Origin of the sequence: Microbacterium sp. UBA1612, assembly GCF_002321605.1 — a bacterium.
In the GTDB taxonomy this organism is placed as follows: Bacteria; Actinomycetota; Actinomycetes; order Actinomycetales; family Microbacteriaceae; genus Microbacterium; species Microbacterium luteum.
Genome location: NZ_DCMW01000022.1, coordinates 1 through 56005, shown reverse-complemented (window position 1 = coordinate 56005; position 56005 = coordinate 1). Strand labels below are relative to the sequence as shown.

Annotated in this window: 53 protein-coding genes, 1 tRNA gene and 1 pseudogene (1 of these 55 cut by a window edge); 30 read left to right on the top strand and 25 right to left on the bottom strand. The window is 69.3% G+C overall.

What is annotated here, in order from left to right:
* From B3S45_RS09625 to B3S45_RS09600, 6 genes and pseudogenes are all read right to left on the bottom strand, one after another.
* On the bottom strand, positions 1-2247 hold the 5' portion of the coding sequence (locus B3S45_RS09625; protein WP_286720140.1) for an FdhF/YdeP family oxidoreductase. Its footprint begins 102 nt before the window's first position; 2247 of the gene's 2349 nt are visible here — the first part of the coding sequence; it begins with the start codon at positions 2245-2247; its stop codon lies off the left edge, out of view.
* A gap of 72 nt (positions 2248-2319) precedes the next feature.
* Entirely contained in the window at positions 2320-3480 is a 1161-nt protein-coding gene (locus B3S45_RS09620; protein WP_286720137.1) for a cystathionine gamma-synthase, read from the bottom strand.
* A gap of 38 nt (positions 3481-3518) precedes the next feature.
* Positions 3519-4460 (bottom strand): annotated as a pseudogene (locus tag B3S45_RS09615) (PLP-dependent cysteine synthase family protein); the annotation flags it as partial.
* Between the two features lie 169 nt (positions 4461-4629).
* Entirely contained in the window at positions 4630-5502 is an 873-nt protein-coding gene (locus B3S45_RS09610; protein WP_083336422.1) for an ABC transporter permease, read from the bottom strand.
* Positions 5499-6416: an ATP-binding cassette domain-containing protein gene (locus B3S45_RS09605; protein ID WP_286720130.1), complete on the bottom strand. Its 918-nt coding sequence runs from the start codon at positions 6414-6416 to the stop codon at positions 5499-5501. The genes B3S45_RS09610 and B3S45_RS09605 overlap by 4 nt, the downstream gene beginning before the upstream one ends.
* A gap of 49 nt (positions 6417-6465) precedes the next feature.
* On the bottom strand, positions 6466-7491 hold the full coding sequence (locus B3S45_RS09600) for an isopenicillin N synthase family dioxygenase (protein WP_286720128.1): 1026 nt from the start codon (positions 7489-7491) through the stop codon (positions 6466-6468).
* A gap of 161 nt (positions 7492-7652) precedes the next feature.
* On the opposite strand from B3S45_RS09600, the gene ppk2 reads away from it, so the two are divergent.
* Complete coding sequence (ppk2, locus tag B3S45_RS09595; protein ID WP_194384604.1) at positions 7653-8558, top strand: polyphosphate kinase 2; 906 nt, start codon at positions 7653-7655, stop codon at positions 8556-8558.
* Positions 8559-8586: 28 nt separating this feature from the next.
* Here the strand turns inward: ppk2 and B3S45_RS09590 are convergent, their stop codons facing one another.
* Positions 8587-9117: a CGNR zinc finger domain-containing protein gene (locus B3S45_RS09590; RefSeq protein WP_286720123.1), complete on the bottom strand. Its 531-nt coding sequence runs from the start codon at positions 9115-9117 to the stop codon at positions 8587-8589.
* 39 nt (positions 9118-9156) lie between these two features.
* On the opposite strand from B3S45_RS09590, the gene B3S45_RS09585 reads away from it, so the two are divergent.
* Positions 9157-10122 (top strand): EamA family transporter, encoded by a 966-nt coding sequence (locus B3S45_RS09585; RefSeq protein WP_286720120.1) that lies wholly within the window; start codon positions 9157-9159, stop codon positions 10120-10122.
* Here B3S45_RS09585 and B3S45_RS09580 read toward each other — a convergent pair.
* A complete protein-coding gene (locus tag B3S45_RS09580) occupies positions 10064-11668 on the bottom strand; it encodes a Na+/H+ antiporter NhaC family protein (protein WP_286720118.1) in 1605 nt (534 codons plus the stop codon). The genes B3S45_RS09585 and B3S45_RS09580 overlap by 59 nt on opposite strands.
* 114 nt (positions 11669-11782) lie before the next feature.
* Between B3S45_RS09580 and B3S45_RS09575 the strand changes: the two genes are divergently transcribed.
* Positions 11783-12991: a trans-sulfuration enzyme family protein gene (locus B3S45_RS09575; protein ID WP_286720114.1), complete on the top strand. Its 1209-nt coding sequence runs from the start codon at positions 11783-11785 to the stop codon at positions 12989-12991.
* A gap of 13 nt (positions 12992-13004) precedes the next feature.
* Here the strand turns inward: B3S45_RS09575 and B3S45_RS09570 are convergent, their stop codons facing one another.
* On the bottom strand, positions 13005-13928 hold the full coding sequence (locus B3S45_RS09570; RefSeq protein WP_286720111.1) for an ROK family protein: 924 nt from the start codon (positions 13926-13928) through the stop codon (positions 13005-13007).
* A 58-nt stretch (positions 13929-13986) separates the two neighbouring features.
* Between B3S45_RS09570 and B3S45_RS09565 the strand changes: the two genes are divergently transcribed.
* Entirely contained in the window at positions 13987-15201 is a 1215-nt protein-coding gene (locus tag B3S45_RS09565) for an FAD-dependent oxidoreductase (protein ID WP_286720108.1), read from the top strand.
* A gap of 119 nt (positions 15202-15320) precedes the next feature.
* Here the strand turns inward: B3S45_RS09565 and B3S45_RS09560 are convergent, their stop codons facing one another.
* The 4 genes from B3S45_RS09560 to B3S45_RS09545 are packed head-to-tail and all read right to left on the bottom strand — an operon-like array spanning position 15321 to position 18488.
* A complete protein-coding gene (locus B3S45_RS09560; protein ID WP_286720105.1) occupies positions 15321-15719 on the bottom strand; it encodes a TIGR03618 family F420-dependent PPOX class oxidoreductase in 399 nt (132 codons plus the stop codon).
* 10 nt (positions 15720-15729) lie between these two features.
* Complete coding sequence (locus B3S45_RS09555; RefSeq protein ID WP_286720102.1) at positions 15730-16560, bottom strand: oxidoreductase; 831 nt, start codon at positions 16558-16560, stop codon at positions 15730-15732.
* A gap of 23 nt (positions 16561-16583) precedes the next feature.
* Positions 16584-17045, bottom strand: coding sequence for a GIY-YIG nuclease family protein (locus B3S45_RS09550; RefSeq protein ID WP_286720099.1), 462 nt, complete (start codon positions 17043-17045; stop codon positions 16584-16586).
* Positions 17046-17093: 48 nt separating this feature from the next.
* Positions 17094-18488: a glutamate decarboxylase gene (locus B3S45_RS09545; protein ID WP_286720096.1), complete on the bottom strand. Its 1395-nt coding sequence runs from the start codon at positions 18486-18488 to the stop codon at positions 17094-17096.
* A 147-nt stretch (positions 18489-18635) separates the two neighbouring features.
* Between B3S45_RS09545 and B3S45_RS09540 the strand changes: the two genes are divergently transcribed.
* The 5 genes from B3S45_RS09540 to B3S45_RS09520 all read left to right on the top strand — a co-directional run bounded on the left by B3S45_RS09540 (position 18636) and on the right by B3S45_RS09520 (position 22424).
* Positions 18636-19808, top strand: a complete 1173-nt coding sequence (locus tag B3S45_RS09540; protein ID WP_286720093.1) for a zinc-dependent alcohol dehydrogenase — start codon at positions 18636-18638, stop codon at positions 19806-19808.
* A 154-nt stretch (positions 19809-19962) separates the two neighbouring features.
* Positions 19963-20706 (top strand): DUF72 domain-containing protein, encoded by a 744-nt coding sequence (locus tag B3S45_RS09535; RefSeq protein WP_414683086.1) that lies wholly within the window; start codon positions 19963-19965, stop codon positions 20704-20706.
* 98 nt (positions 20707-20804) lie between these two features.
* Entirely contained in the window at positions 20805-21398 is a 594-nt protein-coding gene (locus B3S45_RS09530) for a sulfite oxidase-like oxidoreductase (protein WP_286720090.1), read from the top strand.
* Positions 21395-22120: an FAD-binding oxidoreductase gene (locus tag B3S45_RS09525; RefSeq protein WP_143003654.1), complete on the top strand. Its 726-nt coding sequence runs from the start codon at positions 21395-21397 to the stop codon at positions 22118-22120. The genes B3S45_RS09530 and B3S45_RS09525 overlap by 4 nt, the downstream gene beginning before the upstream one ends.
* A 4-nt stretch (positions 22121-22124) precedes the next feature.
* Positions 22125-22424, top strand: a complete 300-nt coding sequence (locus tag B3S45_RS09520; protein ID WP_071044000.1) for a DUF6510 family protein — start codon at positions 22125-22127, stop codon at positions 22422-22424.
* Between the two features lies 1 nt (position 22425).
* Here the strand turns inward: B3S45_RS09520 and B3S45_RS09515 are convergent, their stop codons facing one another.
* Positions 22426-22881, bottom strand: a complete 456-nt coding sequence (locus B3S45_RS09515) for an SRPBCC family protein (protein ID WP_071043999.1) — start codon at positions 22879-22881, stop codon at positions 22426-22428.
* An 83-nt stretch (positions 22882-22964) separates the two neighbouring features.
* Positions 22965-23264 (bottom strand): hypothetical protein, encoded by a 300-nt coding sequence (locus B3S45_RS09510; protein WP_071043998.1) that lies wholly within the window; start codon positions 23262-23264, stop codon positions 22965-22967.
* A gap of 167 nt (positions 23265-23431) precedes the next feature.
* On the opposite strand from B3S45_RS09510, the gene B3S45_RS09505 reads away from it, so the two are divergent.
* A complete protein-coding gene (locus B3S45_RS09505) occupies positions 23432-23776 on the top strand; it encodes a sugar ABC transporter ATPase (protein ID WP_286720084.1) in 345 nt (114 codons plus the stop codon).
* 28 nt (positions 23777-23804) lie between these two features.
* Here the strand turns inward: B3S45_RS09505 and B3S45_RS09500 are convergent, their stop codons facing one another.
* The gene (locus tag B3S45_RS09500) at positions 23805-25037 is read right to left on the bottom strand and encodes an MFS transporter (RefSeq protein WP_286720081.1); all 1233 of its coding nucleotides are present in this window, start codon (positions 25035-25037) and stop codon (positions 23805-23807) included.
* A 251-nt stretch (positions 25038-25288) separates the two neighbouring features.
* Between B3S45_RS09500 and B3S45_RS09495 the strand changes: the two genes are divergently transcribed.
* The 6 genes from B3S45_RS09495 to B3S45_RS09470 all read left to right on the top strand — a co-directional run bounded on the left by B3S45_RS09495 (position 25289) and on the right by B3S45_RS09470 (position 32760).
* Positions 25289-26842 carry a carboxylesterase/lipase family protein gene (locus tag B3S45_RS09495; RefSeq protein WP_286720079.1) on the top strand — a complete coding sequence of 518 codons (1554 nt, stop codon included), beginning with the start codon at positions 25289-25291 and terminating at the stop codon, positions 26840-26842.
* A 46-nt stretch (positions 26843-26888) separates the two neighbouring features.
* Positions 26889-27905 carry a LacI family DNA-binding transcriptional regulator gene (locus B3S45_RS09490; RefSeq protein ID WP_286720076.1) on the top strand — a complete coding sequence of 339 codons (1017 nt, stop codon included), beginning with the start codon at positions 26889-26891 and terminating at the stop codon, positions 27903-27905.
* Between the two features lie 90 nt (positions 27906-27995).
* Positions 27996-28742 (top strand): L-ribulose-5-phosphate 4-epimerase, encoded by a 747-nt coding sequence (locus B3S45_RS09485; protein WP_286720074.1) that lies wholly within the window; start codon positions 27996-27998, stop codon positions 28740-28742.
* Positions 28739-30286: a xylulokinase gene (locus tag B3S45_RS09480; RefSeq protein WP_071043992.1), complete on the top strand. Its 1548-nt coding sequence runs from the start codon at positions 28739-28741 to the stop codon at positions 30284-30286. Before B3S45_RS09485 ends, B3S45_RS09480 begins: the two co-directional genes overlap by 4 nt.
* A gap of 13 nt (positions 30287-30299) precedes the next feature.
* Positions 30300-31811, top strand: coding sequence for an L-arabinose isomerase (gene araA / locus B3S45_RS09475; RefSeq protein WP_071043991.1), 1512 nt, complete (start codon positions 30300-30302; stop codon positions 31809-31811).
* Between the two features lie 4 nt (positions 31812-31815).
* Positions 31816-32760, top strand: a complete 945-nt coding sequence (locus B3S45_RS09470; RefSeq protein ID WP_286720070.1) for an aldose 1-epimerase family protein — start codon at positions 31816-31818, stop codon at positions 32758-32760.
* Between the two features lie 50 nt (positions 32761-32810).
* Here B3S45_RS09470 and B3S45_RS09465 read toward each other — a convergent pair whose 3' ends face one another.
* From B3S45_RS09465 to B3S45_RS09455, 3 genes are all read right to left on the bottom strand, one after another.
* The gene (locus B3S45_RS09465) at positions 32811-33362 is read right to left on the bottom strand and encodes a hypothetical protein (RefSeq protein ID WP_071043989.1); all 552 of its coding nucleotides are present in this window, start codon (positions 33360-33362) and stop codon (positions 32811-32813) included.
* A gap of 9 nt (positions 33363-33371) precedes the next feature.
* A complete protein-coding gene (locus B3S45_RS09460) occupies positions 33372-33785 on the bottom strand; it encodes a DUF4383 domain-containing protein (RefSeq protein WP_286720068.1) in 414 nt (137 codons plus the stop codon).
* Positions 33786-33921: 136 nt separating this feature from the next.
* The gene (locus B3S45_RS09455) at positions 33922-34122 is read right to left on the bottom strand and encodes a hypothetical protein (RefSeq protein ID WP_071043987.1); all 201 of its coding nucleotides are present in this window, start codon (positions 34120-34122) and stop codon (positions 33922-33924) included.
* Positions 34123-34305: 183 nt separating this feature from the next.
* On the opposite strand from B3S45_RS09455, the gene B3S45_RS09450 reads away from it, so the two are divergent.
* The 4 genes from B3S45_RS09450 to B3S45_RS09435 all read left to right on the top strand — a co-directional run bounded on the left by B3S45_RS09450 (position 34306) and on the right by B3S45_RS09435 (position 37374).
* Positions 34306-34920 carry an asparagine synthase gene (locus B3S45_RS09450; RefSeq protein ID WP_228480936.1) on the top strand — a complete coding sequence of 205 codons (615 nt, stop codon included), beginning with the start codon at positions 34306-34308 and terminating at the stop codon, positions 34918-34920.
* 45 nt (positions 34921-34965) lie between these two features.
* A tRNA-Arg gene (locus B3S45_RS09445) sits at positions 34966-35038 on the top strand.
* A 288-nt stretch (positions 35039-35326) separates the two neighbouring features.
* Positions 35327-35797 carry an Hsp20/alpha crystallin family protein gene (locus tag B3S45_RS09440; RefSeq protein WP_286720065.1) on the top strand — a complete coding sequence of 157 codons (471 nt, stop codon included), beginning with the start codon at positions 35327-35329 and terminating at the stop codon, positions 35795-35797.
* An 89-nt stretch (positions 35798-35886) separates the two neighbouring features.
* Positions 35887-37374: an L-serine ammonia-lyase, iron-sulfur-dependent, subunit alpha gene (locus B3S45_RS09435; RefSeq protein ID WP_286720062.1), complete on the top strand. Its 1488-nt coding sequence runs from the start codon at positions 35887-35889 to the stop codon at positions 37372-37374.
* 131 nt (positions 37375-37505) lie between these two features.
* Here the strand turns inward: B3S45_RS09435 and B3S45_RS09430 are convergent, their stop codons facing one another.
* A complete protein-coding gene (locus tag B3S45_RS09430; protein ID WP_071043983.1) occupies positions 37506-38519 on the bottom strand; it encodes a hypothetical protein in 1014 nt (337 codons plus the stop codon).
* A 246-nt stretch (positions 38520-38765) separates the two neighbouring features.
* On the bottom strand, positions 38766-39197 hold the full coding sequence (locus B3S45_RS09425) for a MarR family winged helix-turn-helix transcriptional regulator (protein WP_071043982.1): 432 nt from the start codon (positions 39195-39197) through the stop codon (positions 38766-38768).
* Between the two features lie 41 nt (positions 39198-39238).
* Between B3S45_RS09425 and B3S45_RS09420 the strand changes: the two genes are divergently transcribed.
* Positions 39239-41053: a DUF2207 domain-containing protein gene (locus B3S45_RS09420; RefSeq protein WP_286720057.1), complete on the top strand. Its 1815-nt coding sequence runs from the start codon at positions 39239-39241 to the stop codon at positions 41051-41053.
* A 188-nt stretch (positions 41054-41241) separates the two neighbouring features.
* Here the strand turns inward: B3S45_RS09420 and B3S45_RS09415 are convergent, their stop codons facing one another.
* From B3S45_RS09415 to solA, 3 genes are all read right to left on the bottom strand, one after another.
* The gene (locus B3S45_RS09415; protein WP_286720055.1) at positions 41242-42120 is read right to left on the bottom strand and encodes a DUF1295 domain-containing protein; all 879 of its coding nucleotides are present in this window, start codon (positions 42118-42120) and stop codon (positions 41242-41244) included.
* A gap of 18 nt (positions 42121-42138) precedes the next feature.
* The gene (locus tag B3S45_RS09410) at positions 42139-43950 is read right to left on the bottom strand and encodes an AMP-dependent synthetase/ligase (protein ID WP_286720053.1); all 1812 of its coding nucleotides are present in this window, start codon (positions 43948-43950) and stop codon (positions 42139-42141) included.
* Between the two features lie 202 nt (positions 43951-44152).
* Positions 44153-45298: an N-methyl-L-tryptophan oxidase gene (gene solA, locus B3S45_RS09405; RefSeq protein ID WP_286720051.1), complete on the bottom strand. Its 1146-nt coding sequence runs from the start codon at positions 45296-45298 to the stop codon at positions 44153-44155.
* A 185-nt stretch (positions 45299-45483) separates the two neighbouring features.
* Between solA and B3S45_RS09400 the strand changes: the two genes are divergently transcribed.
* The 8 genes from B3S45_RS09400 to B3S45_RS09365 all read left to right on the top strand — a co-directional run bounded on the left by B3S45_RS09400 (position 45484) and on the right by B3S45_RS09365 (position 54167).
* Positions 45484-46938, top strand: coding sequence for a helix-turn-helix domain-containing protein (locus B3S45_RS09400; RefSeq protein WP_286720049.1), 1455 nt, complete (start codon positions 45484-45486; stop codon positions 46936-46938).
* Between the two features lie 373 nt (positions 46939-47311).
* Positions 47312-48055 carry a TnsA-like heteromeric transposase endonuclease subunit gene (locus tag B3S45_RS09395; RefSeq protein WP_286720046.1) on the top strand — a complete coding sequence of 248 codons (744 nt, stop codon included), beginning with the start codon at positions 47312-47314 and terminating at the stop codon, positions 48053-48055.
* On the top strand, positions 48052-50070 hold the full coding sequence (locus tag B3S45_RS09390; protein WP_286720043.1) for a hypothetical protein: 2019 nt from the start codon (positions 48052-48054) through the stop codon (positions 50068-50070). The genes B3S45_RS09395 and B3S45_RS09390 overlap by 4 nt, the downstream gene beginning before the upstream one ends.
* A 5-nt stretch (positions 50071-50075) precedes the next feature.
* On the top strand, positions 50076-51167 hold the full coding sequence (locus B3S45_RS09385) for a TniB family NTP-binding protein (RefSeq protein ID WP_286720040.1): 1092 nt from the start codon (positions 50076-50078) through the stop codon (positions 51165-51167).
* A gap of 14 nt (positions 51168-51181) precedes the next feature.
* Positions 51182-52114: a hypothetical protein gene (locus tag B3S45_RS09380; protein WP_286720039.1), complete on the top strand. Its 933-nt coding sequence runs from the start codon at positions 51182-51184 to the stop codon at positions 52112-52114.
* A complete protein-coding gene (locus B3S45_RS09375) occupies positions 52111-53169 on the top strand; it encodes a hypothetical protein (protein ID WP_286720037.1) in 1059 nt (352 codons plus the stop codon). The genes B3S45_RS09380 and B3S45_RS09375 overlap by 4 nt, the downstream gene beginning before the upstream one ends.
* 133 nt (positions 53170-53302) lie before the next feature.
* Entirely contained in the window at positions 53303-53959 is a 657-nt protein-coding gene (locus tag B3S45_RS09370) for a hypothetical protein (RefSeq protein WP_286720035.1), read from the top strand.
* A gap of 19 nt (positions 53960-53978) precedes the next feature.
* Positions 53979-54167, top strand: a complete 189-nt coding sequence (locus B3S45_RS09365; protein ID WP_286720033.1) for a hypothetical protein — start codon at positions 53979-53981, stop codon at positions 54165-54167.
* Between the two features lie 134 nt (positions 54168-54301).
* Here the strand turns inward: B3S45_RS09365 and B3S45_RS09360 are convergent, their stop codons facing one another.
* A complete protein-coding gene (locus B3S45_RS09360; protein ID WP_194384631.1) occupies positions 54302-54967 on the bottom strand; it encodes an MBL fold metallo-hydrolase in 666 nt (221 codons plus the stop codon).
* Between the two features lie 82 nt (positions 54968-55049).
* On the opposite strand from B3S45_RS09360, the gene B3S45_RS09355 reads away from it, so the two are divergent.
* Entirely contained in the window at positions 55050-55703 is a 654-nt protein-coding gene (locus tag B3S45_RS09355; protein ID WP_194384632.1) for a TetR/AcrR family transcriptional regulator, read from the top strand.
* Positions 55704-56005 lie beyond the last annotated feature (302 nt).

Sequence of the window (56005 nt, the reverse complement as noted above, 5' to 3'; positions counted from 1 at the left end):
GGGAACCAGCACATTCGTCTCAGGATAGTAGGCCGCGGCGTTCCGCCGCGGCGTGGCGTAGGGGACGATGCGGAACGCCTCTGCGCGGCGCTCGCGCACGGAGCCGTCGGGTGCCGTCCACTCGGAGACGAGATCGACCATGTCCCCGTCGGCGAAGCCCATCTCCGCCACATCCTCGGGATGGATGAGAACAATGCGTCGGCCGCCGTAGACGCCGCGATAGCGGTCGTCCTTGCCGTAGATCGTGGTGTTGTACTGATCGTGTGAGCGGAGAGTCTGCAGCAGGAGACGCCCCGGGGGGATGCGGGGGTACTCGAGCCGGTTGGCGGTGAAACGCGCCTTACCGTCGACCGTCGCGAACCGGCGAGCATCGCGCGGGCCGTTCGGCAGGAAGAAGCTGCGGCCTTTCTGAATGCGTTCCTCATACCGCTCGAAGCCGGGGACGACCTTCGCGATATGCGCACGGATCAGCGCATAGTCGGACTCCATGGCGGCCCAGTCGGCGCGCGGAGTCACCTCCGATCCGGCCCCGTCGGCCTCGAACACGGCCGCGCACAGCCTCGCGAGGATCGCCACCTCGCTCAGAAGTTCCTTCGACGGGGGTGCGAGTCGGCCGCGCGACGCGTGCACCGCGCCCATCGAGTCCTCTACCGTGACGCGCTGATCGCGACCGCCGCGGCGGTCGCCGTCGGTGCGGCCGAGCGTGGGAAGGATGAGCGCTCGGCGGCCGGTCACCGCGTGGGATCGGTTGAGCTTGGTGGACACCTGCACCGTCAAGCCCACGCGGGTCATCGCCTCCTCGACGACGCCGGTGTCCGGGGTGGCGGAGACGAAGTTGCCGCCCATGCACATGAAGACGTCCACGCGCCCGTCCCGCATCGCGCGGATGGCCTCGACCGTGTCGTACCCGTGCTCACGGGGCGGGGAGATCGAGAACTCCTCGCCCAGCGCGCGGAGGAAGTCTTCCGAGGGCTTCTCGTAGATCCCCATGGTGCGATCGCCCTGCACATTGGAGTGCCCGCGCACGGGGCACACGCCGGCGCCGGGGCGGCCGATGTTCCCCTGCAGGAGGAGGACGTTGACGACGTCGCGCAGCGTCGCGACGGAATGCTTGTGCTGGGTCAGCCCCATCGCCCAGCACACGATCGTCGCCCGCGACGTGCGCACCGCCTCGCCGACGCGTCGGATCTCGTCTTCGGCGAGGCCGCTGCCGACCTCGAGGTCGGTCCACGAGGCGTCCTCGATGAGCGCGCGGAAGGCGTCGATCCCGCTCGTGTGAGTCGCGATGAACTCGTGATCGAGCATGCCGCCGGTGGCACTCTCGGCCTCGAGGAGATGTTTGGCGATGCCGTGGAAGAGCGCCTGGTCGCCGCCGAGTCGCACCTGGACGAAATCATCGGCGATGGCCGTGCCGCCGAGGAGCGCCCCGCGAACCGTCTGCGGATTCTCGAAGCGCAGCAGCCCCGCCTCCGGGAGGGGGTTGATCGCGATGATCCGCGCACCCCGGTGCTTCGCCTTCTCCAGTGCGGAGAGCATCCGAGGGTGATTCGTGCCGGGGTTCTGGCCGGCGACGATGAGCAGGTCGGCCTGGTGGATGTCCTCGATGGAGACGGTGCCCTTGCCGATGCCGATCGTCTCGGTGAGCGCGGAGCCGCTGGACTCATGGCACATGTTCGAGCAGTCGGGAAGGTTGTTCGTGCCGATCCCGCGGACCAGGAGCTGATACAGGAAGGCGGCCTCGTTCGAGGTGCGGCCGGACGTGTAGAAGACGGCGCGATCGGGGTCGTCCAACGTGCGCAGGGCGTCGGAGATGAGCTTCAGCGCTGCGTCCCAGCTGACGGGGCGGTAGTGGGTGTCCCCCTCCTCCCGGTACACCGGCTCCGTGAGGCGCCCCTGCTGTCCCAGCCACCAGTCGTCGTGCGCGCGCAGCTCGGCAATCGAATGATCGGCGAAGAAGTCGGACCCGACGCGGCGGACGGTGGCCTCCTCGGCGACCGCCTTCGCGCCGTTCTCGCAGAATTCCGCGAGGTGGCGTTTGTCCTCTTCCGGCCACGCGCAGCCGGGGCAGTCGAAGCCGTCCTTCTGGTTCACCCGCGAGAGCGTGCGCAGCGATCGCACCGTCCCCATCTGCTGCTGCGAGATCTGCAGCGCGTGGAGGACGGCGGGAATCCCCACTGCTGTGCTCTTGCGATCGGAGACGCGCAGGCGGGATTCGTCGATGTCGGAGGCAGGAGGCTTCTTCGCCATGGCGCCATCGTGCCACACCGGGAATGTCTGGTGCGTCCGCTCGTCGCCTCGACTACCGCCGCGGACCACCCGTCAGAGAGCGGCGGAGAGGGCCTGGTCGATGTCGGCGAGCAGGTCGTCGACACCTTCGATGCCCACGGAGAGTCGCACCAGGGTCTCGGGTACGGCAAGTTCGGTGCCGCGCACCGAGGCATGGGTCATCGCATCGGGATAGTTCAGGAGCGACTCCACGCCGCCGAGCGACTCGGCGAGGGTGAACAGCTTCGTCGCCTCCGAGAAGGCTCGCGCCTGTGCGCCGGACGCCAGATCGAGCGAGACGATCCCGCCGAACCCCGACATCTGGCCCGCTGCGATGTCGTGGCCCGGATGCGAGGGCAGTCCGGGGTAGTGCACCGCAGTCACGCGCGGGTCGCCGGCGAGTGCCTCCGCGATGCGCTGGGCGTTGGTGCTGTGGCGCTCCATGCGGATGCCGAGCGTCTTGATGCCACGCGTGGTGAGCCAGGCGTCGAGCGGCCCCGAGACGGCGCCGGCGGCGAACTGCAGGAACTTCGTCTTCTCGTGGATGTCGGCGTCGGAGGTCATGATCGCGCCGCCGACGACATCCGAGTGCCCCCCGAGGTACTTCGTCGCCGAATGCACCACGACGTCGGCGCCGAGAGCGAGCGGACGCTGCAGCGCCGGAGTCGCGAACGTGTTGTCGACGACGAGCAGGGCGCCGACCTCATGGGCGGAGCGCGCGAGCGCGGCGATGTCGGTGACCCGCAGCAGCGGGTTGCTCGGCGTCTCCACCCAGACCAGCTTCGGGGTCGTCTCCGACAGCGCCTGCTCGACGGCGCTCGGGTCGCTGAGGTCGGCGACGCGCACCGTCACGCCCCAGGGGACGAGGATCTTCGAGATCAGGCGATACGTTCCGCCGTAGGCGTCGTTTCCGAGGAGGATCTCATCGCCCGGGCGCAGCACCCCGCGCAGCAGCGCGTCTTCCGCCGCGAGGCCCGACGCGAAAGACAGGCCGAAGTCGGCGCCCTCGATCGCGGCGAGCTGCCGCTCCAGCGCCGTGCGGGTGGGGTTGCCGGCGCGCCCGTAGTCGTAGCCGTCGCGCAGGTTGCCGATGCCGTCCTGCACGAACGTCGACGAGAAGTGGACCGGGGGGATCACGGCGCCGCTGGTGGCATCCGGCTCCTGACCGGCGTGCACGGCGAGGCTGTTGAAGTCGCGGGCGAGGGGAGAGCTCATGGGGTGTCCTCGGGGTCGGTGTCATCGGATGACGGCAGGTGGGCGGCGAGCCACGAGTCGTCGAAGAGCTTGTTGAGATAGCCGCGGCCGCCGTCGGCCAGGAGCACCACGACGACGGCATCTTCCGGAAGGTCGCGCGCGGTGCGGAGGGCGGCGACGACGGCCATGCCGCTCGAGCCGCCGACGAGCAGGCCCTCCTCGGTGGCGAGGCGCCGCGTCATCTCGAACGATTCCGCGTCGGAGACGCGCTCGAAGCCGTCGACGGCGTCGGGGTCGAAATTCGGCGGGATGAAGTCTTCGCCCACCCCCTCCACGAGGAAGCCGTGCACGGGGCCGCCGGAGTAGATCGAGCCGACCGGATCCGCGCCGATGATCTGCACGCGGCCGTCGGAGACCTCGTGCAGGTAGCGGCCGGTTCCCGAGATGGTGCCCGCGGTGCCGACGCCGGCGACGAAGTGCGTCACCCGACCGTCGGTGTCGCGCCAGATCTCCGGCCCCGTGGTCTCGTAGTGACTGCGGGGGGCGGCCGGGTTGGAGAACTGGTCGGGTTTGAACGCGCCGGGGATATCCCGGGCGAGTCGATCGGAGACGGAGTAGTAGGAGTCGGGGTGCTCCGGCGGCACCGCCGTCGGGACCTCGACGATCTCGGCGCCATAGGCGCGCAGGGTGGCGACCTTGTCGCCGGCGAACTTGTCGGGCACGACGCAGATCATGCGGTAGCCGCGCTGCTGGGCGACGATCGCCAGGGCGACCCCGGTATTGCCGCTGGTCGGTTCGACGATGGTGCCGCCGGGCTTCAGCAGCCCCGCGCGCTCAGCCTCGTCGACCATCGCGAGCGCGATCCGATCCTTCGCGGAGCCGCCCGGATTGAGGTACTCGACCTTCGCGAGAACGGTGGCGCGGATGCCCTCGGTCACGGATGTGAGGCGGACCAGCGGGGTGTTGCCGATGAGCTCGGCGATCGATTCGGCGTAGCGCACGGGGGATCCTGGAGTGTCGTGTCCGCGCGCGGTCGCGCGGAGGATGGGTCGTCGAAGAAGCGCGTATGCGCTACAGACAACAGTGACACGTCGAGAACATCCCGGCTATTCTGCGACGCCGGCGCCTCGCCTGGCGAACCGGTGTCGTCACATGACGACACATCGCATCTCAGCGGTCCAGGGACTGGAACCGGCGCACCGAGAGTGGCACGAACACCAGGAACATGCCCGCTGTGAAGATCAGCACGTACACGACCGGATGCTCCAGGGGCCACGAGCCGGTCGAGGCCGCGCTGGTCGGCGCGTTGCCGAACAGCTCGCGGACCGCCTGCACGAGCGCGGAGACCGGGTTCCACTCGGCGAAGATGCGCAGCGGGCCCGGGAGGTTCTCGCTGGGGACGAAGGCGTTGGAGATGAAGGTGGCCGGGAAGAGGATGAGGAAGGACGCATTGTTGATGACCTCGGGGCTGCGCACCAGGATGCCGAGGAAGGCCATCACCCACGAGAACGCGTAGGAGAACAGAGCCAGCAGCCCGACGCCGATCGCGAAGTCCGCCGCCGAGGACTCGACGCGCCATCCGACCGCGAGTCCGGTGAGCATCATGACCACGAGCGAGAGCACGTTGATGACGAGATCGCCGAGCGTGCGGCCGATGAGCACCGCCGACGGGTTCATCGGCAGGGTGCGGAACCTGTCGATGATGCCGTCTTTCAGGTCCTGCGCCATCGCGGAGCCGGAGTACGTGGAACCGAAGACGATCGTCTGCGCGAAGATGCCGGCCATGAGGAACGACGTGTAGTCCTCGCCCGGAACGTCGATGGACGATCCGAACACGAAGGTGAACAGCAGGACGAACATGATCGGCTGGATGAGCGTGAACACGAGGATGTCGGGGACGCGCACGATCTTCTTGATGTTGCGCCAGGTCGCGACATAGCCGTCGGAGAGGAAACGCGACAGCGGTGAGCCGGGCAGCGGCTCGAGGGTGCTGCGAGCCGGGCGTTCGGTGCCGTGCCCGGTGCCGTGGCCGGTGGTGGTCATGCCGCCGTCTCCTCGTCGTCACCATCGGCGGCATGACCGGTCAGCTGCAGGAAGACGTCATCGAGCGTGGGGCGCCGCATCCCGGCGTCGTGCAGGGCGATGCCGGCGTCGGCCGCGTCGGCCATGATGCGCGCGAGGGCCTCCGCGCCGTCGGCGACGGGTGCGACGACCGTGCGATCGCCGTCGGTCGCGACCGGGCCCGTGCCGTAGCGCTGCAGGATCTCGCGTGCCGGCGCCACCTGGGCGTCGTCGACCACCGTGACGGCGACGCGCTGTCCGCCGACGGAGGCCTTGAGCTGGTCGGCGGTGCCCTCGGCGATCACGCGGCCGGCGTCGATGATCGAGATCGAGTCGGCGAGGCGGTCGGCCTCCTCGAGGTACTGCATGGTCAGCAGCACCGTGGTGCCGCCGTCGACGAGGGACTCGATGACATCCCACAGGGCCAGGCGACTGCGGGGATCGAGCCCCGTCGTCGGTTCGTCGAGGAAGAGCACGGGTGGATTGATCACGAGGGCGCCGGCGAGGTCGATGCGACGCCGCATGCCGCCGGAGAACCCCTTGACGGGACGGTTCTGCGCCTCGACCAGGTCGAACAGCTCGATGAGCTCCCGGGCGCGACGCGTCGCTTCACGGCGCCCCAGGTGGTAGAGCAGACCGACCATCAGCAGATTCTCGAACCCGGTCAGGTTCTCGTCGACGGCGGCGTACTGGCCGCTCGCGCCGCTCCTGCGCCGGATCGCCTGGGGGTCGGCGAGCACGTCGACCCCGTCGATCGTGGCTGAGCCGGAATCGGGCCGTATCAGGGTGGTGAGCACCTTCACGGTCGTCGTCTTGCCGGCGCCGTTGGGACCGAGGAGGGCCGCGACGGTCCCCTCGGGGACGGACAGGTCGAGTCCGTCGAGGGCGCGCAGCACGGGCGCGCCCTTGGGTCGATACGTCTGAACGAACTCTGTCGCGACGTCCTCAGGCCTTGCGGGACTCCTCGAGGAGCTCCGGGTGGTGGATGGCCGCCACGTCGGGGTGGGCGCGCAGCCGCGACTTCAGCTGGTTCTCGCCGTACGTGCCGTGGATGACGTTGTCGGGGTCCTGCTCGATGCCGCGGGAGGTCGACCGGTACTGCTCGTCGATGTCGAGACGGGGCATCTGCACCGCGAGCGCGGGGTTGAAGAACAGGGGCACCGATATGCGCTCGGTGCCTTCGGCGGGAGCGATGACCCGGTGCACCGTCGCGCGCAGGTATCCGTCGGTCGCCCACTCCAGCAGCTCCCCGATGTTGACGATGAGGGCGCCCTCGACCGGGGGCACGTCGTGCCATTCCCCCTCGTACTCCACCTGGAGCCCGCCGGCGCCCGGCTCGATCCACAGCAGCGTCAGCACGCCGGCATCCTTGTGCTTGCCGACGCCCTGGCGAGAGGGCGCGTCGTCCGGCACGCCCGGGTAGCGAACGATCTTGAGGTGGGTCTGCGGGTCCTCGGCGAAGAGGTCCAGCAGGGTGTGCGGCTCCGCGCCGAGTGACTGCGCCCACGCCTCGAGCAGGCGGCGCCCGATCGCGGTGAGCGTCTCGGACCACTCCTCGACCACCTCGCGCAGCTCGGGGAGCGCGCTCGGCCACAGATTCGGTCCTTCGAGGACGACGTAGGCCGGGTCCTCCGGGCCGCGCTCGATCGGCTCACGACCGGGACCGATGTCGATCTGCTCGCGCCAGTCGACCTGACCCTGCGTCAGCTCGCCGCCGAGGCGGGCGTACCCGCGGAAGTGCGGTGAGGTGAGGTTCTCGATCTCGAGCTTGGCCTCGTCGGGCAGGGCGAAGAACGCACGAGAGGTCGTCAGCAGGCGCTCCTGCAGCTCGTCGGGGATGCCGTGTCCGACGAGGCTGAAGAAGCCCACCTCGTGGGTGGCGCGACGCAGCTCGGCGCGGAAGCGGTCGGCGGCTTCGGGGCCGTCGTCCAGCAGGGAAAGTTCGAGGACGGGAACGGGGGAGTCGGTCATGACGACGAAAATAAGCCGTCACCGGACGCGGGTGGCGAATTATGTCGTCATGGAGGGCGCTGGAGGCCTCATCCTCGTCACGGAGCGCCGCCGACGCGCTCCGCCGGGCGGCAAGATGTCGTTAACCCGTTCGCCACGACACGTTGACAGGATCCCGAATCATGGAAGACCTGCGGACCCAGAGCCTGCGCGAGTACATCGAGCACCTCCGCGAGAGCGGCTACTCCGTCGCGAACGGGCACACACCCGACCCGGACCTGATCGATCCCGAGGGGAATCCGGTCTACACGTGGCAGGAGGGCTATCCCTACGCCGAGCGCATGGATCGCGACGAGTACGAGATCGAGAAGTACCGGCTGCAGGTGGAGCTGTTGAAGTTCCAGTACTGGCTCGAAGACACCGGCGGACGCGCCATGATCCTCTTCGAGGGGCGTGACGCGGCGGGCAAGGGCGGCACCATCAAGCGCTTCACCGAGCACCTGAACCCCCGCTCCTCGCGGGTGGTCGCCCTCACGAAGCCGACTGAGCGCGAGCAGGGCCAGTGGTACTTCCAGCGCTACGCGAAGCACTTTCCGAGCGCGGGTGAGATCGTCATGTTCGACCGCTCCTGGTACAACCGTGCCGGCGTCGAACGCGTCATGGGCTTCTGCTCCGACGAGGAGTACGAGACCTTCATGGATCAGGCGCCGACCTTCGAGAAGATGCTGATCGACAGCGGCATCCACCTCACGAAGTTCTGGTTCTCCGTCTCGCGCACCGAGCAGCGCACCCGCTTCGCCATGCGTCAGCTCGATCCGGTGCGCCAGTGGAAGCTGTCGCCGATGGACATCGCCTCGCTCGACCGGTGGGAGGACTACACCGCCGCGAAAGAGGAGATGTTCCGCCGCACCGACAAGAAGCACGCACCGTGGACGATCGTGCGCTCCAACGACAAGAAGCGAGCGCGGCTGAACGCGATGCGGTTCTTCCTCAATCAGTTCGACTACGAGGGCAAGGATCACGACGTGATCGGTGAACCCGATCCGCAGCTGGTCATGCGCGGCAAGCAGGAGACCGCCGACGAGTGACGCGCGCCGTCCTGGGCCGCCGGGTCGCTCAGGCCCGCCGGCGCGCGCGGTAGGCGGCGACCGCCTCGCGGTTCGTGCACGCGGTCGAGCAGTACTTACGCGACCGGTTGCGCGACAGGTCGATCACGACGCCGTCGCAGTCCTCTGCGGCGCACCGGCCGAACCGGCTCGTCTCGTCGGCGCGGATGACGTCGATCATGGCCATCGCCGTCTCCACGAGGATCCGCTCGTGGATCGGGCGGTCATCGGTCGTGGCGTGGATGTGCCAGTCGGTATCGCCATGCCGGGTGAGCTGCGGCACGGCGCCCTGCTCGGCGAGGATCGCGTTCACGAGGGTGACCGCATCGTCGCGGTCGGCGACGAACAGCGCACGCAGCCGGGGGCGGATCGCGCGGACCGGCTCGAGGTCGGCCGCGGTGGGGGCGGCGCCGGTGTAGGCGAAGCGCACGTAGAACTCCTGCAGCGCCTCGATCGTCGTGAGCGTGTCGGGAGCGAGCGCGGAGTTCGCCAGGTGCACCGACGACTCCAGCGCTTCGACCGTGTCAGGAGCGAACGTCATGTTGACACATTACCAACAGTGATCGTAGTGTCATGAGCCATGAGCTCCTTCGCACATGACACCCGCGTGGGGACCGCGGCCGGCGGCATGGCCTTCGCCCTCGTCGCCGCGGTTGCGTTCGGGTTGTCGGGGAGCCTCGGAAAGGGGCTCCTCGAGATCGGCTGGACCGCGGGTTCTGCGACGCTCGCGCGCGTGGCGATCGCCGCGGCCCTGCTCGCGATCCCGGGCGCGATGGCCCTCCGTGGCCGGTGGGGAACGGTGCGCCGCGCGCTGCCGACCGTGCTCCTGTACGGGCTGTTCGCCGTCGCGGGCGCTCAGCTGTGCTTCTTCTTCGCCGTGGCGCAGATGGACGTGGGGGTGGCGCTCCTGGTGGAGTACACCGCGCCCGTCGCGGTGGTGCTGTGGCTGTGGTTGCGACGTGGGCAGCGACCCACGTCTCTGACGCTGGCGGGAGCGGTGGTCGCGGCGGTCGGCCTGCTCCTTCTGCTCGGCGTCCTCGGCGGCGTGTCCGTCAGCATCGGCGGCGTCGCGTGGGCGCTCGGGGCGATGGTCGGGCTCGCGGTCTACTACCTCGTCTCGGGCGACGACGCGCACGGCCTCCCGCCGGTCACCCTCGCCGCGGGGGGCCTTCTGGTCGCCGTGGTGATCCTCGCCGTCGCGGCCGGCGCCGGCATCCTGCCGATGGGTGTCGGCACCGGCATGGTGGAGTTCGCCTTCTTCTCCGCGCCCTGGTGGGGTGTGGTGCTGGTGCTCGGCGTGGTCACCGGGGCAGTGTCGTACGTCAGCGGCATCGCCGCCGCGCGGCGCCTCGGCGCCCGCCTCGCGTCATTCGTGGGGCTCACCGAGGTGCTCGCGGCAGCGCTGCTGGCGTGGCTGCTGCTCGGTGAGGCCCCGCGGGCGGTTCAGGTCGTCGGCGGCGCGCTCGTGCTCGTCGGCGTCGTGCTGGTCAAGCTGGCTGAGCCTCGTCGGGCCGGGCAGCCGCTTCCTCTTCCACAGGCTTCCTGATCGCGCGGATCGCGAGGACGCCGCCGGCCAGGGCCGCGACGGTGACGATCAGCCCGAGCCACACCAGCGTCGTCGCGGCGAGCACGACGTAGCCGAGCAGCGCCGAGACGGCGGCGACGGCCACGAACGGCAGCTGCGTGACGACGTGGGTGATCACGTTGCAGCCGGCTCCGGTCGAGGACAGGATCGTCGTGTCGGAGATGGGGGAGCTGTGGTCGCCCGCGACCGCACCGGCCAGCACGGCGCCGAGCATGGGCAGCAGCAGCTCCGGCGCATCCACCGCGTTGGCGATGCCGCCGACGATCGGCAGCAGGAGCCCGAACGATCCCCACGACGTGCCCGTCGAGAAGGCCATCGCCGCGGCGAGCAGGAACACGATCGGGATGAGCCAGGCCGGCGGCACGTCGGACGCCTCGACGAGTTCACCGAGATATGCACCCGTGCCCAGCATGTCGATGAGACCGCCGAGCATCCACGCCAGGATGAGGATGCCGATCGCCGGAGACATCGCCTTGAGGCCGCCGAGCCATCCCTGCCCGAAGCTGCTCCAGCCGAAGCGGGGATTGTCGGTCGTATAGCGCACGTAGTAGTAGATCGCGCACGCGAGCCCCAGGATGCCGCCGTAGATGAGCGCGAGGCTCGTGTCGGTCGAGGCCAGGATGTCCACCGGCGCCCACAATCCCGATGCGGAGTATCCGGTCCATACGATCCCCGCGAAGACGCCGACCACGAGCGCGGCGAACGGCACGATGATCGCCCGCTTGGCGCCCGGGCGGTGCACCGGGAGGTTGTCGGTGAGCTGACCCGGGATCACCTCGCCGTCCGCGTACGGGCGCCCCTCGACGAGAGCGCGCCGCTCCTCACGGCGCATTGCGCCGAAGTCCGCGCGAAAGACGATGACCAGCCACACCAGCAGGGCGGCCGCGATCGCGTAGTAGTTCGATGCCGCGGCGCCGAGGAACGCCTCCACGCTGCTGATGCTGAGGGTCGAGGCGGCGACGATCGGGGCGAGGATGCCGATGATGTAGGCGCCCCAGCTGGAGAACGGGGCGAGCACCGCGATGGGCGCCGACGTCGAGTCGACGATGTACGCGAGCTTCGCCCTCGAGATGCGGTGCTGATCGGTGACGGGCCGGCTGATCTGGCCGACCGCAAGGGCGTTGAAGTAGTCGTCGATGAAGATGACGATGCCGAGGATCGCAGGCAGGATCTGCCCACCGCGGCGGGTGCGGATGCGCTTCACGGCCCAATCGGCGAACGCCTGGGTGCCGCCGGACATGAGGATGAAGGCCGCGATCACCCCGAGGAGAACGATGAACAGCAGGATGTAGATGTACCAGGTGTTGAGGGCGCCGTCCTCCCAGAACAGCACCGCGAAGGATTCCCATACGAGCGCGAGCGTGCGCAGGGGATCGAACTCGGCGATGAGCAGCGCGGCGACGAGAACGCCGGCGCCCAGGCTGATCATCACCTTCTTCGTGACGATCGCGAGGACGATCGCCACGACCGGAGGGATCACCGTCAGCCACGGTGCGGATTCGATCATGGGACATCCTCTCGTTGTGCCGCCTGAACGTACCCAGCCGAGCGCCCGGCGTCAACGGTCGCCGCTGCACGCGGTCGTGTGGACACCATCGGGAGCCGACGGCAGGATCGGGGGATGACGATCCGTCCGAACCGCAGCGATCCCGATTCCGTGCGCGACGCCACGTGGGCGGTGCACGGCGGCAACGCGCCCGACCCCGGCACCGGCGCACTGCGGACGCCTCTCGTGATGGCGAACTCCTACGTGCTCCCGGAGGATCCCTCGACCATCGACTGGTCCGACACCGAGGGGCTCGTCTACACCCGGAACGGCGGCGTCAACCAGATCGCGCTCGAGCGCAAGCTCGCCGCGATGGAGGGCGGCGAGGCGGCGACGGTGTTCGCCTCGGGGGTCGCGGCACTGCACGCGGTGTTCTTCACCCTCCTGAAGAGCGGCGATCACGTCGTCGTCTCCGACGTGGGATACGAGGCCGTGTGGCGCCTGTTCAGCGAGCTGCTGCCGGAGCGGTACGGCATCGAGGCGACCTTCGTCGACGTGTCCGATCCCGCTGCGGTCCGGGCGGCGCTGCGGCCCGAGACGCGCATGATCCACGTCGAGACCATCGCCAACCCCACCACGCAGGTCGCCGACATCCGGGGTCTCGCCGATATCGCGCACGAGGTGGGCGCGATCTTCACGGTCGACAGCACCTTCACCCCGCCCCCGTTCTACCGGCCGCTCTACGACGGGGCCGACCTCGTCATCCACTCCCTCACGAAGTACATCAACGGCCACGGTGACGCCCTCGGCGGTGCGGTCATCGGCGACGCCGGGCTCGTCGACCGCGTCAGGCGGGATGCGCTGGTCGACGTGGGCGGGGTGATCTCGCCGTTCAACGCCTGGCTGATCCTGCGCGGATCGGTGACGCTGCCCCTGCGCCTGCAGCAGCACTTCGCCTCCGCGACGACCATCGCCCGGCTGCTCGACGCGGATCCGCGCATCGCGTTCGTGGCCTATCCGGGTCTCAGCAACCACCCCGACCACGAGGTCGCGACCCGGCAGTTCGTCGGGCGCGGCTACGGCGGCATGCTCGCGTTCGCGCTCGACGGCGACGCCGACCTGCAGAACACGTTCGTGTCGCAGCTGGGCGTCATCACCTCGGCGTTCTCCCTCGGGCACGACGAGTCGCTGATCGTGCACGTGGGCACCGAGACGCGAGGCGGCGCGGAGAACTACCCCGAGGCGTTCCGGCGCTTCGGGCACCTGCGGCTCTCAGTGGGTCTCGAAGACGTCGATGATCTCGTCGCCGACATCACCACGGCGCTGGAGCGCACCCTCGGCTGACCGTGGCGCGGAGTCACGGCGTTGCGAGACAGGCGGCGCCCACGAGCGGTGCGTCGCCGCCGAGCTCGGCCCGCACGACCTCGCTCGCTCGCGATGCCGGCAGCACGGCGGCGGCGCGCGCCGCATCCTGCACCAGGTGCACGTAATCGTCGCTCACGAACGAGAAGCCCCCGCCGATGACATAGCGGCGCACATCCAGCAGGGCGCCCACGCTCGCGATCGCCTGACCGACCGCGGTCGCCGATCGCACGATCGCGGCGCGCGCGGTCTCGTCACCCGCTGCGGCGTCCCGGGAGAGGTCTTCGCCCGTCTCGCCGGTCCAGCCCTGGGTGCGGGCCCAGCGCACCGATGCCGGGCCCGAGGCGATCTCCTCGAGCGTGTCTTCGCGCGCGCTGGTGACCGACCGGCTCGGCGTGAGACGCACCTGGCCGATGTGGCCCGCGTTGCCGCTGTCGCCGGCGAGCATCCGCCCACCCAGCACGATGCCGCCGCCGACGCCGGTCGAGACCACCATGCACACGCTGCTGTCGGCATCGCGAGCTGCGCCGTAGCGGGCCTCCGCCAGGGCGATGCACGTGCCGTCGAGGGCGAGGGTGACCGGCACGTCGTCGCCGACGACGTCTGCGACGACGGCCGCGAGGGGGAAATCCGTCACGGGCAGGTTCAGGGGTGAGATGGTGCCCGCGTCGCGATCGAGGGGACCTGCGCTGCCGATGCCGGCGCCGACGACACGCGCATCCGCGGGCGCCGAGGCGAGCGTGCGATCGACGGTCTCCCGCACAGCCGCGGTCAGGGCGGTGGCATCGGCGGCTCGCCCGGTCGGAGTGCGGTGGCGAGTGCCCTCGAGGACGACACCGTCGCGGACGAGCGCCGCCTCCACCTTGGTGCCGCCCAGGTCGATGGCGAGGATGCAGGCCCGTGGTGTCGTTTCGCTCACCCGTCGATCGTAGTGACGCTGCCTTACCCCGATGGCGCCCTCGCGATAGCGTGGCGGCATGACGCTCCGCACGCAGGTGTGCATCGCCGGCGGGGGACCGGCAGGTGTCCTGCTCGGATTGCTGCTCGCCCGCGAGCGAGTGGATGTCGTCGTGCTCGAGAAGCACGACGACTTCTTCCGCGACTTCCGCGGTGACACCGTCCATCCCTCGACGCTGAACCTGATCGACGACCTCGGCCTGCGCTCGGCGTTCGACACCATCGCGCACAAGCCGCTGCCGAAGCTCGACGCGGTGGTCAACGGCGTGCGGGTGCACGCGATCGACTTCACCTCGCTGCCGAAGCCGAACCGCTTCCTCACCCTCATGCCGCAGTGGGACCTGCTCGACATGCTCGCCGAGGCCGGGAGGCAGCATCCGTCGTTCCACCTGATCATGGGGGCGGAGGTCACGGGCGTGCGCCGAGATGCGGATGGCCGGGTCTCCGGCGTGCACGCGCGCACGGCCGAAGGCGACCTCGGGGTCGAGGCTTCGCTGACCGTGGCCGCCGACGGTCGCGATTCGACGGTGCGCGAGGCGCTCGGGATGCAGCCGCGGGACTATGGCGTACCGGCCGATGTGGCCTGGTTCCGGCTGCCGGAACCACCGACGCCTCTGCCCGACACGCTGGCGTGGATCAGCGAGGAGACGATGCTCGTGACGTTTCCCCGGCCGGGATACCTGCAGAGCGGCATGCTCATCCCGAAGGGGTCCTTCGACGCGCTCCGTGCGGAGGGGATCGACGCCTTCCGGGCGCGGATCGCGCGCGCCGTGCCGCGACTGGCCGCCCAGGCGGCCGAACTGGGCTCGTTCGAGAACGTCAAGCTGCTCTCGGTGCAGATCAACCGTCTCGACCGGTGGCACACGCCCGGTGCCCTGCTGATCGGCGACGCGGCGCATGCGATGTCTCCCGCGTTCGGCGTGGGCATCAACTACGCCGTGCAGGACGCCGTGGCCGCCGCGCGCCTGCTGGCACCCGCCCTCCGATCCGGCGCGGAATCGGTGATCGACCGCGCGGCGGCTGCGGTGCAGGGTCGGCGTGAGCGTCCGACGGCGATGATGCAGCGCATCCAGCGTGCCGTGCACGCCCGGATCGCGACCGGCCGGGGCGTGAAGATCCTGGATGACCCGCCGACCCGCCGGCAGCGCATCGCGATGCGCCTCGCGCTGCCGCTGCTGCGGCCGCTCGCCGCGCGCATCGTCGGATACGGATTCCGTCCCGAGCGCCTTCGCTGACCGAGGCCGCACGAGAAACGCCGAACCGCGCGAAACACCACGCATCGCGGCGTGTCTCGCGCGGTTCGGGGTGTCTCGGCGCGTTCGGCACTTCTGCCTGCCGGGGCCGACGGGCGCGGTCAGGCGGTGAAGAGCGGCGCCGAACCCAGGACGCGGTCGGGGGTGAGTCGGATGACCACGCGCTGCGGGTTGGGGCGCGGCGTGCGATACCGCAGGCCGTAGAGACGCTCAGCCAGCGCGACGGCATCGGCGTCGCGCTCGATCACGGCTTGGCCGGCGATCGACATCCACTGCGGCCCCGCCACCTGACCCACGCTCGCCCGGGAATCGCGTTCGATGTTGCGCACCTTCTGGCTGCCGTCGGAGGTGATGATCCGCACCACGCCCTCGTGCACGGTGTAGCCGACCGCGACGACGTGGATGCCGCCGTCCTTGGCCATGGTCGACAGGGTGGCGAGGTGGTAGTCGGCAAGGAAGGCCTGGCCGTCGGCGGACAGGGAGTCGAGTGAGCGAGTCATCGGGTCGTCCTCACGCCATCCGGGAGAGGATCGCATCCATGACCCGGTCGGGAAGCGTACGCCGCAGTCTCACGATGAGTCCCGCCGAGAACGGGACCGCGTAGCGGCTGCGTGGGCGGCTCGTGGTCACGGCCGTCACGATCGTCCGGGCGACGTCCTCGGGCGAGGCCGACATCGGTCCCTCGTCGACGCGCGTGTAGTTCGCGTACATCCGCTGGGCCTGCCCCGCATACGCGCCATCGCCGGAGTGCTCGAGGAGGCTCTCGCGGGAGATGGTGTTCCACTCGGTGCGCACCGGGCCCGGCTGCACGATCACGACGTCGATGCCGTGCGGTGCCAGTTCCAGGCGCAGGGAGTCGCTGAGCCCCTCGACGGCGAACTTGGTGGCGTGGTACCAGCTGCCCAGGGGCTCGTAGATGTGCGCGCCGATCGAGGAGATGTTGATGATGCGCCCGCGACCGAGCTGGCGCATCGTCGGCAGCACGAGCTGGGTCAGGCGGGCCAGGCCGAAGATGTTGACGTCGAACTGCCGCCGCGCTTCGTCGAGCGGAACGTCTTCGAGGGCCCCGTAGGAGCCGTAGCCGGCGTTGTTCACCAGCACGTCGATGCGGCCGCGCTCGCCGAGGATGCGGTCGACCGCGGCCGTCGTCGACGCCTCGTCGGTCACGTCGAGCTCGATCGTTGTTCCGCCGGCGTCGCTGATGGCGCCCATCCGGTCGACGCGGCGCGCGCCACCGTAGACGGCCCAGCCCCTCTCGAGGAGGGCGAGGGCGGTGGCGAGGCCGATGCCGGACGAGGCGCCGGTGACGAGGGCGACGGGGGTGGGTGTGGAGGAGGCCATGCGTCCAGTCCACCACGTCGGTCTCATCCTCGGGCCCGATACGCGTCGCCGATCCAGCGCGCATACGCATGCCACGGGTCGGTGTCACCGCGCAGGTCGGCGACGAAGGACAGCAGGTCGCGGTCGGCGCGGAACCACTCGCCCCCTTCTCGCAGGGCGGCGAACCGGATGTGGCGCTCGCGTTCGCGGGCGCGATCACCCGGTTCGAAGGCGAGGAGTTCGTCGTGCCGGATCGCTGCCAGCCGCTGCCGGGGACGGGCGGACGTGCCGATCTTCACCCTCGCGTCGAACCGCAGGTAGTAGACCACGTCGACCCGCGGCGGCGGGAGGTCGGCGTCGGGTGCGTCGCCGTAACGCCACAGGCACACCGCGCACCGCCATCCGTCGTCGGCCCGGGTGCCGCGGGTGCCGCCGCACAGGAGGCACGGCCCCGGCATCGCACCCGGCGCCGCCCGCATCGCACGGCCCGGTGTCGCACTGGTCACGCGCGCAATCTACGCGCGGCGTGCGACACCGAGCGGCGGCGGCCCGGCTCAGTGCGTGAAAGTGGTCGTCTGGCCCTCCACCGGCATTGGAGTCTCGAGGCGGTGGAGGTGATCGACGGCTTCCCGGATGTCGCGCAGGAGCGCGTCGGCGAGGCTGTGCGAGAGGCCGTTGCGCACGACGATGCGCTGCACGACGAGATCGCCGAGGCCGTCGGGCATGGGGTAGGCGGGCACGAGCCATCCCTTGAGGCGCAGCCGCTCGGACAGGTGGTAGAGGTTCCAGGTGTCGGTGTGGCCGTCGGCCTGCTGCCAGGCGAACACCGGAATGTCGGTGCCGTCGTTCCACAGCTCGAACGCGTCCATCTTGCCGATCTCGGTCGCCAGGTACACCGCGACATCCTGGGAGGCCTGCTGCACGCGGCGGTAGCCATCCCGCCCGAGACGCAGGAACAGGTAGTACTGCAGCAGAACCTGGGCCCCCGGTCGGGAGAAGTTCAGCGCGAAGGTCGGCATGTGGCCGCCGAGGTAGGTGACGTCGAAGACGAGGTCCTCGGGAAGGTCGGAGACCGAGCGCCACACGACCCAGCCGAGACCCGGATAGACCAGGCCGTACTTGTGAGCGGACGTGCTGATGGACACGACGCGCTCGACGCGGAAGTCCCACTCCAGGTCGGGCTGGAGGAACGGGGCGATCATCCCGCCCGAGGCGCCGTCGACGTGGATCTTGACATCGAGCCCGGTCGAGGCCTGAATCGCATCGAGGGCCTTCGCGATCTCGGCAACCGGCTCGTACATGCCGGTGTAGGTCACACCCATGATCGCGACGACGCCGATCGTGTTCTCGTCGACGTAGTCGGCCAGGTCGTGTCCGTCGAGCACCTTGTGCTCGCGGGAGATGGGCACGTATCGGGGCTCCACGTCCCAGTAGTTGCAGAACTTCTCCCAGCACACTTGCACGGCCGACGACAGCACCAGGTTGGGCTTGTCGGTGGGCAGTCCCTTCGCGCGTCGCGCGTGCTGCCAGCGGCGCTTCAGGGCGAGTCCGCCGAGCATGCACGCCTCGCTGGAGCCGATGGTGGATGTGCCGATCGCGTCGTCCGCGTCGGGCACGTTCCACAGGTTCGCGATCATCTTCCAGCACCGCGACTCGATCTCCGCGGTCTGCGGATACTCGTCCTTGTCGATCATGTTCTTGTCGGCGGACTCCTTGTAGAGCTTCTCCGCCGATGCATCCATCCACGTGCCGACGAATGTCGCGAGGTTCAGGCGCGCGTTCCCATCGAGCATCGACTCGTCGTGCACGACCTGATACGCCGTGTCGGGGAGGGACTCGCCGTCGGGAAGGCGGTCGATCGGGAAGTCCGTCGCCTCGCCGTCGCGGGCGAAGAGCGGGTTGAGTTCGGTGCGGGAGACATCGTCGGGACGAGCGGCCGTGTCGGTCATGCAGGTTCTCCTCGGGTGGGTGAGCCTCCAGACTGCCCGGTGCGCGATCATGCCGCCACCCTCCGCCGCGGGTGTGATGTCAACCCCCTCGCAACAGCCCGCGCGGGCGGTTCGACTGGACTGGTCAGACACGACGAGAGGATCGACATGCGCGCATTGACCTGGCAGGGCCGGCGGAACGTCTCGGTGGAGACGGTGCCCGACCCGCGGATCGAGGAGCCGACCGACGCGATCGTCCGCATCACGTCCACGGCGATCTGCGGATCCGACCTGCATCTCTACGAGATCTTCGGTCCGTTCATCGATCCGGGCGATGTGCTCGGCCACGAGCCCATGGGCATCGTCGAAGAGGTCGGCGCCGCGGTGACGAACCTGTCGCCCGGCCAGCGGGTCGTCATCCCGTTCAACATCTCGTGCGGTGAATGCTTCATGTGCCGCCGCGGGCTGCAGTCGCAGTGCGAGACGACGCAGGTGACCGAGTACGGCACCGGTGCTTCGCTGTTCGGCTACACCAAGCTCTACGGTCAGGTTCCCGGGGGTCAGGCCGAGCTGCTGCGCGTTCCGCTGGCCGACTACAACACGGTGCCCGTCGGCGCGGACCTGCCCGATGACCGATACCTGTTCCTCAGCGATATCCTCCCCACGGCCTGGCAGGGCGTCGACTATGCGAGCGTGCCGGACGGGGGAACCCTCGCGGTGCTGGGGCTCGGCCCGGTGGGGCAGTTCGCTGCCCGGATCGGTGCGCACCGGGGCTTTCGGGTCATCGGGATCGACCCCGTCGCCGAACGGCGCGACATGGCGGCCCGGCACGGGGTCGAGGCGCACAGCGACGACGACGCGGTTGAGCGGGTGCTCAGCGAGACCGCCGGGCGCGGGGCGGATGCCGTCATCGACGCCGTCGGCATGGAGGCGCACGGCGCACCGTTCATCCGAGCCGCCCACCACGCCCTCGGCCACCTGCCCGACGCGGTCACCCGGCCCGTCATGGACAAGGCGGGTGTCGATCGCCTGGCGGCGGTGTATTCCGGCATCGACATGGTGCGCCGCGGCGGCACCCTGTCGATCAGCGGCGTCTACGGCGGCGATGCCGACGTGCTGCCGATGAAGACGATGTTCGACAAGCAGCTGAGCCTGCGGATGGGGCAGTGCAACGTCAAGCGCTGGATCGACGACATCATGCCGCTCGTCGAGGACGCCGCCGACCCCTTGGGGATCGACGACCTCGTCACCCACCACGCATCGCTCGAAGACGCTCCCTCGCTCTACGAGACGTTCCAGAAGAAGGCGGATGGGTGCATCAAGGTCGTGCTGCGGCCGTGACGCTCAGCCCTTCCTCCCGGCACGCGTCGATGTCGGAGAATCGGCCCAACGTCGGAGGATTTTGGCCGCATCCTCCGACCTCGGCGCGATTCTCCGACATCGGAACCGCGTTGAGGGATGACCCGCCACGACGGGTTCGACGGAAGAGGAACGGATGAGACGCATGACGCCCGGCGAGGTGAGGATCGGGACGTCGGGATGGAGCTACGACCATTGGAAGGACGTGCTGTATCCGCCCGGCGCCTACACGAAGCGGCTCGAGGCCTACGTGGCCGAGTTCGACACCGTCGAGCTCAACGGCAGCTTCTACCGGTGGCCACGCGCCTCGGTGTTCGAGGGTTGGCGCGAGCGGGTGCCGCCCGGGTTCCTCATGGCGGTCAAGGCGCCGCGCGGTCTGACTCACGCCCGCAAGCTGCGCGACCCCGACGAATGGGGTCGTCGGATCGGCGACGGGCTCGACGCTCTCGGCGACGCCGCCGGCTTCCTCCTGTTCCAGTTGCCACCGGACTTCGAGCGGAACGACGAGCGCCTGGCCCGTGCGCTCGAGGCCATGCCGCGTGGGGTTCCCGTCGCCGTCGAGCTGAGGCACCCGTCGTGGGATGACGAGGCGGTGTACCGCCTGCTCGAATCACACGGTGCGGCCTCCTGCGTGATGAGCGGGGCGCACCTGCCGTGTGTCCTGCGCGCCACGGCCGAGACCGTCTACGTGCGGCTGCACGGGCCGGACCACGAGCACCTCTACGCCGGGAGCTACAGCGACGACGACCTGCACTGGTGGGCCGCGCGGATCACCGAGTGGCGCGATGGCGGGCATTCCGTCGTCGCCTACTTCAACAACGACGGCGAGGGACATGCGGTGCGCAACGCGCGTCGGCTGAAGGGCATCCTCGGACTCTGATCCCACCGGACGGTCGCACGGGCATCATGGTGCGACGGCCGGCCTGCGGCGTACGCTGATCGCATCGCGTCTCCGACAGCTTCAGGAAAGGCCCGACGATGGCCATCATCTCCCGCGGTTTCGGCTCTCGACGGCGAGAGGCCGATCCTCGCCTGCCGCCGGGGCAGTACCTGACCGAGGACTTCCCCGTGCTGTCGGCGGGGCCGACACCGCGCGTGAGTACGCAGGAATGGGCTTTCTCGCTGCGAACCGAGAAAGACGTCGTCACCCGGTGGACGTGGGAGGAGTTCCACGCCCTCGGGGTCGAGACGGTGAACACAGACATCCACTGCGTCACGCGATGGTCCAAGCTCGACACGACGTGGCGCGGAGTGTCGCTGGACCGTGTGTTCGCCGACGTCGACACCGACCACGTCTACGCCATGATCCACTCCTACGGCGGATACACCACCAACGTGCCGATGGCCGACCTGGTGGGCGGCAAGGCGTGGATCGCCTTCGAGTTCGACGGGGCGCCGCTGACGCCGGAGCACGGCGGCCCGGCGCGCCTTCTGGTCCCCCACCTCTACTTCTGGAAGTCGGCGAAGTGGGTTCGCGGGATCGTCATGCACAAGCGCGACGAACCGGGCTTCTGGGAGCAGAACGGCTACAACATGCACGGGGATCCGTGGAGCGAGGAACGCTACTGGTGACCGTTTCCGCATGGCTCCCGGCGCGCGTGGTGTCGGTGACGCCGACCACGCCGCACGCCCGGGTGCTCATGCTCGACGTTCCGGGATGGCCGGGGAATCTCCCGGGTCAGCACCTGGATGTGCGGCTCACCGCCGAGGACGGCTACCAGGCGGAGAGGTCGTACTCCCTCGCCTCCTCGGGTGGCGGGGCGAGGGTCGAGCTCGCGGTCGACGAGATCCCGGACGGCGAGGTCTCGCCGTATCTGGTCCGCGAGGTGCGCGCCGGAGACGAACTCGAGGTGAAGGGTCCGCTCGGAGCGTACTTCGTCTGGCGCGCCGACGACCCGTCGCCGGTACAGCTGATCGCCGGCGGATCGGGCGTCGTGCCCCTGGTCGCGATCGCTCGCGCCCGCATCGCCGCATCCGCTTCCGTCTCACCGATGCGGCTGCTCTACTCGGTGCGTTCCGCCGGAGACGCGCTCTACGCCGAGGAGATCTCGGCTTTCGAGGATCGGGGGGTCACGACCACCTGGGTGTACACGCGTACAGCGCCGGACGGCTGGAACGGCCGGACGGGCCGCGTCGATGCCGACCTCCTGGCCGACGCGGTGTGGTCGCCGTCGATGAACCCGCTGATCTTCGTGTGCGGTCCCACGGGCTTCGTCGAGGCCGTCGCCGATGCGCTCGTCGCCTCGGGTCACGACCCGGGGCGCGTGCGGACAGAACGATTCGGAGGGAGCTGAGCTGATGAGCGCACAACACCCCGCAGGGCCGGTAGACCCGGTCACGCCGCTCGACGGCAACGTGCTCGCCGGGCGGCTCGGCGCCCTCTTCGCCGTGGAGGTCACGACTCTCGTCGTCGTGTGTGGCGCGTGCGGAGCGAGCGGAGCGCTCGCCGAGGCCGTCGTCGAACTCGACGACGAAGCTGCGATCGTGCGCTGCCGCGCGTGCACCCATACGCTGTTCACCGTGCTGGGAGACGACGAGGCGCCGGTGCTGCGACCCGCATCCCTCGCGAGCATCGCCGCACCGGCGCCGAAGCCGTGAATCAGCGCGGAACGTCGCCGCGCCAGGCGCCCGTCTCGGCGCCCTGAGCCTCGATGAACTCCTTGAAGTTCTTCAGGTCCTTCTTGACCGCGTGGCCGCCCGCGCCGACCAGGTCGCCGATCTTCTCGAGCGCGCCCTGCGGCTCCCAATCGAGCTGAACGGTGACGCGGGTCGTGGTGTCGCTGAGCTTGTGGAAGGTCACCACCCCGGCGTGCTCCGTGTCGCCGCCCGTGCTGTTCCACGCGACGCGCTCGTCGGGATGCTGCTCGGTGATCTCCGCGTCGAACTCGCGCTCGGCTCCGCCCACCTTCACCTTCCAGTGGGTGTGCGTGTCGCCGGTCTGCGTGATCTCCACGACTTCGTCGAGGAACTTCGGGAAGCTCTCGAACTGGGTCCACTGGTTGTACGCGACCGTGACCGGCACGTCCACGTCGATGTTCTCGGTGATCTGAGCCATGAGAGTCCTTTCGTCGTCGGGTTCACGACGCTAGGCGTCGCCCGGAACCGGCCCGAGGGGGTTGAAGCGACCGGAGCACAGTGCTACGCGGCCTCCGTCTTCGCGAGCGTGTCCACGGCGTGCTCGAACCTCAACGTCTGCACGATCTCCACCGCCTGGTCGTACCGTGCGCCGCCGAGCGCCACGAAGACGGCGCCGACGACGTCGATGAAGCCCACTGTCCGTCCATCGACCGACACCACGTACCGGTCGAGATCCACCAGCATCCACTGCACCCTCTCGCGCGCCGGGGCGGGCTCGACTGGTGCGCGGGGCGGAAGGGCGCGCAGCGAAGCGATCACATCGTCGTCGTGAGCCGGCAGCTGATCCGTCTTCGGTGTCATGGTGTGTCCCCCTCCGTGCCGGAGCTCGTCCGGTCTGGTTACTGTGCGCCGCGCGGCGGGCCTGACCCAGGGGGTTGACAACGCCTAACGGATGCGCGCCCGGACGGCAAGGGGGTGAAGCGAGCGGGGCAGCCGAGGGAACGTGGAGACGACGAGAAGGAGGCGGCATGAGCACCGCGAATGACATCCCGGAAGAGCGCGACGAGGAGGCGACCGTCGGAGCGCAGCCCGTCGCGGGACGCGATACGACCATCGAGCAGGACCCTGCGGCAGACCCGGCGCAGGCGGATTGGGAGATGACGCAACGCCGCGACGAGGGCGACCCGGACGTGCTCGACCCCTCGCCTGCGGCGACGGGGGACGACCCCGATCAGATCCCGGGCGACATCGATCAGATCCCCGTCGACGACCTTCCCGGCCGTGCCGGGCAGCCCGACTCGCAGGGGGAGGACCCGGTCGTCGCCGAACTCGGCGAGGAGGGCGAAGGAGACATCGGCCCGGCTGATCTCTGACCCCGGGCTCGACCAGCGTCGTCGGCGGTCAGCGCCCGCGCGTGTGCAGCGCGTTCGCGACGCCCGCGCCGAGCACGAGCGCGGCGGCCGTGAGCGGCGCCCACAGGGCGGTACCCGCGCCGGTCGATTCCGCCAGTGCGCCGACGAGTGCGGATGCTGCCGACTGGCCGACGATCACACCGGAACCCAGCATGGTCATCACCGTGGCCGAGCGTCCGGCCGGTGCGCGGCCGGCGGCGAGGGTGTACATCGTCACGAGGGTCGGCCCGATCCCGATGCCGACGACCAGCAGCGTGACGAGCATGCCGGCGACCGATGTGACGAGACCGAGCGCGATGGCGCCCGCCGCGAGCACGGCACCGAACGTCGTCCACCGGGCGGCGAGGGTGAAGCGGGCGGGGAAGAGGGCCACCGCGAGCGCCAGCGCGGCCGAGCCGAGCCCCATGGCGCCATAGACGAGGCCGGCCTGCTCCGGCGCCCCGCGCTCAGCCATGAAGGCGGTGAGCGCGGTGAGCGCGCTGCCGAAGAACAGGCCCATGCCGAGCGTGCCGGCCACCGGGACCAGCACCCCGAATCGGAAGAGTTCGCGCACCGGTGCCTGCGAGGCGGGTGCTGCGTCGGCCGCGCGCACTGTCGCGGTCGGGTGCAGCGCGAAGGCGGTGACGAACACGACCGCGAGCACGGCGGCGCCCACCACCGGTGCCGTCGGTCCCGCGGTCGTGGCCAGCAGCCCGACGACCACCGGTCCGAACACGAACGCCATCTCGTCGGCGGCCGACTCGTAGGCCATCGTGCCGTTGAGCACGCGAGCCGCCCGCGGGCGCGGGTACACGCGCGTGATGATGCCGACCAGCCGGCTGCGTGAGAGGGGCGCGACCTGCGGCGTGGACGCCCCGATGAGGAAGGCGATCACGAGCAGCGTCGAGGTCGGTGCGGGGGAGAAGGCCAGCCACGCGATCAGCGCGAGGAGCCCGCTGTTGACGAGGCCGGCGATCAGCACCACCGGCCGCTGACCGTACTTGTCGGCGGCGGCCCCGAGCAGGGGGCCGATGAGGGCGGTGCCGAGGCCCGTCAGGGCCGAGGTCGCCCCGCCGAGGGCGATCGTGTCCCGGGCGGCGACGACGAGGGTCAGCACGCCGACCACCATCATCGCGAACGGGAGGCGGGCAATGAGGGCGATCGGGAAGTAGCCCGCGCCGGTCTGTCGGAGAAGCGACGCCGGCGACGGTGCCGGCGTCTTGGGGGTGGCGCTCGTATACATCTTTCCTGTGTTCCTGCCACGGCCGGATGCCGTGGATGTGCGCCGCGGTCTGCGACGACTCGTGCCGCCTTGGCCGACCGCGGGCCGCCAGGTAGTTACACAACGGGATGACCACGACACTGTAGCCGGAACGCCTGGGCACGCCCTGGGCAGAGCGCGGGGGTGAACAGTCGGTTGCCCGGATGGCGGGAGCGGTGCCCGAGCCGTCACAATGGAGGCTCGCGCGCCCGGGCGCCGGGGACGGAGGAAGCATGGACGACGCGGGAGAGCCGATGCCGGACGCGCCGATCGTGTCGTGCGCCGCTGGGGCCTTCGCCGGCGTCGAGCGTGACGGCGTGCGCCTGTTCGCCGGCATCCGCTACGCCGCGCCGCCGACGGGCGAAGCCCGGTGGCGCGACCCGCGGCCCGCCGCGGTGCCGACAGGTGTGACCGCAGCCTCGGCGTTCGGGGCCGTCGCGCCGCAGCAGGTGAACAGGGCTATGGATCTCGGCCCCGACCCGGTGATGGACGAGGACTGCCTGTTCCTCAACGTGTGGGTGCCCGACGGCGCCGACCCGCGGACGCGGCCGGTGATGGTGTGGGTGCACGGCGGCGCCTACACGTTCGGCGCGGGCAGCCAGCCCCTCTACGACGCTGCCCGCCTGGCGCGCACCGGCGATGTCGTCGTCGTCACCATCAATTACCGCATCGGCGGACTCGGCTTCCTCGACCTTTCCGGATTCAGCGACGGCGAGCACGTCTTCGACGGCAATCTCGCCCTCAAGGACGTGCTGGTGGCCCTCACGTGGGTGCAGGCGAACATCGCGGCGTTCGGGGGCGATCCGTCTCGCGTGACGGTGTTCGGCGAATCCGCGGGAGGTGGCCTGGTCACGACGCTGCTCGCCGTGCCTCGCGCCGAGGGGCTGGTGCACCGTGTCATCGCGGAATCGTCGCCGGTCTCGAGCGTGTACGGGCGCGAGCGCTCCGAGCGCGTCGCCGACCGCTTCCTCACGATCCTCGGCGAGCGCGACCCGGCGAAGCTGCGACAGGTGCCGGCCGAGCGCATCGTGGATGCCGCCACGCGCGTGTTCGCGGAGATCCCCGCCGCCGACCCGGGCACCATCGCGTTCTCGCCGATCATCGACGGCGACCTGGTGCCGGAGTCGCCGATCACCGTGCTCTCGGAGGGGCGGGCCCTTCCGATCCCGCTCCTGATCGGCACGAACAAGGACGAGGCGTCGTTCTTCCGCTTCATGAAGTCGCCGCTCCTGCCGATCACCGATGATCAGATCGATCGGATGTTCGCCGACCTCAAGGTGGAGGATCCCCTTCTCACCCTCCCCGAGATGGAGCAGGTGCGCACCGCCTACGAAGACACGCGGCATCGGGCCATGGGCCTCGGGATCGCGCGGGACGTCGGCTTCCGCATGCCCACGCTGTGGACGGTGGAGGGTCATTCCCGCATCGCCCCGACATACCTGTACCGCTTCGACCACGCCACGCCGTTCCTGCGGCTCATCGGCCTCGGTGCCACCCACGGCAGCGAGCTGCCCTATGTGTGGGGTGCCGTCGACGGACCGACGAAGGGACCGGTCTTCCGCCTCGGCGGCCGGCACGCGGCGCAGCGCATCTCGCACCGGATGATGCGTCGCTGGGCGGCGTTCGCGCACGGCGGCGCCCCCGATGCCGCCGACGCGATCGCGTGGCCGGCCTTCGACGAGCAGCGTCGCGCGACGCTCGTGATCGACGGGGTCGACCGGGTGGTCGACGACCTCGACGCCGCGCTTCGCGCCGGCTGGGGCGACGAGGTGCTCGCCTTCACGTGAGCGACGCTCCGGCGCGCGCGGCGGGCCCCCACTACTGTGAGGGGTCATGACCGACTCGTCCCGCTCCGGACGCACCGATCCCGTGCGTGCGGGCGTGCGGCAGGTCGCGGAGCGGGCGGGGGTGTCGACGCAGACCGTCTCGCGCGTGATCAACGACCATCCGCACATCCGCCCCGAGACGCGAGAGCGCGTGCTCGCCGCCATGGCCGAACTCGACTACCGGGTGAACAACGCCGCGCGCACGCTCGGCACGCGAACGACCCGCACCCTCGGCGTGATCGCCTCCGACGCGACCCTGTACGGTCCCGCGGTGGGGATCGCGGCGCTGGAGACGGCCGCCCGAGCCGCCGACCGGTGGATCGCGACGGCCTACGCCGACGCCGAGGACACCGCGTCGGTCGTCGAGGCCGCGGGCCGGCTGCGCGCCCAGGGGGTGGACGGGATCATCGTGCTCGCCCCGCACGAGCGCTCGCTCGACGCGGTGGTCGCCGCTCATGCCGACGTGCCCGTCGAGGCGCTGCACGCCGGCGAGGGTTACCAGCGGCAGCGCGAGGGTGCAGCGCTCGCCGTCGCGCACCTGTGGGAGCTCGGGCATCGTCGCATCGCCCACCTCGCCGGCCCCGCCGACTGGCTCGAAGCGCGCGCCCGCATCGACGGTGTCCGCGAAGCGCTCGCCGCGCGCGGGACGACGGGGCCGATGTGGACGGGCGACTGGACCGCGGTCACCGCGGCGGTGCTCGCCCCCGACATCGCCGCGGCGATCACCCGTGCCGACGGCCCGTCGGCGGTCGTCGCCGCCAACGACCAGATGGCGCTGGGTCTGATCGCGGGCCTCCGAGAAACGGGACTCGACGTTCCGGGCGATGTGAGCGTGATCGGCTTCGATGACAATCCCGACGCGGCTTTCTACCGTCCGTCGCTCACCACCGTGCGCATCGACCTCGCGGGTGAGGCCCGACGTGTCGTGGCGGCGGTGCTGGGTGCGTCCGTCGTGCCGGCGGCACCACCCGTCGTCGTGCCGCGGGCGTCCGCGGCGGCGCCGCGCGGGATGCTGCATCCTTGACGATGCGACTGGCGTCGGAGAATTGTTACCGGTAACATAGCGCGCGGTCGGTGCACGTCGACCAGCCGCACGAGACCCGACGGAGGACCCGTGACCGATTTCAGCGCCGAGATCAGCGCGTCCATCGACACCGTGCGCGCGGATGTCGCCCGCCTGCACGGCGAACTCGTGCGCTACGGCCTCGTCGTCTGGACCGGCGGGAACGTGTCCGGACGCGTGCCCGGAGCCGACCTGTTCGTCATCAAGCCCTCGGGGGTCTCGTACGACGATCTCGCGCCGGAGAACATGATCCTGTGCGACCTCGACGGTGCCGTCGTTCCGGGCACTCCCGGGAGCGAGCGCAGTCCGTCGAGCGACACCGCGGCGCATGCCTACGTCTACCGGAACATGCCCGAGGTCGGCGGCGTCGTGCACACCCACTCCACCTACGCGGTCGCGTGGGCCGCGCGCGGCGAGGAGATCCCGTGCGTCATCACCGGGATGGCCGACGAGTTCGGCGGCCCCATCCCGATCGGCCCGTTCGCGGTCATCGGTGACGACTCGATCGGCCGCGGCATCGTCGAGACCCTGCGCGGTCACCGATCCCGCGCTGTGCTCATGCAGAACCACGGGCCCTTCACGATCGGTGTGAGCGCAAAGGATGCGGTCAAGGCCGCGGTGATGTGCGAGGACGCCGCACGCACCGTGCACCTGGCCCGGCAGGCGGGGCCGCTCATCCCGATCCCGCCGGAGAAGATCGACGCGCTCTACTCCCGCTACCAGAACGTGTACGGGCAGACCTCAGACGAACGGCGGGACTCCGCCGATGCGCACGACCGACGAGAGGACGCGCGATGAAGGGTGTACTGGGCATCGAACTCGGATCGACGCGCATCAAGGCGTGTCTGGTCGAGGCGACGGATCCGACCGCGGTGATCGCGACCGGGTCGTTCGCGTGGGAGAACCGCCTCGAGAACGACCTGTGGACCTACGATCTCGACGATGTGTGGCACGGCGTGCGTGCTGCGGTCGCTGACCTCCTGCGGGAAGCGCGCTCCGGCACCGGAGGGGCCCCCGAGATCATCGGGCTCGGGATCTCGGGGATGATGCACGGATACCTCGCCCTCGACGCGGACGACCGGCTGCTCGTTCCGTTCCGCACATGGCGCAACACGAATACGGGAGCGGCCGCGGCCGAGCTCTCGGAGGCGTTCGGGGTGAACATCCCGCTGCGCTGGTCGATCGCCCACCTCCACCAGGCTCTGCGCGATGGGGAGGCGCACGTTCCGCACATCGCCTCCGTCACGACCCTCGCCGGATACGTGCACCGCCGGCTCACCGGACGGCACGTGCTGGGCGTCGGCGACGCTTCGGGGATGTTCCCGATCGGCGCGGGCGGTGTCGCCTACGACGCCGATCTCGTCGCGCGGTACGCCGAGCTGGCTCCCGAGGTGGATCTGCTCGCCCTGCTGCCCGAGCCCCTCGCCGCCGGCGCCGACGCGGGCCGGCTCACCGCCGAAGGCGCATCGCTCCTCGACCTCGATGGTGCCATCCCCGCCGGCATCCCGATGTGCCCGCCCGAGGGAGATGCCGGAACGGGCATGGTAGCCACCGGCGCGGTCGCGCCGCGCACCGGCAACGTCAGCGCCGGCACGAGCATCTTTGCGATGGTCGTGCTGGAGCATCCGCTCGCCGAGGCGCATCACGAACTCGACCTCGTGACCACCCCCGCCGGCGACCCGGTCGCGATGGTCCACTGCAACAACGGGGCGAGCGAGCTCGCGGCGTGGGCCGGCATGTTCGAGCGCTTCGCCGCCGCGGCGGGATCGCCGCTCGCCTCCGACGCGGTGTTCGACGTGCTGTTCCGCGAAGCGCTGTCCGGCGCTCCGGATGCCGGCGGCCTGCTCGCCTACAACCACCTCGCGGGGGAGCCCATCGCCGGACTCGACGCGGGACGCCCGCTGTTCGTGCGAACCCCCGACAGCTCCTTCAGCCTCGCGAACGTCATGCGCGCCCAGCTCTACGGCGTCTTCGGCACCCTCGCCCTCGGCATGCGCGTGCTCGCCGGCGAGGGCGTCGCGATCGACCGGATGCTCGCGCACGGCGGCATGTTCCGCACCGCCGGGGTCGCTCAGCGCTTCCTCGCGGCGGCCCTCGACGCTCCCGTCGCCGTCGGCGAGACGGCGGCCGAGGGCGGCGCGTGGGGCATGGCCGTGCTCGCCGCCTACCGCGTGCACGGCGGCGATCGCGATCTGTCGACGTATCTCGAAGACGAGGTCTTCGCCGGTGTCGAGGCCGACATGGCGCATCCGCACCCCGACGACGTCGCCGGCTTCGCCGCCTACCTCGACCGCTACGCCGCCGGCCTGGCCGTCGAGGCCGCCGCCGTCTCCGCCCTGTGACAGAAGGACTCCCATGACCCGCAACGCACTCGCGACCACGCTCGACGGATACGAGGTCTGGTTCGTCACCGGCAGCCAGAACCTCTACGGCGACGAGACCCTGCGCCAGGTCGCCGAGCAGTCGCAGGCGGTCGTCGCGGGCCTGTCCGGCCTGCCCGTGACCGTCGTGTGGAAGCCGGTGCTGAAAGACGCCGACAGCATCCGCCGTCTCGCCCTCGAGGTGAACGCCCGCGACGACGTGATCGGCGTGATGGCGTGGATGCACACCTTCAGTCCGGCGAAGATGTGGATCGCCGGCCTCGACGCCCTCCAGAAGCCGCTGCTGCACCTGCACACGCAGGCGAACGTCGAGCTGCCGTGGGCAGACATCGACTTCGACTTCATGAACCTCAACCAGGCCGCGCACGGCGACCGCGAGTTCGGCTACATCCAGACCCGCCTGGGCGTCGCGCGCAAGACCGTCGTCGGTCACGTCTCGAATCCCGACGTGCTGCAGCAGGTCGAGGACTGGCAGCGCGCGTGCGCCGGGTGGGCGGCATCCCGCACCCTCAAGCTCGCCCGCTTCGGCGACAACATGCGCTACGTCGCGGTGACCGAAGGCGACAAGACCGAAGCCGAGCTGCGGTTCGGCGTGCAGGTCAACACGTGGGGCGTGAACGACCTCGCCCGTGCCGTAACGCAGGCTGAGCCGCACGCCATCGACGCCCTGGTGCAGGAATACGCCGACCTCTACGACGTGCAGCCTGAGTTGCTGCCGGGTGGCGCGCGCCACGCGGCGCTGCGAGACGGCGCCGCCATCGAGATCGGCCTGCGCTCGTTCCTCGAAGAGGGCGGATTCGGCGCGTTCACGACGAGCTTCGAAGACCTCGGGGCCCTCACCCAGCTGCCGGGACTCGCCGTCCAGCGCCTCATGGCCGACGGCTACGGGTTCGGCGCAGAGGGCGATTGGAAGACCGCCGTGCTCGTGCGCATCGCGAACGTCATGGGTGCGGGGCTCCCCGGCGGGGCTTCCCTCATGGAGGACTACACGTACGACCTCGTGCCGGGTGATGAGAAGATCCTCGGCGCCCACATGCTCGAGGTGTCGCCGTCGCTGTCGACGCAGCGTCCGCGCCTCGAGGTGCATCCGCTCGGGATCGGCGGCAAGGACGACCCGGTGCGGCTCGTCTTCACCGCGGACCCCGGTCCCGCCCTGGTGGTGGCGATGAGCGACATGCGCGACCGGTTCCGCCTCGTGGCGAACGTGGTCGAGAACGTCGACGCGCCCGATCTGCCGAAGCTCCCGGTCGGACGCGCGGTGTGGAAGCCGGCGCCGGACTTCGCGACGTCGGCGGCCTGCTGGCTCGCGGCCGGCGCGGCGCACCATACTGTGATGACGACCGCCGTCAGCCTCGACGTGTTCCGCGACTTCGCGGAGATCGCGCGCACCGAGCTCGCCGTCATCGACGAGCAGACCACGGTGCGCGGCTTCCAGCAGGAGCTGCGGTGGAACCAGGCGTACTACCGACTCGCACAGGGACTCTAGAACCATGGCACGAACCCCCGCGTCCGGCATCCAGCACACCATCCGGGCGGGTGAGTACGAGGCCGTCATCGCGAGCGTCGGCGCGACCCTGCGCTCGCTGACCTTCGCGGGCCGAGACCTGGTCGTGCCGTTCGGTGCCGACGAAGTGCGCCCGGCGCATCGCGGCGCGACCTTGGCGCCGTGGCCGAACCGCGTCGTCGACGGTGCGTACTCGTTCGGCGGCCGGGAATTCCAGCTCGCCCTGACCGAGCCGGCACGCGCACACGCGTTGCACGGGCTGGCCACGTGGCTCGACTTCGACGCCGTCGACGCGGGCGCCGATCACGTCGTGCTCGAGGCGGTCATCCCGCCGCAGACGGCCTATCCGTGGCGTCTGCTGGTGCGCGCGTCGTTCGCCCTCGGGGCGGATGGGCTGACCCAGTCGGTCACGGTGCACAACGAATCGGATGCGCCGGCACCGTGGGGAACGGGCCCGCACCCCTATCTCGTGGCGGGTGAGGGCCGGGTCGATCAGTGGACTCTGACGCTGCCCGCCGACCAGGTGCTGGCCGTCACGCCGGAGCGGCTCATCCCCACGACCCTCCGCCCCGTCGACGCCGACGATCCGGCGCGGTTCGACTTCCGCGCGGCACGGCGCATCGGCGCCGTCGAGATCGATCACGCCTACACGGACCTCGTGCGCGACGGCGACGGTCACGCGACCGTGACGCTGACCGCAGAGGACGGCTCGGGCGTGCTCATGCAGTGGGATGCGTCATGTCCGTGGGTGCAGGTTCACACGGCCGATCGGCCCGACCCCGACGAGAGCAGGCTCGGGCTCGCGGTCGAGCCGATGACGTGTGCGCCCGATGCCTACAATGCCGGCAGCTACGACTACGACGCGGGACTCATCGTGATCGAGCCGGGGCAGGAGTCGACGGCATCGTGGCGGATCGCGGCGATCGCCTGACCGCTGCGTTCGCCTGACCGCTGCGTTCGCCTGACCGCTGCGTTCGATCGTCAGTGGTGGTCGTGCGTCGCCGGCTGATAGCCGCCCGGAGTATCGGCGAGGCGTGTCGCCTCGACGGATGACAGCGCGGGGGTGACGAGGGCCGACACCACGATGGCCCCCGCGACGAGGCCGATGACGGCGCCACCCGTGCTCCCGCTCGGGCGCCGGCCGGTGCGCCGCAGGGCGCGGGCGCTCGAGGCGGCGACCACGATGATGAGCGCGACGGCGGCGGCGGCGGCGAACGCGCTCGTGTGCGCCGCGTCGACGATCAGGGCGCCGGCGATCGCCAGGATGGCGCCGATCGATGCGGCGATCGTGACGCGAGGAAGCGGCAGGACGCCACGCGCGAGGACGACGGCGCCCCACACCATCGCCGCCGCGCCGAGAGGGAGCAGGGCGACGCCGATGGCTCGCGATGCGAGCGACGAGTCGTCGGCCGTGATCGCGCCCGCCGCGAGGGCGAGTTGGATGAGGCCGGCGCCCCACGCCGCGATCGCGGGAACCGTGACGGTCCACGCGATCGCGGGGGTGCGCCGACGAGCGTCGTGCGAGCTCGACATCTGTCCGGCTCAGGCGAGGCGGCCGCGAGCAGACGTGCTCCGGTCCGCGGCAAGGCCGACGCCGAGCAGCACGATGGCGCTCGCCAGGTGCAGGAAGTGGTCGAACGTGTTGAGGGCGAGGATGTTCGCCGCGGTTCCCACCAGGAAGAACCCGACGACGCCGAGCAGGAGGTAGACAGCTCCCACGGCGATGTTGATGCCCTTGGCCGCGGCCACGGACGACAGGCCGCCGATGAGGAGAACGGCTCCCACCGCGACGTGGACGATGTTGTGCAGCGGGTTCACCTCGAAGATGCCGAGGAGCAGCCCACCCTCGGTCGCGATGAATCCGACGCCGCCGGTGACGAGGAAACCGAGCAGACCTACGACGATGTAGACCGCGCCGATGATCGAGGCGACGAGGCGGTTCGGTGACGATGACATGTGTAACCTCCTGAATCTGTGCAACGGGGTGTCGCACAGGTGATTCGCAGTATCGGCATTTTCGGATTGCCCGCGGGTGCCGATGTCCGCGGAAACTCCCGGGTCCGCTGCGTCGCGCGGGCCCGGAGCGAGCGGGTCAGCTGTCGCCGCGCATCTTCTCGTTGGCCTCGTTCTTCGCCTTCACCGAGTCGCGCTCTGCTTCGGCCTTCTTGACGTCGGATTCCGCGCGCATCTCGTCGAGCTTGTCGTCGATGCGGTCCCGGGTGTCTTCCCACGCTTCGCCGGCCTTGCGACCGGCGGTCTCCGCGGCATCCTTCGCGTCATCCATGAATCCCATGAGTCACTCCTCTTCTCGAAAGGCAACCGGGTCCCTGTCTGGGCCCGGTTGAGACGCTATTGCGCGCGTGCGGGCTTGGGGATGGGCTTGCGCGGGCTTCGGGCGACGGGTATCGCACACGGCGCATGCCAGATCCGGCTCAGGTGCGGACGATACGATCTCGTGTGGACGGGAGGTGTGCGGATGGGGCGCAACGCAGACGCGATCGCGGAAGGTGTCTCGATCGCCGACGCCGCGGCACGGCTCGCGGTGCGCAACCGCATCCTCGTCGACACGATCGCGCGCAACGAGCCCTTCGATCCCGAACGGGTCGCCCCTTTCGCCAGGGAGACGCTTCTGGCGCTCGCCGCCGAGCAGGAGGCCGCGGCCGACCTCACCCGCAAGCAGCGCAAGAAGGCGTGGGGGAAGTACTCCGATCCCGACGGCACGCACGACTACCGCGATCGGGACACCCGCAACCTTCGACGTCGACAGCGGCAGTACACCGGCGTCGCGAAGGTGCTGCGCGAGCGGGCCGACGACGCCGAGGCCGTCGCTGAACTCGTCGCCGGTGCACGCCAGGCCGCCTGGGGCGACGTCGAGTCGAATCTGCAGCGGCGGCTGGTCGTCGAGGGAGCACGTCCCGACCTCGAACCCGACTACGGGCAGATGCGGGCCGCACGCATGCAGGCTCTGCGTCTCGTCGATCTGCCGCGCCTGGCAGCCCACCGCCGTCGTATCGGCGACGTCACGGTCGGAGCGGTGGACGAACCGGAAGACGTCGCCGCCGCCATCGATTCGCCACCGACCGAATCGTGAGGTAGTCTGAACCTCGGCCTTCGCGCCGTTTCGCGCGGAGGTCCTGCGCCTCTAGCTCAATGGATAGAGCATCTGACTACGGATCAGAAGGTTGGGGGTTCGAGTCCCTCGAGGCGCGCACTGTGTTGAGACAGTGAGGAATCCCTCGCCCATCGGGCGGGGGATTTTCGCGTTTCCGGCGGCGGTCGGCCCGTATGGCACGCGGGCGCGATGGCGTCCCGAGGTCGGCGCTGCCGGCTGATCCCGACCCTTTCGGCATTCTTGTCGTCCCGTTCGCCCAGGGCGATCGAAAGATCTGGCACTCGCAGGAGGAGAGTGCTAATCTGGGCTTACTTGAGTCAATGTGACTCAACTTGGACAAGACACTGTCGGATGGCCGCATCCGACCCGCTACGAAGGAGCAGAAATGGGAACCTACGACCCGTTCCGTGAGCTGGACCGCATGGCGTCGAGCCTCCTCGACGCGCGACGTGGACCCCGCCGCATGCCGATGGACCTCTATCGCGATGGCGACCACTACGTCCTGAACGCCGACCTCCCCGGCATCGACCCGGGCTCGGTCGACATCGACGTCGACGGCCAGCTGCTGACGATTCGCGCCGAGCGGACCCTCGCGTCGGGCGACGGCGTCAAGTGGATCACCCGGGAGCGCGAGGCGGCGAGCTTCGTTCGGCAGCTGAACCTCGGACAGGGCATCGACACTGAACGCATCTCGGCGAGCTACGGCAACGGCGTGCTGTCGGTGACGATCCCGGTCAGCGAGAAGGCGAAGCCGCGCAAGATCGAGGTCGCGACCGAGGCCCAGCACTCGGTGCTGCAGGCGCATGAGTCCCACTCCGCGGCATCCGCGGACGGACCGACGCCCGTCGAACAGTAGACCTCCCTCCGGCGACAGCCCCGACTCCACGAGCCGGGGCTGTCGCTCTGTCTCGGCGCGGAGCAGGCCGTGGGGCGTAGCCTGGAGCGATGAGCGCCTATGTCTCGGCGTTCGAGCTGTTCTCCATCGGAGTAGGACCCTCGAGCTCCCACACCGTCGGCCCGATGCGCGCCGGGCGTGACTTCGCCGTCCGCCTGCGCGAGAGCAAGCTTCTCGACCGGGTCACGGGTGTGACGTGCGCGCTCTACGGGTCCCTCGGGGCGACAGGAATCGGCCACGGCACTCCGGATGCGGTGGTCGCCGGGCTTTCCGGGCTCGATCCCGAGACGGCCGATCCGGGAGCGATCCGCGGGGCCTGGTCGAACCTGGCGGACGGGGACCGGATGCTCCTCGGCGGCATGAGACCGGTGCCCTTCGCCAAGGCGGACGTGAGCTTCGAACCTCGGACGCGCCTCCCGGAGCATCCGAACGCGATGACGCTCGTCGCGCGCGACGACGAGGGCGGCGTGCTGGCTGAGGAGACCTACTACTCCGTGGGCGGCGGTTTCATCCGGCGCGACGGCGAGGCTCCGAGGATCGAAGCGACTCCGTCACCGATCCGCTTCGATTCGGCGGAGGAGCTCCTCGCGATCTGCGACGAGCGCCACCTGACGATCGCCGAGGCTGCGCGCATGAACGAGACGGCGCTGCGCTCGGAGGCCGAGGTCGCGGCCGGCCTCGATCGCATCTGGGATGCGATGGCCGACTGTGTGACGGCGGGTCTGCACGCCGACGGGGTGCTGCCGGGCATGCTGAAGGTGAAGCGGCGCGCGAGCGTGATCCGAGCACAGCTCGAGGACACCACTGCGGCCGGTGGTCGCGAGTTGCCGGGAGAGTGGCTCGGCGCGTTCGCCCTGGCCGTGAACGAGGAGAACGCCGCCGGAGGCCGGGTCGTCACCGCGCCGACGAACGGTGCGGCCGGAATCCTGCCGGCGGTCGCGATGTACTGGTGGCGTTTCCTGGCCGACTCGGGACTCGGCGCCGGAAACGCCGTCACGCCCCACGGGGAACTGGTCGGCAGTGCCCTCTTGGGGTTCGGCACCGCGGGCGATGTCGCCGACGCGGGGGACGACGACGCCGTCGCGGAGGCGAACCGCCGCCGTGGCATCCGGCGCTTCCTTCTCACGGCGACCGCTCTCGGGTCGCTCTTCAAGGCGAACGCGTCGATCTCGGGCGCCGAAGGCGGCTGTCAGGCCGAGGTCGGGTCGGCGTGCGCGATGGCGGCCGGCGGACTGACGGCGGTGATGGGCGGCACGAACCGCCAGATCGAGAACGCCGCGGAGATCGCGATGGAACACCACCTCGGCCTGACGTGCGATCCCGTCGGTGGGCTCGTGCAGATCCCCTGCATCGAGCGCAACGCGATTGCCGCGTCCACCGCCGTCACCGCGGCGCGGCTGGCGCTGCGCGGGGACGGTTCGCACTTCGTGTCGCTCGATGCGGTCGTCGAGACGATGCGTCAGACCGGCATCGACATGTCGCACAAGTACAAGGAGACCAGCGAGGGCGGTCTCGCGGTGAACGTCATCGAGTGCTGACCCGCCGGATGCCGCATCCGTCGGTTCACCTGTCACGGGATGCCATACCCTCCGGTTCACCTGTCACCGCATGTCGCATCCGCTCCGGAAACCAGCATCGAATGACAACCGAAAACCACGACCGCGCGAGGTCACGCGGACGGATCGCATGCCCAGCCGCGCTGTGCGAGATGGTGGCGGATGCGGGTCACGGCGGGGCTGACACTCGGGGCGAGGTGGATCGCTGAGAACCGCAGCACGGTCCATCCCAGATCCTGATATCGCCCGTACTTCTCGATGTCGCGATTCCACTGGCGGCGGTCGGTGCGATGGTGGTCGCCCTCGCACTCGATCAGGAGGCCGAAGGTCGGATAGGCGAACTCCGTGCACCCGACGAGGTGTCCGCGATCGTCTCGCACATCGTGATCGAGGATCGGATCGGGGAGCCCCGCGCGCCACAGCCCGAGGCGAAGCGCCGTCTCGGTGGGGCTCGCCACCCCTTCGCGCACGAGCGGCAGTGCCTGGCGGAGTGCGGATGCGCCGATCCGGCGACCGGCTTCGATCGAGGCCTCGAGCTGAGCGAACGTCGCGAGAGCGGTCTCCGGTCCGGTGCGATGCCCATCCTCGGTGCGAGGTCTATGCAGGAGTGCATCTCCGGCGGCGACGAGGTCGTCGAGCGAAAGGATGCCGCCGAGCTGCGCCCAGGTCGCCGCGGGCGACGCGATGCGCATCCCGTCGCGGATCCGGACCGAGACGAGGTGAGCCGCCAGCTGGTGACCGCGGACCCCTGCCGCGCGCGGCGCACGGTGCGGCGCGGCGACGGAGACGTCGAGGGCGTCCGGCTCGAGAGCGCCGCTCGGAAGGGGCAGCCCCCACAGCGCGGCCGCCGTGCCATGACTGAAGAACGCGTGGTCCGCCATCACCGTGTTGTAGGCGGCCGCCCTCCTCGCCGTGTCCTGCCGTCTTCGTCGCGCGGCGTCAGCGCCGGGCGTCGCGGTCTCCGACGCGATGTCGACGGCGCCGGTCGCACGCATTCGAGCGCCGATGAACGGCATCTCCAGGTCCCGTCCGCGCAGGCGTCGTGCGCTCACGCCCATCCGGCGGGCCTCTGCGACGGAGAAGGCGACGCCCAGCCGCGGATCGATCGGTTCCGGTCGCCGTGGCATGCACCCGACTATCGCGTTACCGCGCGCGCCGCACCCGCCACTTCCCGGCATCCGGGGATGGATGCTGTCTCCTCCCGCCCTGTGGAGGAGCGGTGCGCCCCCCCCGATTCATATGGCGCAGGATGTCGCATCCCGCCATTCACCGGTCGCGGGATGTCGCATCCGGGGCCGAAACCGACGATGAGTGGCAACCGAACACTCTCGAGCGACATCGAGGGGCAACCGAACACTCCTGGAGGGCAGCGGTCAGGCGCGAGCTCGCAGCTTGGCGGTGATGTCGCGGAGGCGCGCGAGTTCGTCGTCGTCGAGGCACGACATCCGGTCCGCGATGGAGCGGGCGTGCTGCGAGGCGACGCGACGGAAGGTGGTCGCACCGCGCTCCGTCGCGCGCACGAGCGAGCCGCGACCGTCGTCGGGGTCGGGGCATTTCGAGATCAGGCCGCGCTGCACCATCCGGTCGACCAGGCGCGACACGCTCGGCTGGCTGATGAGCATGTTGGCGGTGATGTCACGCAGGCGTGCGGTCATCTCGGGCCCGCGCGTGACCGTCAGCAGCACGTCGTATTCGCCCTGGCCGAGCTCGTCGTCGTGGAAGTCGGCGCTGATCTCGTCGAGGATCTCGTGCTGGGCGCGGAACAGGCTCTCCCACGCTTCCACGGCGAGACGGCGATCGGTCATGGAGAAAGAGTAGGCCGAATCGTGCCCCCTAGGCTGGAGACATGTCTGTCACGGGGGCGGTCCAGCATGTTCGCGCGCGTCTGAAGCGGAGCGGCGTCGCCGCCGTGGCGCTCGCGATCGCCTTCGTCGCCGTCGGTTCGGCCCCGGCAGCCGCCGCCGACGTCGACGACTTCTCGTTCGCGAGCATGCACGCCGACTACACCCTCGGCCTCGACGAGGACGGCCACAGCACCCTGCGCGTCGTGGAGACCTTCGTCGCCGAGTTCCCCGACTCCGACCAGAACCGTGGCATGCGGCGGATCATCCCCGACACCTACAACGGTCAGCCGCTCTTCCCGGAACTCCTGTCGGTCACCGATGCAGACGGGCAGGCGCGCGCCGTCGAGGTTGAGCAGGAGGACGGATCGTTCGTCATGACCTCCGCCGCCGACGACTACGTGCACGGCGAGCAGACCTACGTGTTCACGTACGAGCTCCAGAACGTCACGTGGCGCTTCCCCGACACCGGCGACGAGTTCTACTGGGACATCAACGGCCTCGACTGGCGTCAGCCGTTCGGAGACGTCTCGGTCACGCTCACCGTCGAACCCGAGCTCGCCGATTCCCTCGCGGGCGAACAGGCGTGCTATTTCGGTCGCGACGGCGTTGCCGACGCCTGCCCGATCAGCACGAACCAGGGCGAGGATGGAGCCGTCGTGATCGAGGCCGGCGGTGTTGCGCTGGACCGGTTCGAGACGGTGACCATTGCGGTCGGGTTCGAGGACGACACGTTCGTGCTCTTCGATACGAGCTACCTCGCCTCGCCGTGGGGGTGGGCACAGGGTCTGTCGGGGCTCGGGATGATCGGGGCTGTGGTCTTCGCGATCGTGCACCGTCGGCGTTCGCTCGCCGACGCGCCCGGTCGCCCGACGATCATCGCCGAGTTCACCCCGCCGCGGCAGGTGGATGCGCTCGAGTCGGCCGTGATGCTCGGGCGCACGACGAAGGCGATCCCCGCCGAGGTTCTCGAACAGGCGATCGTCGGGAGCATCCGGATCGTCGAGGGTGACAAGAAGTTCTTCGGCGGCACCAAGCTCAAGGCCCAGCTGCTGGACCGCAGCCGGGCTGACGGCGACGGGCGCATGCTTCTTGACGGACTGTTCGGGTCGTCTGGGGCACCCGGGGCGGAGTACGAGTTCGGCTCGCAGGACCGGCGCTTCTCGACGGCGGCGCAGAAGATCATCAAGGCCGCGAATCGAGAGCTGACAGGCACCGGCCTGCGTCGCCCGGTCCCTGGGCGTGCGCGTGTGCTGCCGATCCTCGTCTCGCTCGGCGTCATGGCCCTCACGGTGGTGCTCGGCGTCGTGGCGATCTCGTCGGGGGTGGATGCGGGCATCCCGCTGTTGGTGATGTTCGCCTCGATCGCGCTGGCGGTGCTGACGATGGTCCTGGTCGCACGCAAGCCGCTGAGCGCGGAGGGCGCCGAGGTGCGGGACCACCTCAAGGGCCTTGAGATGTTCATCGAGTGGGCCGAAGCCGACCGCATCCGCATGCTTCAGTCGCCCGCGGGCGCGGAGCGGGTGTCGGTCGATCCCGGTGACCGGGTGCAGATGATCCGCCTGTACGAGAAGCTGCTTCCGTACGCGGTCGTCTTCGGTCAGGAGAAGGCGTGGGCGCAGCAGCTCGCCGTCATGTACGGTGCGGGTGTCGCGCCGTACTGGTACTACGGCACCGCCGGGTTCGACTCCTCGTCGTTCTCCAGCGGCATCGCGTCGCTGTCGACGGCGGCCGCATCGTCGTCGTCGACGTCGGGCGGCTCCAGCGGCGGCGGTTCAGCCGGTGGCGGTGGCGGTGGCGGCGGTGGCGGCGGGGTGTGAATCACGGCCGCGGTTCTCGTCGCACTGTGGCGGCGAGAGTGAGGGCCGGTCGGAGAGGCTTCCGACCGGCCCTTTCCTTTTGCACCAAGAGCAATCACATGCCGGTGATCGCCACAGCAAAACGATCACCGTGCGAGCATTCTATAACGAAAAGGTAACGCTGCGGAAGCCCCGTTCGGCGTGTCGTCTCAGGCGGGCGAGCTCAGGCGCGGGATGAGGGTCGGCGTGCGCTTCTTGTAGGCCTCGTAGTCGTCCTCACCGCCCCAGGTGCGGTCGGCCTTCTGCTCGAGCAGCGGGATGCCGCTGACGCGGGTGAGGAGCAGGATCACGAACAGCGGAGAGATCAGCGCGACCCACTGCCATCCCGTGAGAACGGGCGCGGCGACGAGGAAGACACCCAGCCAGATCACGATCTCGCCGAAGTAGTTGGGGTGACGTGAGCGCGACCACAGTCCGCTGCGGATGAACCGCCCCTTGTTCGCGGGGTCGGCTTTGAAGGCGGTCTTCTGAGCATCGGCGGCGATCTCGACGACCATGCCGAGCACCCACACGGCGATTCCCACCACGGCCAGCCAGCCGATCGGAGCGCGGGTCTCACTGCTCATCGCGATCCATGCCGCCGAGGCCGTGAGCGAGACCCAGGCGCCCTGCAGCACCCACACCCGCAGGAAGCGCACCGGATTCGTCTTCAGGACGTCGAACCTGTCATCGCCACCGCTGCGGTGCACTCGCACGAACAGGAAGGCACCGAGGCGCACCGCCCACAGCACGATCATCGCGGCGAGCACCCACCCACGCGCATCCGCGACCGGCGCGAGCAGCAGCACGGCCACCGAGACGCCGATGAACGTCAGGCTGCCGGTGATGTCGAAGAACTTCTCCGTGCGGCCCAGCTGCGACGGGATCCACACGATCACCTGCACGGCGAACGCGGCTGCGACGGCGAGGGCGAACAGCGGGATGCCGGCGACGAGCGCGGTGCCCTGGCTGCCTGCCCAGGCCACCAGGCCACCGAGGGCGAGGGCGACGACGATCGCGACGAGCGACGCGCGTGTGGCGGAAGTCATGGGGGTCCTCTCGAGGGGTCAGCGGTAGAGGTCGTCGACGGCGTTGCCGCTGCGCTCCAGCAGGGCGCGTCGCTTGATCTTCATGGTCGGAGTGACCAGGCGGGTGTCGTCGAGGTCGGTGAAGACGAGGGCGAATCGGCGCACGCCCTCGCTGTGCGACACGCGGGCATTGGCGGCGTCGACGCTGCGCTGCAGGTGGGCGATCAGGCGAGGTTCGGAGATCGGCGTGACCCCTTCGCCGGAAACGGCGTCGAGGCGGATTCCCTGCGCGTCCGCCCACGCCTCGGTCGCGGCGCGGTCGAGCACGAGCAGCGCCGACAGGTACGAGCGGCCTTCGCCCACCATGACCGCGTGCGCGACGAGCGGATCAGCCTCGACGCGCGTCTCCCACGGCTGCGGCACGACCGTCTTCCCGTTGCTGGTGACGATGACGTCCTTCAGGCGTCCCTCGAGCACCACGCGGCCGTCGTCGTCGAGACGGCCGAGGTCGCCGGTGCGGAAGAAGCCGTCGACGAATGCTTCGGCGGTGTGCGCCGGGTCGCGATAGCCCGAGAAGATGCCGACCCCGCGAGCGAGGATCTCGCCGTGCTCGCTGATGCGAACAGTCGAGCCGGGGAGCGGGTAGCCGACGGTTCCCGAGCGGATGTCGTCGGGCAGGTTCCCGGTCAGGGGAGCGGTCGTCTCGGTGAGACCGTAGCCCTCGATGACGGGCACGCCGATACCGCGGAACAGGCGCGAGAGATCGGGATCGAGCGCGCCGCCACCGGAGAGGATGTAGTCGAGGCGGCCGCCCATCCGGGCCCGCAGCCGTCGGAAGAACAGGGCGTCGAAGACGGCCCGACGCGCGCGGAGCACCGCGTCGGGGCGGGTGCCCGCCTCGAGGTCATCGGCCCACGAGACGGCGGCGCGCACCGCGGCGCGCCACAGTGCCCCCAGGCGCGCCCCGTCGGCCTTCTCCGCCGCGGCGTTCCGGATGCGCTCGAGCACTCGCGGCACGACCACGAGGAAGGTGGGGCGCAGCACACCGAGGCTGTCGACGACCTCGGTCGGGTCGGAGACGTGGGCGATGCGCATCCCGCCGGCGAGGCAGATCAGCTGCAGTCCGCGTGCCAGCACGTGAGCGAGCGGCAGGAAGATGACGGTGTTCCCGTCCGCGCGAACCACCTCGCGGTACGCGGCGGCGACGTTGCGCACCTGGCCGACGAAGTTGCGGTGGGTGAGGATCGCGCCCTTGGGCTCCCCAGTCGTGCCGGACGTGTAGACGATCGTCGCCGGTGAATCCAGGTCGGCCTGGGTGCGGCGCAGCTCGAGCAGGTCGTCCGCGACATCGGCGCCGCCGGCAGCGAGCGCGATGAGGTCGTTGGTGCCGGGATCCATCGTCCAGACGCCGAGGTCCTCCGACCCGACGGCGTCGAACGCTGCCCAGAGGACCGATGCCTGGCGCTCGCCGCCGCCGATCGCGAGGGTGACCTGCGCGTCGGCGATGATGGCCTCGACCTGTTCGGGGGACGACGTGTCGTAGACGGGCACGACCACGGCACCGGCGAACCATGCCGCGAGGTCGGCGACGGCCCATTCGTATCGCGTCGGAGCCATGATCGCGACGCTGTCCTCGGCCTCGACGCCGGCGTGGATGAGGCCCTTGGCCAGTGCGGTCACCTCGCCGAGGTACTCCGCCGTGGTCACCTGGCGCCAGGGGGCGTCGGGATCCCCGGTGGCGACGTCGAACGCCGCGTGGTCGGGGTCGGCGGCGGCGCGGCGCACCAAGAGGTCGGTGACGTTGCGGTGATCGTCGATGTCGACGAGCGGCGCGGTGGAGTGCTCCTTCATGGTGGTCTCCTGGGTCGAGGCGGCGGGCGTAGGGGAGGACCCGCTCTGAGGAGAGTTCGGAGCGCAGGGTCGTTCGGATGGGCGGATCGCGCCGGGCGGCGAGCGATTCGTCCTGTCGGGCGAGGGAACAGGTCGTGTGAAGCCTCAGCGTAGGCGGCTCGACCGATTCCGCCGTGCGCTTTCCCTTCGCGTCGCTCGACCGCTAAAATCCGATGCCGCCCGCGGGATGCGACGCGGCGGCGACCGAGAACGTCGAGGTGTCGTCACCGGTCTCGCCGTCGACGGCCAGCTCGGCGAGGATGCGGCCGATCGTGGGGGTGAACTTGAAGGCGTGCCCTGCACCGAGCCCGACGAGGATGTCGGGATGCTCGGGCAGGGGACCGATCACGAAGTTGCGGTCGGGAGTGATGGCGTACTGGCACGTGACCGTGCGCAGGGGCTCTCCGCTGGCGGGGATCGTCGCACCCATGAACTCCGTCAGCTGCGCGAGGAGTTCGGGTGAGGGCACGAAGGTGCGCTCTTCGGGTGTCATGAGGTTGTCGGAGCGATCCCGGGCGGCCTTGATCGTCGGCTCGCCATAGGTCGGGAAGCCGTAGAAGCAGTTGGTGTCCTCCCAGATCCAGACGGGGAAGCGGTCGCGGTCGAAGGGTGCGGCATCATCCGGCTTGAAGTACGTCACCTGCTCTTGCATGGTGATGAGCGGTATCGCGGCGCCGAGGGGCTCGAGGAGAGTGTTTGTCCATGCATCCGCCGTGACGACGACCTTGTCGGCGAGCACGTCGCCTTTCGTCGTGCGTACGATCACGCCGTCGCCGGTCGGGTCGAGCGCGAGCACCGGTGTGCGGTCGCGGATGTCGGCCCCGCCGACCCGGGCATGCATCTGCAGGGCCGCGACGGATCGCGCCGCGTGGACGATGCCGGAGTCGGGCGTCCAGATCGTCTCGACACCGTCGGGCAAGCGGAATTGCGGCCACCTCTCGTGCACCTCCGCGGGCGTGAGGAGTTCGTAGGGGATGCCGACCTCGGTCAGGCTGTCGGCGAAGTGGGATGCCGCGAAGGGCCCGTCGGAGGGGATGAAGACGAGTCCGCCCGTGATGACGGTGAGCTGCTCACCCGTCGTCGCCTCGAGTTCCGCCCAGTCCCGATACGACGACCGTGCCAGGCGCACGTACTCGGGTGAGCCGTACGAGGTGCGGATGATGCGGGAGGTGTCGTGCGAGGCGCCGCGCACGTGCCCGAGCTCGAACTGCTCGAACGCGATGGTCTTCACGCCTCGGCGGGCGAGGTGGTAGGCGGTTGCGCTCCCGAGCGCTCCCATGCCGACGACGGCGACGTCGAACTTCTCCATTTGGCTCTCGTTTCTTGGGGTCAAGCGGGCGGTGGGCGCCACGATCAGCCCTGGTGAGAGGGCGGTTCGGCGGGGTTCCGAGCGAGTGTGGCCATTATGTGAAGTGCGTCTCGCGGCTGTGTTACAGTGCTCGCCACGTGCAAACCGTCGGTGGGAGGTTTGCTGTTCTTGCGTCGGGAGGCGGGATGACCGCTCGAGTCGCCGCAGGTCTGCGGGCTCTGCAGGCGGTCGCGGGTCGTACGGATCCGACCCTTTCCGTGGCTGCCGGCGAGATCGCACGGACGATCGCCATGCCGTTGAGCACCGTGTCGCGACTGTGCGCGGAACTGGTCGGGCTGGGTCTGCTCGCCCGCGGCGACGCATACGGCTCCTACCGGGTCGGCGAGGTCGCCCTGGCGCTGTCCGGGCGCGCGTCGTCACCGTACGCCCGGGTCTGCCGCACCGTGCTGACCCGCATCGCCTACCGCACGGGCGAGACGGCGGTCTTGGCGGCACCCACGCCCGAGGGCATGAGGGTGGTCGGGGCCGTCGTTTCGCCCTGGACGCTGCACTCGCCCGCCGAGGTCGGTGAGCTCGTCGTGGACCGCCCGAGTGCGATCGCACGAGCGGGATCTGCGGAGGAGACGACGTCGGGCGGCGGACGTGTCGTCGAGACGACGGTCGGCAAGTCCGTCGAGATCGCCGTGCCGATCCTGGCGCCGGGAGGCGACGCGCTCGCCGTTGTCGCCGTTCGCCTGCCGATGAACCGGGCGAGGCAGGGCATCGCGGTCGCGCGCAAGGCGGTTCTCGCTGCGCGACGCGAGGTGGAACGGGTCGTCGACGCGCGAGGTCAGACTGCATCGCCGTCGGTGCCGGCGGCGATGAGTTCCCCACCGGCATCCCCGCCCGCACCCGCCCTCGCGGCGACGCTCGACATGCTGTGGGCGCTGTCGTCGGGCCCACGGCCGCTCGCGGAGCTGGCCAGGGCGGCGGGGATCCGTCGAGATCGCGCCGTACGTCTGCTGGAGACCTGCCGACGCAGCGGGGTGGTCCGCATCGAGGAGGGTGAGGGGCTGGTGAGCCTCGAGTGGTCGATCCATGGGTGGCAGCGGGCTGCGCTGGCTTCGAGGCTCGTCACCCAAGGAACGCCGGTCGTCGCACGCACGGCTGATCGCGCGGGCGTGTGCGCCTTCATCACGGTGCTGCGGGGAATGCGGTCGGTCACCCTTGTGGAGGAGTTGCGTCACATCGGCCCCGGCCTGGAGATGACGCCGTGGCTCGGGCGGCCGTGCCCCATCCTCAGCTCCGATGGCGGGCCGGCGCTGATGCTTGCGTTCGACGACGACGACATCGGCGCGTTTCTTCCGGCACGGGCGGATGCGCGGGAGTCGGCCGAGTTCTTCCGTCGCGTCCACCTGCTCGGCAAAGACGGCGTGATGGCGCGGGAATCCTTCGAGGAGGCGGGTCAGACCGCGTTCACCGCGCCGATCCGGGATTCCAGCGGAGCGGTCGTCGCGGCAGCGTGCCTCGTGGGGGCGTCGGATGAGATGCGTCCCCGCGTCGCGGAGTTGTCGGACGCGGTGCACACGATGGCCGCGGAGGTATCGATCCTCGTGGGCTTCGGCGCGGAGTATCCCGGGGGAGCCGTGCCGACACGGTGAAGGGCCGGTCGGAGAGGCTTCCGACCGGCCCTTGTCCCTTGCACCAAGAGTGTCCTGCAATCACATGCCGGTGATCGCCACAGCAAAACGATCACCGTGCTCACACTCTATAACGGAAAGGTAACGAGGGGAAGGGTTTTTCGAGACCTTTTTGTGATTTTCCTCGCAGGTGTCGTGTCTCACTCCAGTTGTCAGATTCTCACCGACCTGTCGAGTCGTCTCATTCCAGTTGTCGGATTCTCACTCCAGTTGTCGGGAGAGCGGCGCGCCGCGTAGCGCTGCTCCGAGCCGGGAGTAGCTTGCGGTTCAAGCCGGGAGGTTCCAAAGGAGCGCTCTGATCGGGTGCGGGATTCTCCGGAAGGGAGAGCTCTCCGTGACGTTGACCCAAGACTGGCTCGCCGCGATCGACGGGACGAACGCACTCGCGGCCACGATCGAGTTTTCCAGACACGGCCTCCTCCAGCACGCAGACCCCGTCGACGCGGCGCGCGTGATGTTCGAGGATGCGGATCCGGTTCGCGAGTTCCCGTCGTGGCCGGGCAAGCGCAACTTCGAGGGCAAGCTATGGATGGCCTCGACGGGCCGGCACGTTCCGTTCGAGTCGTTCTGGGAGCGCTCGTTCCTGACCTCGCTGGACCGGACGGGGGATGTCGTCGGGGTGGCGAGCCAGCCGATGTGGATCCGCTGGCGGTCACCGAAGCGCTCCCACGCGCCCGACTATTTCGTGCGCCGCTCCGATGGGAGCGCGCTGCTCGTCGACGTGAGGCCGGTCGAACTGATCAAGCCCGAGGACAGCATGAAGTTCGAACTCACTCGTCGCCTTGCTGCCGCACTGGGATGGTCCTATCTCGTCTTCGATCAGCTTCCCGGCGCCACCCAGGCGAACCTGCGCTTCCTGCTTCGGTACCGCGAGCCTGCGTGGCTGGAGGGCGTCGACATCGCCGCGCTCGGGCTCACCGGTCGGATGAGTCTGGGCTCGCTCGCGGCGGCCCTCGGTGGCGTTGCTCGCTCAGGTGTCGGCGCCGCGTATGCACTCGTGTGGAGCGGGGTGGCGCAGGCGGATCTACACCGTCCCCTGTCGATGACGACCGTCGTCGACGTCGGAGCGGCATCATGACCATTCACCCGGGCGACATCATCCGGTGGCAGGGCGGAAGCCACCAGGTCGTCGCGATCCGACCCACCTATCTGACCTTGCGCGCCGTCGACGGCGACGGAGACGACGTGGAGGTTCTCGCCGCCGATCTGCGACATGAGGCGGAACCTGCCGCACCGGCATCGCTCCGCTCCCTGCTGGACTTGCGCAGCCTGCAAGACCTCGACGCGCGTGACCGCAAGATCGTCGACGTGTGGCTAGAGGAACTCGCCCGGTTCGACAAGCTCGTGGCGGCAGGCGTGACCAAGCCCGCGGCGCGACAGCAAGTTATCGACAGCGTCAACCGTCGTCTCGGAACCGACTACAGCCCGGTCAAGGTCTCGCGTCAGCAACGCGCGCTCGAAGAGTTCGGGGTCAGCGGCCTTCTCGATCGACGTCGCCACGGCCTGGCCGACATGCCCGGGCGCTCCTACGACGAGCGCCTCATCGACGCGATCCTGACCGTCCAGGCCGGCCAGGAGCGGAAATCCACGGGCACCGGGACGCGACTGATCTGGCTCGTCCGCAGAGAGCTGGACGACCGCTTCGGCGAGAGCGTCGTGCCGATGCCGAGCCGCGCAACGATGTACCGGCTCCTGAGTGAGCTCGATGCGGGCAAGCACACGCTGGGGACTGCCCGTGCCCGTCGCACGACGGCTAACCAACCGGATCACATGCACGGGGTCCGGTCGGGGGTGCGACCCGGTGAGCAGGTACTGATCGACACGACGCCGATGGAGATCCTCGTCGAATGCGACGGTGAACCCGTCCGCCCCGATCTCACTCTGCTGTTGTGCGAGGCATCCCGGTCGGTGCTCTCCGGCATCGTTACCGTTGGCTCCCGCAGCATCGATCTGGTGGTGGTCCTCGCCCGCGCTCTCGTGCCGTACGTGTCGCGCCCCGACGGGGTGCGCGCGAACCGGCGTCAGGTCTCGGAGGCATGGACCGGCACAGACGGACTCGTGGCGGAACGGTTCGAGGCAATGCGCGACGCGCAACCGTACATCTTCCCGGAGTCGATCACGACCGACCGTGGCGCGTCGTACGTGTCCCGGCACTTCTCGGACGCGTGCCGGACGTTGGGGATCTCACTCACCGTCAACGCCGAGTACTCGCCAACGCAGAAGGCGAAGATCGAGCGGATGTTCCGCACCGTCAAGGATCGGTTCACCCAGTACGCGATCGCGTTCCTCGGGCAGAGCACCGAGATGCGCGGCGACGAGATCATTGCGACGAGCCAGCTACTCACCCTCGAGCAACTGCAGGAGCTGTTCGAAGACTGGGTTGCAGTGACCTGGCAGAACCGACCCCATAAGGCGCTGCGCGACCCACGCAATCCTCGGCTGATGCTGACGCCGAACCAGATGGTCGCCGCCTACCGGGAGATCGCGCCAGAGTTGCAAGTGCCGCTCACGGCCGAGAAGTACATCGCGCTGCTCCCCACCGAGTGGCGTGTAATCAACCACTACGGCGTCGACATCGACCTGCGCGTCTACGACTCCACAGAACTCGGCCCGCTGCGAAAGAAGCGGTCCCCGCACCATCGGCAGCAAGGCAAGTGGCCGTTCCACGTCGACCCCTACAACCCGATGACGGTATGGCTGGAACTTGGCGACCAGTTCCTCCCGCTGGACTGGCGATCCCCGTACAGCGGTGCTCCGATGGCCGACGAAGTGTGGCGGGTCGCCCGCGCTCAGGCTGTCGCACGCGGCGAGAGCGAGCCGAGCACCGACGACCTCAACGAGATGATGCGCCGGTTCATGTACAAAGGCAACGTCCCTCCGACGAAGCGGCAGAAGAAGCGTTCCGTAAGCGCACGGACGGACCCGCTGGCGATCACCCACCAACTCCCACACATCGCCCCCGGAGGTCCACCGCGCGGCGAGCTAACGGCTGCAGACGACGACGGCGACAAGGAACCCAATGCGGTCGCATCGAAGCCTGCGTGGCCGGTCGCCGCACCGTTCGGGATGACCCGGTCGCCGGATGAGGCGTGAGCGCGATGTTCGATGACCTGCTGGGCGACTTCGACTTCGACGCCCCGTCGACCGACTTCGACTACGCGACCAAGGAAGGGTGGCGCGAGTTCGTCGAGTTCGTGGCACAGCGGCCACTCTCGATAAGCCTGGCCGAGTACGACGCTATGGACTCCTCGGAGCGTGCGCTATTCAACATCGCCCGTGAACGGTACATGACCCTCGGCGCCCGGGTCGCGACGCCATCGCTGCGGCAGGTCGCGGTCGCGATCCGCCACGCGATGACCGACAACCGCTCCCCGGACGCCAGTAAGGCCGGGGTGATCATCTCCGGCCGGCCGGGTCTCGGGAAGACCACCGCGGTCCAGGAGTTCGGGCGCGCATTCGAGCGAGCCCGAAGGCAACGCGCCGGCAGCACGCGGCGCAACCTGATCCCCGTCGCCTACGTGCCCGTACCCACGCACGCGACAGCGAAGACGATGATCACCAAGCTCGCCGATTTCTACGCCATCCCCTACTCCCGCAACGCGAACTACGAGATCCTCCTCAGCCGCGTCAGCCACGTCATGCGCGAATGCCGCACCGAGCTGGTGATCATCGACGACATACACCGGCTCGACCTGCACTACCGCGGCAACGAGCAAGTCGCCGACGCGCTCAAAGAACTGTCCGAACGGTGCCCCGGCACCATGGTCTACGCCGGTGTCGACGTCGCCCGCAACGGCCTGTTCTGGGGCTCGCGGGGTGAGCAGATCATGGCCAGGTTCGAGCTGGTCAAGTTCGATACCTACGGGACCGGAGAGACAGCTGATGCCGCGGTCTGGGGGCGCATCCTCGTCGACCTCGAAGACTCACTGTGCTTGATTTCGCAAACTGACGCGGAGATCCTCACCGTCGCTGCTGAACTCCGCGACCTATCCCGCGGCTCCATCGGCCGCGTCGCCCGAGCCGTCCGCCGCGGAGCGCGCCGCGCCATCGAACAGCACACTGAACGCCTCGACCTCGACGACGTACTCGCGTCGCTGGCGAAAATCCGTGAGTCGGAAGGCTGGATCGAGGAAGAAGAGAACCGGCCATCACCACGGCCCAAACGAGGCCGTCCCGCGCGAGCGAAATGATGAGGAAGCTCCCCGTGCTCATCGAACCCTTCACGGGAGAAACCGTCAGCAGCGTCTACCGCAGACTTACCACCCGCAACGCCGTGCCGGCCGGGGAACTGTGGACGACCCTCCGTCACGAGCGCCCGCGGCTGCCTCTGCGCACGACACCAGAACTCGTGCCGCGACTGGTCGAACAACTCGCCGACCTCCCTCCCGGGTACTTCGACGGTAGCCGCTCTGACCGCCTGTTCGTCCGCTGCATTCACGCCGACTGGCGACACAACAACTGCCCGATGTGCGCGCCCCTGCCGTCTGCCGTCACGAAATGCAGGCGATGCACCGGCGGTGAACCCGTCGAGGTGCGCACCCGGATCGGAGCGGTGTGTGCGCGACACCGCAGGTGGCACTACGCGGGAGCGGACCGCGACCTCGCGCGAAGCGCCGACTTCTTTCGCGCCGAGCGATGCCTCACCGGCACGCTCTGGGAACGCGGCATCGGTCCCGACACCGGCGAACTGGAACTCGCCACGACCCTCATCCGCGCCACTGAGCTCGGACAGGAGGACGAATCTCATCGAACGGCGCTTGCGCGCCACTATCCCGAAGCGGTGCGTCTCGTCGCACTGACAACAGAGCCGTGGGCGGAGCGATTCCTCGCGAACACGAACGTCGGCCCCATTCAGGTCGCCGCGCTCGTCGAAGCAGCGGTGAACGCGGTCACCGTGGGCGCGTCGCACGACGTCGACGCCGTCCGCGCTTCCTTTCACGCCGAAGGCCGCGAAGCGGTCATCGGCCTTGACCGACCCGTGCGGCTTCGGCACGGGCGGTCCCCGGGCCTCGATGAACTCGGTAAGAGAATCCTGACGTTCGCCCCGCGGGTCCGAGCCACACTCCTGCGTCACACCAACGCCCGCAAGCCTCCCACACGGCGACCGCGCCTCTCATCGAGGCATGCACAGGTGTGAACACCCAGCTCCGCACGCTACCGATTCGACTCGAACCCATCGAGGGCGAGACCGTCGACGGGTTCACGAAGCGGCTCGCCCAAGCTCACCAGTGCGAGGAACGCGATGTCCGCCGAATAGTCCTGGACCGGCTCGGCCTCACCTGGTGGCCAGCAGCAGATCAGCGTGTCGCCGATCTCCTGGAGCAACTCGCGGGCCTACCGCCCGGCGCACTTCGCCCCGACTTCGAGAAGCACGGCATGTGGGTCAGATGCGGCCACCGCAGCTGGCGACCAGAGAAGTGCTGTCGGTGCGCCCGGCTTGCCGAACCTCGCGCCGCGTGCTCGGAGTGTTCCGGCGGGCTGGCCACCACGACGATCGCCCGCGGCGGCGCGCTCTGCCTCGCCCATCATCAGTGGGTGTTCCGCGCGTTCCGTGCCGACGTAGCGGGGCTGCCCGACTATGAGAGTGCGGAACTGCTGCTGCGATCACAGCTCTGGACGCGCGGCGTTGCGCTCCACACCGGCGAACTGAACCTCGCCGCAGCATTCGTTCACGCATGGCACGGAGGGTCAGAATCTCCATCTGCCATCGACGATCGCATGGCGAGATTCGGTATCCCGCACCTCGACTCCTACGAAGATGTGCTGCTGTGCGCCTACCCCGAGACCATCCGCGTGGCGTGCATGCTCACCACCCCGCGAACGATCACTCCCGTCTTGAACGTGACCGTCTCCGCGCTCACCCAGGCCGATCGTCTCTTGCCCCAGGTGGCGAACGCGATCGGCCATGAGCCCAACGACGCCCTCCGAGCATTCGCGGTCAGCGTCGTCGGGCATTCCCACCGGGCGATGATGTACATGTACGGACTCCGCAGCTCCCGCCAGGTGAAGCGCCAGCGCTGCCCCTTCAACCGCGCGCTCATGGTCGCCGCGCATCGACAGCGCGCTTGCATTCTTCGACACGCCAACTCGAGAGGCATTCCGGACATCGCCGGCAAGGTCGGCCAGGCCGCACCGCGCACCCGGGTGGTTCGAAACTGGTCGCTTGAGAACGATGAGCTCGCGCTCATGTAAGTGCTGGCGTCGTTGCCGTTTCGTAGTCCTCGGCGGGCATCGTGGTTGCGCGGACGGTCGAACGGTCCGTTCCGCTGTCGGGCGCTACTCTCTTGACGTGGGTTTCCTGAGTGATAGTCGATCGCGTCGCGCGATGGAAGAGTTCGCCCGGGAACTGTCTAGGCGGTCGAGTCAGCCAATATGGGGATGGATCAACTCCAAACCGGCGCCGTCGTTGACGATCGACCGAGGCGGCCCCGAGAGAGTCCTGGTCACGGTCCAGGACGACACTTTCGTCTTGTTCCTTGACGACGGCGCGGCGGGTTCCATTCCTGCGCGACAGACGCTGGGCCGAGTCGGGGAGGCCGTCGACGGGTTGCCTCCGCGATTCGTGAACACGCTCCGTGCACATAGCCGAGAGCTTCAGCGGCGCGGAGATCCAAGCTTCCGCAGGTTCGTTGAGTTCGACATGTTGGTCGCAGACGCCCTGGGCGATGTGGAGGGCGAGCGAGAAGCACTGCTCGTACTGGCGAAGGACGCCTACGACAGCCCGCCGGAGAACCCGACCACCCTCAACGGGCTGGTAGCACGGGCGGACGAGTTTGGCGCGCTTCGGCTAAAAGCACTACTTCGTGCGACGCAGGGTCGCTCGACGTTGGCTATCGCCAAACGGGGCGACGACAGTCGGTTCACATTCTCCGGCGCACGTTCGTACTTCGAACTGGCCCTTGAGATCGTAGACACGATTCCCGAGGGCTACGACTCGTTGAGGAACGCCATCCACAGCACTCTTCAAAGGGAGTTCCCGTAGCGAGAGATACAGTCGCCTCATGACGACGAGCCCCTACACCGCCCGACTGTTCGCAGGCAATGGCTCAACTGGTTCTCTGATCGAGATTCTGGTCGACCGAACCCCGGAAGGCATGCCGCACAACGAGGTTTCGCATGCTGGTCACATCTATGCGTTGGGAAGCGACCGCCCGGAACTTGATGTCCAGGAGTACTTCCTGAAGACGTGACCGGCAGCGTCATCGTGACGACCCGTAGCAAGTCTTGTGAGACAGATCACGCCTTAAGCCTCATCTACCGATAAGAAAAACCCAGGTCAGCGGTTCTCAATCCCGACAGCTCTCGTGAGATCCGACAGCAGGCGTCAGCGGCTGCCGCCCGCGCGCACTCGGTCGATGACCGCGTCGATGCGGGCTCGCTTCTCGTGCTGGTCGGCGACCAGTCCGTAGGGCGCGTCGGTCTCGGTGGTTCCCCACGGCACGAGCACGTCGAACTCGATCTCACGAACCCGTTGGAGGCTCGCCACGTAGTCGCTGCGAGATCGCGGGTCCAGCACGACGGCCTTCCATTCGGCATCCTCGATCCAGATGAAGTCGCCGGTGAACAGGAACCGGTGGGTGCCGTTGTCCCACAGGTACGAGGTGGTTCCCGCCGTATGCCCCGGAGTGGGAATCACTTCGAGGTCGTCGGCGATCATTTGGCGTTTGTCGAACGTGCCGGCGATTCGGATCGAGCGCGCAGTCTCGGCGCGGTCCTTCGTGTGCACCCACACGGGCACGTCGAGCGCAGGCTGGCGGTACATCGCCTCGTGGGCGTGGTTGATCAGCAGGCGCGCTGGTCGGCCGCGGTCGAGGATGGCCGCCGCCGCCTCGCTCACCCCGGGGGAGTTGTAGACGATCATGTTGCCCTGCGGACGCTCGAGAACGTACGAGCGGAGCAGCACATTCTGCTGGTAGGGGAGTCGCGAGGTCGGCCCGGAGAGCAGCCCCTCCATCGGCGTGTCCAGTGCATTCTTTCCGGCGAAGGTCATCGTGTCCTCTCTTTCGGTCTGTGAGCGTATCATGAAACGGAAGCGGAGATTCCGTTTCCGTTTTCTCCGGTAAGCTTGTGTCATGTCCGATCGGCCTTCTTCGTCGCGCCGGCAGCCGCGGGCCGACGCGACGCGCAATCGTCGTCGTATCCTCGATGCCGCGACGAGTGTGTTCGCCGAGAAAGGTCCCGCGGCCACGCTCAGCGATGTCGCCCGAACGGCCGGAGTAGGAATCGGAACGATCTACCGCAACTTCGACGACAAGGAATCGCTGCTGGACGCACTCTTCGACGACAAGATCGACACTGTCATCCGAGTCGCCGTCGAGGCCGCGGAAGTGCAAGACCCCGGCGTCGCGTTCCGCACCTATCTCTGGGGCATGATCGAGGCGCACTCGCTCGACCGGAGTCTTGCGACCGTCTTGTTCACGTCGAATCGCGTCGATCGCTTTCCTGCTCACCTGTCCGATCAGCTGGCCTCGACCGCCGACGGCCTGATCGCCGCGGCCATCGAAGCCGGCGAACTGCGTGCCGGTTTCACGCGGCAGGATACGACCGTGCTCGCGATCATGGTTCGGACGATCGTCGCCGCAACCGGCGAGACCGCTCCGGGCCTCTGGCGCCGCTACGCCGACATCGTGGTGGATGGCACCCGACCCACGAGCCACGCGGGCCCGCTGAGGCCTGCGCCTCTCGACTTCACCAGCACGGCCGAGGCCCTCGGGCGCACATTGTGACGGTGCGTTCCCGCACGTCGATGTCGCCGGCAAGACGGCTGAGGCCCACGCCCCGTTGTCTATCTACGCTTTCGACGTTGTCGGAGGCGGGTGGGTGAGGTGGTCGCCGGCCGCCAGCGTTGATCGGGGTCGATCCAGTACGGCGCCTTGATCTCGGGAACGCCATCTCGCATCCGGATCTGCCAGCCGCTCGTCTCCAGCGTGCGGTGGTGGTGCCAGCAGAGCGGAGGCTGTCGCATGAATCTGCATGGGTCCGGATGAGCCGGGGCGGCGGGGCTGGGTGGCCCCGTCGTTCAGGCGGT

What these genes read in the sequence shown, in the direction of transcription:
- B3S45_RS09360 (WP_194384631.1), bottom strand. Translation starts at nt 54,967, where the DNA reads ATGACCTTCGCCGGAAAGAATGCACTGGACACGCCGATGGAGGGGCTG.
- B3S45_RS09585 (WP_286720120.1), top strand. Translation starts at nt 9,157, where the DNA reads ATGAGCTCCTTCGCACATGACACCCGCGTGGGGACCGCGGCCGGCGGC.
- B3S45_RS09435 (WP_286720062.1), top strand. Translation starts at nt 35,887, where the DNA reads ATGAGCGCCTATGTCTCGGCGTTCGAGCTGTTCTCCATCGGAGTAGGA.
- B3S45_RS09465 (WP_071043989.1), bottom strand. Translation starts at nt 33,362, where the DNA reads ATGTCGAGCTCGCACGACGCTCGTCGGCGCACCCCCGCGATCGCGTGG.
- B3S45_RS09560 (WP_286720105.1), bottom strand. Translation starts at nt 15,719, where the DNA reads ATGACTCGCTCACTCGACTCCCTGTCCGCCGACGGCCAGGCCTTCCTT.
- B3S45_RS09575 (WP_286720114.1), top strand. Translation starts at nt 11,783, where the DNA reads ATGACGATCCGTCCGAACCGCAGCGATCCCGATTCCGTGCGCGACGCC.
- B3S45_RS09410 (WP_286720053.1), bottom strand. Translation starts at nt 43,950, where the DNA reads ATGAAGGAGCACTCCACCGCGCCGCTCGTCGACATCGACGATCACCGC.
- B3S45_RS09440 (WP_286720065.1), top strand. Translation starts at nt 35,327, where the DNA reads ATGGGAACCTACGACCCGTTCCGTGAGCTGGACCGCATGGCGTCGAGC.
- B3S45_RS09520 (WP_071044000.1), top strand. Translation starts at nt 22,125, where the DNA reads ATGAGCGCACAACACCCCGCAGGGCCGGTAGACCCGGTCACGCCGCTC.
- B3S45_RS09355 (WP_194384632.1), top strand. Translation starts at nt 55,050, where the DNA reads ATGTCCGATCGGCCTTCTTCGTCGCGCCGGCAGCCGCGGGCCGACGCG.
- B3S45_RS09510 (WP_071043998.1), bottom strand. Translation starts at nt 23,264, where the DNA reads ATGACACCGAAGACGGATCAGCTGCCGGCTCACGACGACGATGTGATC.
- B3S45_RS09555 (WP_286720102.1), bottom strand. Translation starts at nt 16,560, where the DNA reads ATGGCCTCCTCCACACCCACCCCCGTCGCCCTCGTCACCGGCGCCTCG.
- solA (WP_286720051.1), bottom strand. Translation starts at nt 45,298, where the DNA reads ATGGAGAAGTTCGACGTCGCCGTCGTCGGCATGGGAGCGCTCGGGAGC.
- B3S45_RS09505 (WP_286720084.1), top strand. Translation starts at nt 23,432, where the DNA reads ATGAGCACCGCGAATGACATCCCGGAAGAGCGCGACGAGGAGGCGACC.
- B3S45_RS09530 (WP_286720090.1), top strand. Translation starts at nt 20,805, where the DNA reads ATGGCCATCATCTCCCGCGGTTTCGGCTCTCGACGGCGAGAGGCCGAT.
- B3S45_RS09480 (WP_071043992.1), top strand. Translation starts at nt 28,739, where the DNA reads ATGAAGGGTGTACTGGGCATCGAACTCGGATCGACGCGCATCAAGGCG.
- B3S45_RS09455 (WP_071043987.1), bottom strand. Translation starts at nt 34,122, where the DNA reads ATGGGATTCATGGATGACGCGAAGGATGCCGCGGAGACCGCCGGTCGC.
- araA (WP_071043991.1), top strand. Translation starts at nt 30,300, where the DNA reads ATGACCCGCAACGCACTCGCGACCACGCTCGACGGATACGAGGTCTGG.
- B3S45_RS09370 (WP_286720035.1), top strand. Translation starts at nt 53,303, where the DNA reads ATGGAAGAGTTCGCCCGGGAACTGTCTAGGCGGTCGAGTCAGCCAATA.
- B3S45_RS09515 (WP_071043999.1), bottom strand. Translation starts at nt 22,881, where the DNA reads ATGGCTCAGATCACCGAGAACATCGACGTGGACGTGCCGGTCACGGTC.
- B3S45_RS09610 (WP_083336422.1), bottom strand. Translation starts at nt 5,502, where the DNA reads ATGACCACCACCGGCCACGGCACCGGGCACGGCACCGAACGCCCGGCT.
- B3S45_RS09565 (WP_286720108.1), top strand. Translation starts at nt 13,987, where the DNA reads ATGACGCTCCGCACGCAGGTGTGCATCGCCGGCGGGGGACCGGCAGGT.
- B3S45_RS09545 (WP_286720096.1), bottom strand. Translation starts at nt 18,488, where the DNA reads ATGACCGACACGGCCGCTCGTCCCGACGATGTCTCCCGCACCGAACTC.
- B3S45_RS09365 (WP_286720033.1), top strand. Translation starts at nt 53,979, where the DNA reads ATGACGACGAGCCCCTACACCGCCCGACTGTTCGCAGGCAATGGCTCA.
- B3S45_RS09420 (WP_286720057.1), top strand. Translation starts at nt 39,239, where the DNA reads ATGTCTGTCACGGGGGCGGTCCAGCATGTTCGCGCGCGTCTGAAGCGG.
- B3S45_RS09535 (WP_414683086.1), top strand. Translation starts at nt 19,963, where the DNA reads ATGAGACGCATGACGCCCGGCGAGGTGAGGATCGGGACGTCGGGATGG.
- B3S45_RS09415 (WP_286720055.1), bottom strand. Translation starts at nt 42,120, where the DNA reads ATGACTTCCGCCACACGCGCGTCGCTCGTCGCGATCGTCGTCGCCCTC.
- B3S45_RS09425 (WP_071043982.1), bottom strand. Translation starts at nt 39,197, where the DNA reads ATGACCGATCGCCGTCTCGCCGTGGAAGCGTGGGAGAGCCTGTTCCGC.
- B3S45_RS09470 (WP_286720070.1), top strand. Translation starts at nt 31,816, where the DNA reads ATGGCACGAACCCCCGCGTCCGGCATCCAGCACACCATCCGGGCGGGT.
- B3S45_RS09500 (WP_286720081.1), bottom strand. Translation starts at nt 25,037, where the DNA reads ATGTATACGAGCGCCACCCCCAAGACGCCGGCACCGTCGCCGGCGTCG.
- B3S45_RS09540 (WP_286720093.1), top strand. Translation starts at nt 18,636, where the DNA reads ATGCGCGCATTGACCTGGCAGGGCCGGCGGAACGTCTCGGTGGAGACG.
- B3S45_RS09495 (WP_286720079.1), top strand. Translation starts at nt 25,289, where the DNA reads ATGGACGACGCGGGAGAGCCGATGCCGGACGCGCCGATCGTGTCGTGC.
- B3S45_RS09450 (WP_228480936.1), top strand. Translation starts at nt 34,306, where the DNA reads ATGGGGCGCAACGCAGACGCGATCGCGGAAGGTGTCTCGATCGCCGAC.
- B3S45_RS09390 (WP_286720043.1), top strand. Translation starts at nt 48,052, where the DNA reads ATGACCATTCACCCGGGCGACATCATCCGGTGGCAGGGCGGAAGCCAC.
- B3S45_RS09430 (WP_071043983.1), bottom strand. Translation starts at nt 38,519, where the DNA reads ATGCCACGGCGACCGGAACCGATCGATCCGCGGCTGGGCGTCGCCTTC.
- B3S45_RS09460 (WP_286720068.1), bottom strand. Translation starts at nt 33,785, where the DNA reads ATGTCATCGTCACCGAACCGCCTCGTCGCCTCGATCATCGGCGCGGTC.
- B3S45_RS09580 (WP_286720118.1), bottom strand. Translation starts at nt 11,668, where the DNA reads ATGATCGAATCCGCACCGTGGCTGACGGTGATCCCTCCGGTCGTGGCG.
- B3S45_RS09620 (WP_286720137.1), bottom strand. Translation starts at nt 3,480, where the DNA reads ATGAGCTCTCCCCTCGCCCGCGACTTCAACAGCCTCGCCGTGCACGCC.
- B3S45_RS09490 (WP_286720076.1), top strand. Translation starts at nt 26,889, where the DNA reads ATGACCGACTCGTCCCGCTCCGGACGCACCGATCCCGTGCGTGCGGGC.
- B3S45_RS09400 (WP_286720049.1), top strand. Translation starts at nt 45,484, where the DNA reads ATGACCGCTCGAGTCGCCGCAGGTCTGCGGGCTCTGCAGGCGGTCGCG.
- B3S45_RS09600 (WP_286720128.1), bottom strand. Translation starts at nt 7,491, where the DNA reads ATGACCGACTCCCCCGTTCCCGTCCTCGAACTTTCCCTGCTGGACGAC.
- B3S45_RS09385 (WP_286720040.1), top strand. Translation starts at nt 50,076, where the DNA reads ATGTTCGATGACCTGCTGGGCGACTTCGACTTCGACGCCCCGTCGACC.
- ppk2 (WP_194384604.1), top strand. Translation starts at nt 7,653, where the DNA reads ATGGAAGACCTGCGGACCCAGAGCCTGCGCGAGTACATCGAGCACCTC.
- B3S45_RS09590 (WP_286720123.1), bottom strand. Translation starts at nt 9,117, where the DNA reads ATGACGTTCGCTCCTGACACGGTCGAAGCGCTGGAGTCGTCGGTGCAC.